Here is a 57671-nt window from a genome sequence, read left to right as displayed (position 1 = left end):
CATCGCAATAAAAGCTAGTGTAAGTCCTTGACTTGCTTGTCGAACCATCTCATTATAATAGCGAGTGCCTTGCCATTCCCATGGAGACCAATCATCAGTGGGATGTACCAGTCCATGGCCAAGACTTTCTTTTGTAACAGTCTCTATTGTTACATCAAAAAATTCTTTAGCATCTGTATTTATATTAGTTACTGATAGTTTATCATCTTCTTTATCAACTAAAAATTTTCCTTCAGTATTTGTAACAATATGATAATATTCTCCATCTTTAAGATAGGACTCTACATACTCAACCTCTTTAGTTTCTAAGGTAGTAATTTTTAACTTTGAATATTCACTGGACTTCTCTATCGTTTCATACTTGTGTTCTTCGGTGTATATAATATCACTAACACTACTGCTATCTGATGATACTGAAGTAGCGCTGACTGTTGAACTAATCGTGGAGAAGAGCATCATAAAAACTATGAAACTAACTAAAAAATTTTTTTTAAAACCTTTTCCTTTTAAAATATTAATCATCTCCTTACTGTATTTGTATCAAAATTAACACATGAATTACCTTAAAACAATAATAATTCTAAATATTGCTAAAAACAATTAAATAGGACTAGTCATTTTATAATAAAATCTAGTTTAAGAGATAGTAATAAAGAATTAAGTTCTCCTGAATTTGTGTCCATGTAAATGACAAAATACTTTGAAATTAATTATAAAAAATAAAAGTAGTGATGAAATATTTTTATAAAAGTAAGAGACTGGGACAAAACCGAGTAAATAATAAGCGTATTCCTTACCGTTTTTTGATAGTAAGGAATACGCTTATTATTTTGCTTACGTTTTGATAATACTACATAGAGAGTTTACACTGATTCATCTGAATTACAGAAACATGGCATTTTTTGGTTTGACTTTTGCTAGTGTAGCCTGAAGAGATTATGATATTTTGCGATTTAAATTGGATAGAGGAATTAGAGAATTCTAGATGGGCGAAACACCCACGTAAAAAATATTTTGTGGAATACATTCAAAAAGCGAAAAATCGATTTAAAGAAAATTATCCTTGATATGAAACTTACTATTAATTACGCTGATCAGAGTGAAAAGTACTTTAACCCCTACTACTGTAAACAGGCACATTATTTCAGCACCCCATTTCCGATTTTGTTCGGCGAGAAATCTGAATTAATGTGCTAATTTTTTCAATTTATTTCGGAATATGCAGAACTCTGGTCAGAATAATCCAGTTTCAAATTCAAAAAGAGAACCCTAAAAAGGGTCCTCAACTTTCATGAAATGTTCTAACTCAACTCTTACTTTATAAACTTCCTTCATATGGAGTACTACTTTTATCTCTCCTTCTAAGGTGACAAACCAATCAAAGTCTTTTTCAATGATTGCTTTAAAATATTGCCTTTTGATTAAAAGATCAAAGGTAAAATCATAAAAAAACTCCCCCCATGTAATATGCAAAAAATTTAGCACATTACTTCAGAGAAGTACAGAAACTATACTGAGGGAATTTGAAAATTATTCAGCTTTTTACGAGGATATATTGTGGAAGTTTACACTACTACGTAGCATCCCATAATGCCAGTAGAAAATAGTAGAAATGCATAATATTATATTTGCCATATCTTTATGGAATCTATTTGTTAGTAATACTGAGTTACCCTTTTTCTTTTGAATATAACTGTTGCTAAAGATAAAAACCTTCACTGCACCAAAGGTTTAAATGGTGCTAAGTTGGGATAAATTGATAAATAAAAAGTTATGGATATTTGTTAATTGAACATAACTTTAGAAGACTAATCTAATAATCCCCTATCCCTTACTAATAATTATAGGAAGTAACTGATAAGTCTAGGAATATCCGAATCTAATGTATATTATGTAAACTAGAAAATAAAAATATTTAATTGGTGGATAATGACTTCACTTCCATTATCATTGTCAGTAAGACATCCTTTTTTTACAAATCACTGTGTCACTCATAGATACAATTGCATTTTGATCTTTCCTTTATTATTAATCCTGTTTCTCTAACCAATTGTTCACTTTGATTTCCATTTCGTTTTGTAAATCGTCAATATGTTCACTACCCTGGTTAGCTAGTTTTACGTATTTTTCAGGAAACATCTTTCTCAGCGAAGATTGATATAAACTGCCGTCTTTAGGTTCTTTATAATCAATAACAGTATATTCTTCTTCTGTTCTACTTAATCGAATTGCTACAGGTAACGAATGTCCTGACTGGCTTTCTAGTCCAGTTGATTTATTAAAACCACCATAATATGACCACATATAAACACTTAGAACACCTTCTATATTACTAGTCCCAAATACTTTATGGACTTCAAATTGTTTATCTGTATCAAAATATAAGGACGAGTATTTTTCGATAATATAATCAGAAATAATCTTATCTATCTCCTCAGTGATGTGGTGATCACCGTCTTGGAGGTTAGCTTCATCCTCGTTGCATCCAGCTATCAAGATTGCTATTGCTCCAAAGAGTAATAATGAAATGCTAGGTTTTATAGTGTTCATCAAAGCTTCCCTCCTAAGAAAAGACAATTTATACACGGTATATTATGTCTTCTTGTTTTGAACAGAGCGCATAAAATGGTAAATTATTTCCCTATAAAGTAAATAGTAAAAAGGAAGCCATTCATTACGAATACTACTACTGGAAAGAAAGCCGTAAATAAAGAAAGTAATATTTTTGTTTTTATGCGTTCTCCATTTGCTTTGATTAAGCAGAAAATAGATAAAATCACGACTGAAAATACAAATAAAGAACCGGTTAATAATACGCTCCTATTTAACTCCCCGTTTAATCTCGCCCAATCTTCTACATTAAGTACGATAATTAAACCCATAAGTGCTAATACCACTGAACCGATAAACCATGTAGCGAATTTATTCATTTATAGTACCTCCCATCATTGTATCTTGCTATTATTTGTTTATGTTATAGCAAGCTAGTTTTATATTAACACAATATTCTTACAATATAAAAAGGTATAATAATTATATGGATGAACTGCTCAAAAGCGGTTACTCTTGCAGGCATTCCAAAAACTCCATATTAGTTAATAAAATTTTTAAAAATGGACATAGGACAATTCCTATAATGTATATTACTTATATAGGGAGGGTGATTTGGATGAAGTACATAGATTGGCATATGTTACTATTTTTAGGTGTCTCGATGGTTCATGATTACTGGATATATTGGGGATTGCCAAGAGTTTATTATATTAAAGGAGTAAAATAACTACTTAGTAAATCATAAAAAGCGAATAACGGACGCCATCATTCGCAACAATTATGTATTATGCGCTTTTCCGTTAGGATTTTCCTTGATCACTTCTACTTTATGGATTTGTTGAGGATTTAAAGATACTTGCTTCCTTCACGGATGCTCAACTTTTGTAGATTGTTTTTTTCAATAAATGTTTTTACGAATTCTGGGTTGGTTTTGGAGTATTCCCTTAATGCCCAACCAATTGCTTTCTTAATAAAAAATTCATTGCTAGTAGCGTTTTGATTAATGTAGCGCGACAAGATGGCTTCATCTGTTTTATCTTTATATTTTAATTGAAATAAAATCGCAGACCTTCTTAACCACAAATGATTACTGAATGCCCAAGGCTCAATTGTTTCTTTAATTACTTCGGGATTGTTCATAGCAATTTTACCTACAACTTTTTGTGCAAGCATATCTACGGTATCCCACCAAGATTTCGTTCGGATTAATTTTTCCATTAAAGGTACATGTTCTTTCCCTATTTTTCTTAAGGACTTTTCTAGGTAATCTAATCCAATGTTTTGGTACTCTCGTTCCTTTCTTTCCCATAATGCTAAGATAAATTCTTCCTGAAAATCTTGTTGTAATATGTGTGACTCTTGGAAGAATTCTTTGGTTATTTCTCTTCGAAGTGGGGTCTTGATTCCGAAAAATGCAAAATGATTTTTCATGTATTTCTCCATTTGGGCTGCATTATCACTGTTTCGATGTTTTTCAAGTTTAATTGTTAGTTGATCCATTAAATTGTCCATTACATTCATTACGTCCCTTCTCTTTCATATCTATAGTTTATCATACAAATTTTTATCAAACGAAAAAGTCCAGCTATTTACTGGACTTTTTCAGGACTGTATTCTATATTTAAGAACCCGTGAACATTTGAACCCATGCGCCTTGGTAATAACCAACACCAATAGAATCAAATTCTGGCTTTAATATATTTTCTCTGTGACCAGAAGAATTCATCCAAGAATTCATAACTTCTTGTGGTGTTTTTTGTCCTTTTGCAATGTTTTCTCCTGCAGTTCGGTAGGATATTCCAAATGTTTTTAACATATCAAACGGTGAACCATAGTTAGGACTAGTGTGAGAAAAGTAATTGGAATTGATCATATCCATCGCTTTTTTCTCTGCAACATCTTTTATATCAGCACGATGCTTCAATGGTGATAAACCCCTTTTAGCACGTTCATCATTAACCAACTGCGCCACTTGTTCTTCAAATCCACTCGGACTTGATGCAGTTGCTTTCAGTTGTATTACTTCTCCAACTTGCATATTTAATGGTTCTACATTTGGATTTAGACGCATTAATTCACGGTAGTCTAAACCATAACGTTGTGCAATGTACCAAAATGAATCCCCTTTGGATACTTTGTAAAATTCAAAAGGTGGTTCTTTAAATGTTTTTATTTCTGCATGTGATGCCACTGGGAATGCTAATGTGAATACTAATAACAATGCTGCAAACTTTCTAAACAAACTCTCACCTCCCGTCTCTTCTATCTGGTACTATTTTTTCTTAACATTATGTCTAGATGCATGTTATTTAATGGAAATTTTTAGGGGGCATTTATACCTGCTGCCCTTTCCACTTGCCGTTGGTGAGATGCGTCTGCTTTACCATCCTTATGACGTGTACTATCACCGAAATATACGTCAAAATGCCCTGTAATACCATTGTTCGTAATATATTCCCTCTCGTGTGGCATAAAACTCATGCTTGCAGCTAACTTTCTACCATCGACTTCAACAATGACCGCTCTTGGCGTCCAAGAATATCCTCCCCAAATCGATTTTGCTACATTGGTATCATTCGTTGATACTGTTTCACTATCTGCATGATTTGCGCCAATCGTACGTTTGATATAAAAGCTTTTTCCTGTATCTAAATCTGTAACTTTTGCTGTTTTTCCAATTGTGAAGATATACTGTGCCTCAGTCCACCAGTCCATATATTCCCCGTGCTTTTCACTGACAACTTGTTTCGCTCCTATGTGATGAACTGGAATGGTTAGTTTTTGACCAACGGACAACGTGCTGGATGCTGTTAAGTTATTTACCTTTAACAACTCAGCTTGAGGTATTCCATAACGAACACTCAAACCCCAAACCGTATCACCAGAAACAACAGTATGAGTAGAATAAGTTACAGAATTTAACCCAGCGTGAGCCGGTGCATTCAAACCATTAGAAATCGTTAACACTTGGCCAACCTGTAACAGGTCAGACTTTAAATGATTTGTTGTACGTATACTATCGACTGTAACGTTAAACCGGTTAGCAATAGCCGACAAACTGTCTCCGGATCGTACGGAATAGGAAAATGTTGATCGTTGTTCATTTTGTATCGTATTTGTTTTTTCGATATTAGGTGATGGGATTGTTATAACTTGACCAAGGCGTAGCGTGTCAGAGGATAAATTATTTGCTGCCTTAATCGCATCCACCGTAACACCATAGCTTTTTGCGATTCCCCAAAGTGTTTCTCCAGATTTTACAGTATGGGAATCATTTTTAACAGATTCATTTTGGTTTAAGGACTCCGATATTTGATTTGTTGTTCCAGGAATCAGTAGGGTTTGTCCAAGGCTAAGTGTATCGGTTGTTAGGTTGTTCATTCTTTTTATTGCGTCAACAGTCGTGTCAAATTGGCTAGCGATTCCCCATAAAGTATCTCCAGTTTTCACGTTATATGGTGTTGTAGACTCTGTATTTTCTACTTCATTATCAGCGGTCGGTAGAATTAATACTTGACCTACCCGAAGGAAGTCAGACGAAAGGTTATTCAAACTTTTTAATGTGTCAATTGTTGTCCCAAATCGTTTCGCAATGGATGATAAATTATCCCCAAATACAACGGTGTAGCTCGCTTTTGTAATTGGAGGCGATACAGGACTTTCAGATTGATTCGTAGTGGAAGTTTGCGGGATAGTTATCACCTGTCCAATTTTCAACGTATCCGTTGATAGATTATTTGCTGAACGTAAAGCATCGACAGATACGCCATACCGTTTTGCTATCATGGAAAGGCTGTCTCCAGCAATAACTGTGTAGGAAGTCCCCTTGTGTGTGGTTGTTTCCTCCACTTGGCTGTCATTGATAAGATTCGGGATAATTAACTGCTGTCCTATTCGAATCGTGTCAGTAGATAAATGATTGGATTCTTTAATTGCACTCGTTGTAACTCCATATTGTTTGGCCAGACCGGTTAACGAGTCACCTTTAATAACAGTATGAAATGATGTTGGGATGATCAGTTTTTGATTCGTTTTCAACGTATCGGATATAAGGTTATTTGCTATTTTAAGGTTATCTACAGACGTGTTAAAGCTCCGTGAAATACTCCACAAAGTATCTCCAGGCGTAACTTGATAATAAATAGATGAAGACGAAGTCATTTGTGTATATGAGCTTTCTTCCGCTGCATGTGCAGTTTCAGTAGCTAGTGACAAAGGTATTGTTGTAACTGCTAATCCGCCAATGATTACTTTAACCATTGTAACTTTAAGGTTTGGATAGCGATCTTTAATAATTTTTTTGGCAGTCGTTACTATACTCTTTCTTTCGGGATTGCTTCCATCTAGCTCAGCTGCAAATTCAGTGGAAAAATCGTCTAAATGGATGATTAATGCGAACTCATTTGTTGTACCTTCTAGTTGATTTAGTTCGTAGTGTTTAATTTGCTCCATTTATATCTTCCTCCATAAAGGTTTTAGCCTAATTAGTTTCTACCAATTACTTATAAGTTATTATGAAATAAAAAAAGGATTACGTATCATTAGATAACGTAATCCTTAGGTCCTTCTTTTAATCAAATAAATTCATGCTTAAATATCTTTCCCCGGTATCAGGGGCAATACATAAAACTTTTTTACCACTGCCAATTCGTTTTGCAACTTGTAATGCACCAAAAATCGCAGCAGCACCAGATAGACCAATAAATATACCTTCATTACGGGCAATGGACGTAAACATTTCTATAGCATCATTATCATTTACTTGTATAATTTCATCGTAAATCGAAGTATTTAGGATATCTGGTATGAATCCAGGACTTGTACCAACCAATTTATGCTTTCCTGGTTCTCCGCCAGATAGAACTGGTGATCCTTCAGGTTCTACTACTGTAATATGTAAATTATCAATATGTTCCTTGAGCGTCTCTCCAGTTCCAGTAACGGTACCCCCAGTTCCGGCTGTGCAAACGAAAGCATCTAATTCACCTTCCATTTGTTCTAGGATCTCTAGTGCTGTTGTTTTTCGATGAATATCTGGGTTCGCCGTATTTTCAAATTGTTGAGGTATAAAGCTTCCAGGGATTTCCTTTTGAATTTCTTGCGCTTTCTTTATTGCTCCTGGCATTTTCTCCTCGCTAGGTGTTAAGACAACCTTTGCTCCATAAGCTTGTAAAATGTTCCGTCTTTCTTGTGTGCTATTATCAGGCATTACAAGGATTGCTTGATATCCTTTAGCTGCCGCATTCATAGCTAGTCCAATACCAGTATTCCCGCTTGTAGGTTCAATGATCGTATCTCCTGGTTTAATTAGGCCCTCTTTTTCTGCTTTTAGAATCATGTTCAAAGCAGCTCTGTCCTTTACACTTTTACTTGGATTAAATTGCTCCAACTTCACGTACACATCAGCGCTTCCAGCTGGAACTAATCTATTTAATCGAACAATTGGAGTTTCACCGATTAACTCTGCAATATTTTCAACAACTTTCATGTTTGTGTCAGCCTTTCTTTATAAAAATAACCTTAACTTAAATAGTACCAATTTCGTACATGAAATGCCAATACTTCATAATTAATATTCAATTGCTCTTTAAATTTTTTCCAAAAAATCCTAAAAAAAGGAGAATTAATTTGAACAAACGGGGCAATATAATTTTTGTAAGTGAAATTAAACTTTTGGCAAAGGATTTAAGTTCTTCGCTTAAAGGGTAATTTCTCAAAAATATACTAGGAGGGTCAGTAGTTATGGCTAATAAAAACAATCGTAACAACAACCGCAACAACAATAATAACAACAATGATGTGAACAATGTTGAATTTGCGAATGAGAATGAGTTTTTAGACAACAATGATCTAAACAACAACAACAATCGCAATAACAACCGTAACAACAACCGTAACAACAATCGCAACAACAACCGATAGACATCGGTATTGTGGACAAAAACCTGTATCACTTGATGCAGGTTTTTGTTCGTTAAAATAAGCGGGTATTCTTCAACACCACAGATTGTTAGATGAACGTATCGGTCCATTCATTGTCAGTTACATGCAGGATAAAATTTAGAAATGGTATAAATTAAAAAAGGGATACCAAAATATACGTAAGCAAGTCAATATCTGTAATGGAGGCAAAAAGAAATGAAGGCTGTAACTTATCAAGGAAAAGAATCTATTGAGGTCAAGAAAGTTGAGGACCCCAAGATCCAAGACCCTCAGGATGTAATTATTCGTATTACTTCAACTGCTATTTGTGGTTCGGATACACACTTATTTTTAGGAAATTTTCCTTTGCCAGTAAATTACATTATAGGTCATGAGCCGATGGGAATTGTTGAGGAAACAGGACCAGCAGTAACAAAAGTGAAGAAAGGTGATCGAGTAGTTATTCCATTTACTGTTGCATGTGGAGCATGTCCATATTGTAATAACCACTTGGAAAGTCAATGTGACAATTCAAATCCACATTATGATTCTGGAGGATATTTTGGTTACTCGGAAAAGTTTGGTAACTACCCTGGTGGCCAAGCGGAATACCTGCGTGTTCCATTTGGAAATTATACACCGTTTAAAGTTCCCGAAGATTGTGAGTTAGAAGATGAATCCCTTTTATTTCTATCTGATGTACTACCTACAGCATATTGGAGTGTTGAAAATGCAGGAGTGAAAAAAGGCGATACTGTTATTGTCTTAGGATCAGGACCGATTGGATTAATGACTCAAAAATTTGCTTGGCAAAAAGGTGCTGAACGTGTTATTGCTGTAGATTATTTTGATTATCGTTTAAATCATGCAAAAAAGGTTAATAAAACAGAGATCTTTGACTTCACTAAATTTGATGATATGGGTGAAACATTAAAAGAGTTAACAAGTGGTGGAGCTGACGTTGTAATTGATTGTGTCGGAATGGATGGAAAGAAATCCCCTCTTGAATTTGTAGAACAAAAATTAAAACTTCAAGGCGGAACACTTGGACCGATTCAGATATCTACGAAAGCTGTCAAAAAAGGCGGAACAGTACAACTAACTGGAGTGTATGGTGGTTTATATAACATGTTCCCTCTTGGCCCTTTTTTCAGCAGGAATATTACGTTAAAAATGGGACAAGCTCCTGCACGTACTTACATGCAAGAGCTATATCACCAAATCGTAAAGGAAGAAATTGACCCTACCGATATCATCACACACAAACTTCCACTAGATGAAGCGCAGCATGGGTATGACATTTTTACCGAGAAGAAAGATGACTGTATAAAAGTTGTTCTAAAACCGTAACTTATAAAAGTTTGGCGAGATTTTTAAACTCCAGCTCGTCAAACTTACTCTCAATTTTCGATCGATCATATTGCCATAACGCATCCTCTAATTCACAAGATATTGGTATATCACATTTGATCTCAGCTAAATCTCTCGATAGCTTTAACATGTCCATGTTATTTTTTATCTTCGTTTGAATCCCCTTAGAAAGATTATCTACATTTTCCAACAGACTTTCAACGGTTTCATACTCCGTTAACAGCTTCAGAGCTGTTTTTTCTCCAATTCCTTTAACACCTGGATAGTTATCTGCACTATCTCCCATTAATCCTTTAAGATCAACCATTTGACGAGGGGTAATCCCTTTCTTTTTATAAAAGTTTTTTTCATTATATACTTCATAATTTCCTTGCCCTTTTTTCATGATAGCAACATCGATTCCTTGATCAACTAATTGTAAAATATCTTGATCTCCAGTTAGTATGATAACGTGATGTTCTTTAGAATAATTTTTAGCTAACGTTCCAATGCAGTCATCTGCCTCGTAATTTTCTAAACCAATATTTGGCATATCAAATGCATCAACTACTTCTTTCACTAAATCGAACTGTGGAATTAACTCCTCAGGTGGTGCAGATCGGTTAGCTTTATAGTCCTGGTACATTTCCGTTCGAAAAGTCTTGCTTCCCATATCCCAACAACAAATAACATGTGTTGGTTCAAATGTCTGGGTAGCATCTAGAAAGTATCTTAAAAATTGATAAACTCCATTTGTTGGAATACCTTTACTAGTCTTCATATAATTCCCGCGAAAAGCAGTAGCAAAAAATCCGCGGAATAATAATGCCATACCATCTACCAATAGTATCTTTTGCTTCATATCTATTTCCTCCTCGTGTAGTTAACTGAGTATCGTAGTTAATTCCTGTTGTTTTTCTTTGAGTACATTAAGATCAACGGTTTCTTTTAGTAGGGATAACTGATCATTAACATAATTATTAAGTTCTTTAATCTGTTGTTTTTTTAGTTGATTCATTTCTTGTTCCCACTCGTGTGCATAGGCAGTTTCCATCATGGAGCGAGATTCTTGAAGATAATCTTTAATTAATGGTTCCAATACAAAATAGATTTCCTCTTTCATTTTTTCTTTCTCATTTCTCTCAAAGAAGGATTTTGTCCCTTTGTATTTAGATAGTGCTTTAGAAAAGATTGCTAGATCGATATCTGTTAATCCCTGGTTATAATTAGGTGTTGGAATATCTGCCTCATGTAAAGAACGTAGAAGGAAATTCGCGTCAATTTGTACCACTTGATTCTGTATCGATTGATGCACTTCACTTCGTAATTCATTCATTAATGACTCAATCCGTAGGGAAACAGCACGAACTTCTTGTAATAACTCATAGCCTACATAATCCAATAGCTCTCTTGTATTTCGTTCTAACTGTTTGGTAGCTTTTTTTCCTGATTCGGTTACTGTTGTTGGATTAAACATTTCTTTAAACATGTCATGAAAACGAATAGCTATTCTTTCCCCAATGTAGTGAATTTGCTTTTCTATCTTCTCTTTAAGTCGACTTTCATAGGTTGATGTTTGAAAATGAGAGATAACATCAGTAATTTGGTTTTGTTTATTCGTCAAATTGACTTTATACTGTTCTTTTTCTTTTTCATCCAAATTCGTTGCCTGTATAAATTGGGCTAAAGTTTTCTGAATACGTTTGAGATCATGTATCGCTGCTTCTATCGTAAGCGTAGCTAGTCCGTTATGAATAAAGTCATATAAACTGTCCTCGAATGTAGCCATATACTCATTGAGTGGTTCTTTTGCTTGTTTATCCTCCAGTGCTCGTTTACTGGATACAGGATAGATCTTTGGAAAACGGATGCCAAGTTGTAGTAGTTGTTCTTCTACATAATCTTCAACCAATTTTAGCTCCGAATTACTTTGGGCTAGATCAGCAGCATTAATAATAAAGAACATTTTATCCAATTGAAATGCTTCTTTAACTCTTCCAAGTTGCATTAAAAAATCTTTATCTGCACGAGTGAGTGCATGATTGTAGTAGGAAACATATAAAATGGCATCTGCATATTTGATATAGTCAAATGCAACATTTGTATGACGTGCGTTGATCGAGTCCGCACCTGGAGTATCTACCAGTGTAATTCCTTGCTGTGTGATGGAGCAATCATAATAAAGGTCAACGGTCTGTATGTAGCATGCTATTTTTTCATCTGTAACATAGCTACCAAACTCCTCCATCGTTATCGATATAGTTTGACCTAGTAGTTCATGATGCTGCTCAAACCCATTACATAGTGCCCATAAATAACTCCGAAACATTTGATTGAGTTCGTTTGATTCATATATTTTATTACGATTTAACCAATTCATTAGATAATCTAAATCCGTATTTTCCGGTGCAATTTCTCTTGTAATAGAAACAATATCTTGAACAATAGACTCCTTATCCTTTAAATGAATCAGGACTGTTCCGTGAGAATAGGTATCTGTTATTGGGTTAATTCGATTGATTACAGCTGTTGTAGGGTTTGGAGAAACCGGTAGTACATTTTCCCCCATTAACGCATTGGCGAAGGAAGATTTCCCTGCGCTAAACGCACCAAATAAAGCTATTGTTAATTGTCTGTTTGAGAGCCGATCCTGTTTTTGTTGCAAGTCTTTAATTAAAGATTGGAAACCAGGTAATTCTTCAACAGTTTGGATCGTCTGATTGATTAATCGATCTATATCTTCCACTTTCAAATCCGTTACGGGAGTTGATTCCATGTCTTTACTAGTTGTAACTTTTTCAGAACGTACTTTCTTTTCATTGGTTAGTGGAGAGTCCATTTTTATGAAGCTAGGTTGTGCATTCTGGATTTTTTCATTAACCCATTCTACATCCGACGTGGTAACTTTAGGTGGATTTCGCAGTTCATCTAGGTTACTCTGTAGGCTGTTTTGGGTTTCAGACACATCTTTATGATTTTGTAATTGTCTTTGTAATTCTCTTTTCTCAGATTCAAAGTCTACAATTTGTTCTTCTATTTTTTGCTCTAATATTTGATCAATCTTTCCCCATAAATCACGAGCTTGTTGTTTGAATTTGTTTTTTATGTCAGAACTAATATCGTTTGTATAGTTTAAAATATAGTCACCATTTAACTTAGCTCCTGATTTAACATGCTCCAATAAATCATTTTCTGTATAGACGATGCTTAACTGTTGGCAAGCTTCATTTACGTTTGGATCATGAAGACCATAGTTTTGAATAACTTTAATGAACTTTTCCTGCAGCTTCCATTGGATGTTCGTCTCCATACTCTTTTGTAGCTCGGACAAAAAAGTGTTTATTCGTTTCTTTTTTTCCATATCTGTCTTTTTTTTGGCTCCGATTATTCCAATTTTGAAATCGTTTTGGCATGACTCTAGAAACTCGCCTGCAACATCCCTTAATTTCGATGGCATTAAGTAAGCATTTTTAAGAGTCGTATTCAACTGGTCCTTAAATTCTTCTTCAAATTCTTTGCGTTTTTTGTACGTTTTTTCTATTGCTTTATCAATTCGATCTATATCATTTTGAATTGTTGTTAGATCTGTAGGTTCTATTGAACTTCCATTTAATTTATCATCATAAACACGTTGCAAAAAGTGCTCGTGTTCTTGTAGAATTTGATCCAACGCGCTATTCGTACGAAGGAGGGATTCATGCTTAGAAAATTGGTCATAGATCATATTCTTAATTTCTTTAAATTGATTATGACGAGCATGTTGATCAATAACCGAAGAATATAAGATATCCTCTGGTATAATACCCCATTGATCAAACGTTTGTTTTATGTTTTTATCATAGTTTGCAAATGGAATTTCCGTTTCGTTATGCTTGTCGATTTGATTTATTACAAGATAAAAAGGAATGCCTGCATCCTGAATATTTTTCAAGAAATATAGATTAACTTCTGATTGAACATGGTTATAATCCATGACATAATAAAGTACATCTACAAGATGTAGAGAAGATTCCGTAATAATACGATCCGCATCATCTGCAGCATCAATACCAGGAGTATCAATAATGGAGCACCCAGCAGGTATAATAGGATCCATCGTGCTTAACTCGATCCGATTGATTGTATCTTTATTCTTGCAGTATTCTTTAATCATATCCATGTCATAAGGCTCATCATACTCTATTGGATCTTCGTGCTTGAAAAAAACTCGTGCGACACCATTTCCAGAGTTTATTTTCACAATGTTAGCACTAGTTGGTATTGGGCTTTTTGGTAAAATATCTTTTTCTAATAAAGCATTGATCATGGAAGATTTGCCAGCAGAAAAATGTCCTGCAAAACTAACAACAAACTCTTTACCCTTTGTTTTTTGATACAGATCAAGCATTTTTTCGGCATTTTTCGTATCATCATGCTTAATAAAAAGCTTATAATAGCGAATCATCTTTTCAAGAGATGCATCTAGTTTATTATCATGAAGTGTTGTCACGCTCTACAAACCCCTTTGTATATATTGAAACGATAATTTAAGTTAGAATTTATACCCAACTATCATTTGAGTGAGTATATGCTTCCCCATTATTATACGGAATCTATGTATCTTTTTCTACCATAGAAACGAAAAGAATAATTTTAAATAAAAATAAATAAACCCCCTATGCAAAAGGGAGTTTTCATTCATTATTTTTCAATGATTCGATTATAGATAAATCGGAGTACATCTCCACGGCTGATGACACCAATGACTTTTTGTTGATCATTAACTACTGGAAGCTTTTTAAATGGGTGTTTTGAAAAGATGGTTAAAGCATCCTCTAGTTCTTGATTTGGTTTTAATGTATAAATTTCCTTGGTACGCATCATTTTGGACACCGGAAAATCTAGAGAGTATGTTAATCTTTCTTCCAAGCCTTCCTGTTCTGATACTAGAACAAGCGAAAACATATCATAGACAGTTCGCCCTTTTGGCTGCAAATATCGGATGACATCTCCATCACTAATGACTCCTAATAACTTTCCTTCATCATTTGCAATAGGAACGCCGCCTATTTTATTGGACACTAATATTTCGAGTAATTCTTTAACGCTTGTAGATTCGGTAACACTTATTACATCTGTAATCATAAAATCTTTGATTTTCATCTGTACACCTTCTCGTTATGCTGTAGTATTATTTATTATTAGTATAGACAAGAAACATGAAATTGCTACTAGTAACTTAGCAAATTCGTTAAATAATCGATTAAGTTTATTCTAGCAAAAAAACCAACCGATTGGTTGGTTTTTGTTTTATTGAGTCGAATTTACTCCATACATAACATTGTAGGCACTAACACGTTCTATTTGTCTTAAGCCCTCTCACTTAAAACTACCCATAAAACCAATCAGGTTAGGTTAAGTATGGGAATGATGAAAAAACCTATTTACTAAAGGTTTACTTTATTTCACGATATTTTCCTTGATAGAAAACAAGTGGATCACCTGCGTCAACATTTAGTGATGACACTTCTGCAACTACAATTGTGTGATCACCAGAATCAATCGTGTTACTAACTTGACAAGAAAGTGTCACTAATGACTCGTCAAGAACTGGAGCATTATCTAACATATTAAATGTAATTTCTCTATCTTTCGGAACCTGCTTTGCGAAAACCATAGATAATTCTTTCTGACTATCCGATAAAATGCTAATCCCGAACTTTTTAGTTATCTTAAATTTATCATGCATACTTGCTTTTTTCGCAATGGAAATAGCAATTAATTTAGGTTCTAATGAAATTGACATGAAAGCATTAACGGTCATTGCTTTAATTTCTTCTCTATCTTCTAATGCAATCACCGTAATCCCTGTTGCGAACTTGCCCATTGCATCACGAAACACTCGATCCTCCATGCTGAAGTTCCCCCTCTTTCTCTGTTACAGGTAATTAAAAATAGATTATCACTTTTACAGGAACATTTGAATTAATATGCTTCGCGCTTTTAGTTTACATAATAAAATTATTGTAAATCATCTGTTCTCTATCTGTAGTATTTGATGCTACTTGCATGTAATTTGACGTAACTTTTTTAGAGATTGCTACTACTTTACCTATTAGCGGATAAAACCGCTATGAAGAATACTTCACTTTCCTCGGATTGCTTGAGCCAATATATAAAGGAATTAGTAAGCCTTATCATTAAAGAGGATTGTAGTTCCGCTAATTGGACCCAATATTGTTAGATGAATCCTTGTTTCTCCCATTGGCGGAGTAAATAATCCACCATCAGCTTCATGTTTTAATATATTTTTTAGTTACGTCGCATAATCCTTCTACTATTCACTCAATAATCTTATAATAATCCTCACTTATAAAAAGACAACAAAAAAGAGTAAAAGCCATTGCATTACAGACTTTTACTCTTTTTGTGGTTTGTACGTATTAAACAGGATATACCCCGTGCTTGCGTTCAGTAAACGTACTGTTTTTTGACTCGTAGACCTGGTAACGTTTCGTGAGTTCATCACGCAGTTTATCTGGTTCAACAACAGCGTCGATAATCATTTCACTAGCTAAGCGGTAGATATCTATGTCATTTTTATATTCTTCTTGCTTTTGTTGAATAAATGCTGGGCGCTCCTCTTCTGGTAGTTCAGCAATTTTATTCGCATAAACTGCATTGACTGCTGCTTCGGGTCCCATGACGGCAATTTGAGCTGTTGGTAACGCTAAACAACAGTCTGGTTCAAATGCCGGACCGGCCATTGCATATAATCCAGCACCGTATGCCTTGCGAACAACAACAGATATCTTAGGGACGGTTGCTTCGCTCATCGCCGCTAGCATTTTTGCACCATGACGTATGATCCCAGCCCTTTCTACTTTTGTTCCTATCATGAAACCTGGTACATCCATTAAGAATAACAATGGAATATTAAACGCATCACAAAGTTGGATGAATTTTGCAGCTTTATCTGCAGAATCAGGGAATAATACGCCTCCCTTCATTCGTGGTTGGTTAGCTATTATTCCAATTGATTTCCCGTTTAATCTTGCTAATCCTGTGATTAACTCGGGTGCAAACTTTTTCTTAATTTCACAAAAACTGTCTTCATCAATAATGCGATTGATAAAGTCGTGCATGTTGAATGGAGCATTTTGATTCTCTGGTATTAGGTCAGTGATGTTTTTTTCAAAGGACTTAACCTCCTTTGGATTGATCACCTTTGGTTTATTGCGAAAATTAGCTGGAAAATAAGAAAGGTAATTACGACCAAATTGAATTGCCTCTTCCTCTGTTTTGGCTAATACATCACCACAGCCAGAAACAGAGCAATGCATATTAGCGCCACCCATTTCTTCTAATGATACTTTCTCTCCAATTACCTTTTCTGCCATTCTTGGAGATCCTAAATACATGGAAGCATTTCCATCTACCATGATTACGATATCGCAAAAAGCCGGTATATAAGCTCCTCCTGCTGCAGATGGACCAAATAATAAACATACTTGTGGAACTCTACCTGACAATTTAATTTGGTTGTGGAATATCCTTCCAGCACCTCTGCGTCCAGGGAACATTTCAATTTGGTCCGTAATGCGAGCCCCCGCTGAATCTACTAAATAGAGCATAGGTATTTCCAGTTTTTCCGCTGTTTCTTGAATCCGTATTATCTTTTCAACGGTTCTTTTTCCCCAAGAACCAGCTTTTACCGTTGAATCATTTGCCATGACACATACATTTTGTCCATTTATTTTTCCAATCCCAGTCACTACTCCATCAGATGGTAGGGATGAATCGGTACAATTCGCGAAAAAGGCATCCTCCACATCAATGTCCTGATCAAAAAGTAATTCCAAGCGTTTACGAACAAATAGTTTCCCTTTTTCCTCATTTTTTTGATGATATTTTTCATGTCCACCTTTTTTTATTTCATTTACTCTACTTCTTAATTCATCTACATACGACATACACGATCCTCCTGTTATTTACCTTGATATACTGGCTTCCTTTTTTCCTTAAAGGCTTCTAATCCCTCTAAACGATCGCTCGTAGGAATGGTTTCTTTATAACAAAGATGTTCAATAGCTAACCCTGTTGTTATATCTGCTTGTATTCCTTTATCGATAGCAGCTTTTGCTTGTTTGAGTGCGATTGGACCGTTCTTTGAGATGTTTTTTGCTATTTCTAATGCAACGGCGTATGCATTTTGTTGAACTGCTAGCTCTTCGACTAAACCAATTTCATAAGCGTGTTGAGCTTGGATTGGTTGGGCTAAGTAGATTAGACGTTTGGCCTGCCCTAGACCAATTAATCTAGGGAGTCTTTGAGTCCCTCCAGCACCAGGAATGATCGCCAGTGATGTTTCAGTTAATCCCATTTTAGCTGTGTGATCGGCAACGCGAATATCACAAGCAAGAGCTAATTCTAATCCTCCACCAAAAGCAACCCCATTCATTGCTGCAATCACAGGGATTCGCATGTTTTCGATTGCTGCTATTGTCTTGCCAATATATTGCACCGCTTCGATTACTTCATCATCTGACATGCCTCGTCGTTCTTTTAGATCTGCTCCAGCACAAAACGCCTTTTCACCGGCACCAGTAATTATTGCGCAGTATATTGAATTATCTGTATTAATTTTATTTATGATGGTATTGAGTTGATCTAATAATGATTTAGACAGAGCATTTGCTGCTTCTGGTCGATTTAATGTTATGACGGCAATATGGTCGCCTTCAATTTGACGTATCTCAACAAAAGCCATAATAACCTCCTTCAAATAAAGTGAATCTAATAATCAGTCGGGGTTATCGCCAACCCCACTGATTGTTAGATGAACGTATCCGAACACTTACGGGTAGATGATCCCCACTTAACCTCCTTGGTTTTACTTCGTAGGTTTGAAGTGATGTTCTAAGACACATATGGATGTACTAGTGCCGACAATACGACAGGACGTCGAGTTTATGTCGGCCCGCAGTTATATGCAGGAATACAATCTAGTCAATAATTGCGATAATATCTCCTTCGTTAACAAAATCTCCTTCAGCAACTTTTAGTTCCTTAACGGTACCAGCTTCTTCCGTTGCAATTGGAATTTCCATTTTCATAGATTCTAGGATGACTACGTCTTGGTCTGCTTCAACAGAGTCTCCTTGTTTCACTACTACCTTCCATACATTACCTGCCATATTTGCTTTTACTTCTGTCATATATAATTCCTCCTTAGTTTGTGTGTAGTTCTGTTAGATAGTGCTCTTGAACAAAGCTAGTTGTTGTGTTTCCTTTCATAAATTCTTCGTTATCTACTATTTTTAATAACATTGGAATGTTTGTTTTAATTCCTTCGATTTTAAACTTTAATAAAGCTTGCTTTAGGTTATTGATTGCCTCCAGACGATTTTCACCCGAAACAATTAATTTACTGATCATTGGATCATAGAATGGAGTAACATCGTAATTGTTAGAAACTGCTGTTTCTAGTCGGACTTTATTTGTTTTGGGTTCTTCATATGTTGAAATATGACCAGGCGATGGAAAAAATGTTTTCGGGTCTTCTGCATAAATTCTCACTTCAATGGCATGCCCGTTTATGGATAAAGTGTCCTGATTTATTGTTAATTCTTTTTTATTTGCGATATTTAATTGCAATTCCACAATATCAAGTCCAGTAATTTCCTCCGTTACAGGATGTTCTACTTGAATTCTTGTATTCATTTCAAGAAAGTAAAAGTTCTCATTCTCATCAACTAAAAATTCAATTGTTCCTGCATTTGTATATTTTAACGCTTTTGCTGCATTGACTGCTGCTTCACCCATTTTCTTTCGTGTTTCCTCTGATATAAAAGGTGATGGTGCTTCTTCCAATACCTTTTGGTTCCGACGTTGAATCGAGCATTCTCTTTCAAATAAATGAAAAACGTTACCAAAATGGTCTGCTATAAGCTGTATTTCAATATGTCTTGCACCTTCTATTTTTTTTTCGAGAAACATCGAACCATCTCCGAAAAAGGTTTGTGCGCGCTTCGTGTTGCTTTCGAAGGCTTTGATTAATTCTTCATCGTTATTAACCACTTGCATTCCAATTCCTCCACCACCCGCAGAGGCTTTTAGCATAATTGGATATCCTATTTCATTTGCAATTTGAACTGCTGCTTCTGCGGATGCAACTGCCTCATTTGTACCAGGAACAATAGGGATATTTGCCTTTTCCATTGCATTTCTGGCAGCTATTTTACTTCCCATCATATCCATAACATGACTGGATGGGCCAATAAATGTAAGTCCTTCCGCTTCACATCTTTCTGCAAATCTACCATTCTCACTTAGAAAGCCATAGCCTGGGTGAACGGCATCTGCCCCACATTCTTTCGCTATCGATAGGATTTTATCAATGTTTAAATAACTTTCATTGACACGTGGTGGGCCAAGTAAAAAGCTTTCATCTGCCATAGCTACAAAAGGAGCCTTTTGATCTGCTTCTGAGTACACGGCTACTGTTTGGATTCCCATTTTGGTACAGGTGCGAATAATGCGTGCCGCTATTTCACCACGGTTCGCAATTATAACTTTTTTTATCATAAACTCTCCCCTATATATTTAAGATGTTTATTTACATGATTTAACTAGCAACCTAGTTGTCTAGCGATAACTAATCGCTGAATTTCGGAAGTACCCTCACCTATTTCTAATAGCTTTGCATCTCTTAAATATCTTTCTACTTCATATTCTCGCATATAGCCATACCCACCATGTATCTGTATGGCTTGATTAGCCGAACGGAAGGCCGTTTCTGTAGCGTATAATTTTGCGTAAGCTGATTCCTTTGTAAAAGGTTTATCATGGTCTTTTAACCATGCTGCTTTATATACCATGTTTCGTGCTAGCTCTACTTCCATTGAGATATCTGCTAATTTGAACTGAATTGCTTGGAAATCAGAGATAGACTTTCCAAATTGCTTTCTTTCTTTGGCGTATTCTAATGCCTTTTCTAAAGAAGCCTGTGCAATCCCAAGGCCCAAAGCTGCTATTGAAATACGACCACCATCTAAAGTATACAAAAACTGTTTAAAACCTTTTTGAGGATCTCCCAGTAGATTTTCTTTTGGAACCCGTACATTTTCTAATACAACCTCAGCCGTATCGGAGGCACGAACTCCCATTTTATCGTAGTTATTTGTTATCTTTACCCCTTCTGTTTCCGTAGGTACTATAATCGCAGAGATTATGTTTTTTCCCTTGGCATCCTTTCCTGTGACAGCGGTTACAATGATTGTCTTGGCAAAACTAGCATTTGTAATGAAACATTTCTCCCCGTTAATGATATACGAATCACCATCAAGGATTGCTGTTGTTTTTGTCCCACCAGCATCAGATCCTGCATTTGGTTCAGTTAACCCAAAGGCACCTAATGCTTTACCTTCTGCTAAAGGAGTTAAGAATTCTTTTTTCTGCTCCTCTGTTCCAAAATAATAAATTGGACTAGCACCAAGTGATACGGCCGCTGCATAGCTCAATCCTGTTCCACCACAGATACGACCAATCTCCTCTACAGCAATTGCATAGGATAATGTGTCTCCGCCCGATCCCCCATATGACTCGGGAAAAGGAATACCAAGTAATCCGAGTTCCCCCATCTGTTCAAAAATATCTAATGGAAATGTTGCTTCTTTATCCATTTTAACTGCCCTCGGTTTAATTACATCTTCAGCAAAATCACGAACCATTTTCCTTATCATTGATTGTTCTTTCGTTAATTCAAAATCCATAAGAACCTCCTAATATGTATGATTAGACCGACTGGTTGGTCTGTTTAAATCACAACAATACAATTCAAAATAATATATGCATTGTACGAAAATGTTACTACTGAATAATAAATTTCTGGTACGCGTTATTATTTACAGATTCGTTGGATAGGATGGCACGTAATACAATGTCAACAAAAATATCTCCAATTTCGTCAATCGATTTATCGCCTGTTTTTTTGTACCATTTATAAGTCCAATTTACCATCCCTAAAATAGCCATTGTAGAAATTTCAATTGAGATGTTATCTCGGAATTCACCAGTATGCTGTCCCTCTTCTATGACATTAAGAATGATCTGTTTAAATTGTTTGCGCTTACATTTAATTGATACTTGATAATTTCCTTTTAAATAATTGCTTTCCTGATAGAATACTGAGATGTGAGCTTTGTAAAGGTCGAAAACTTTGATGAAGCTTTTTATAATCGCTTGAAGTCTTAACGTTGGTGAGGTATAGGTTTCATTAGCGATGGTTGCTTTTTCCAACGCGTACGTTATAAATGTGTCATGGATGACAAATAATAACTCATCCTTTGATGTGAAGTGATGGTAAAATCCACCTTTTGATGTACCAACCGTTTCTACAATTTGTTTGACGGTCACACCATGATAACCATGTTCTTCAAATAAATGTAATGAAACATGGATAATTTTATCTCTTAAGCTCGTTCGGAACCCTCCTCTCTTCATCATTCAAAAACATCTTATCATATATTTCAGAATATAAAAAGTTTTAGTTTGATAAATTAAAGTAAATCTTAAATCTGTCGTTTTTTTGATTATTTATAAAACAAAAAACAGGCAGTTTATTCAACTGCCTGCCCTAGTTTATTCACTTAAGTCTTCAAAAGGATTTTGATAGGTGGCTTGTTTCCATACTTCAATAACTTCTCCTTGAGTATCTGTATCAATTACGAATGAACCGTTGCTATAGCGGTCACTTGTAGAAAGTTCAAGTGGAAGTACTTCGGTAGTTTCCCCTTCCGCTGTTTTTAAGGAAAGTACATCTGTCTCATAAGTTACAAAGAATCCGCGTACGCGATGCGCTTTATTTTTAAGTTCTCTTAACATAATTAATCCACGCTTCGCTCTGCTTGATTTTTCAAATTCTCTTAGCTTCATTCGCTTACAAGCGCCTCTTTGGGTTACAACTACAATGGATGGATCTGCCATATCATCAAATACTTGTCCGTTAACAACATACTCATCTTCTTTTAGTTGAATTGCTTTAACTCCTGCAGCACGTTGACCTACTACATTTATTTCTGATTCATGATACCATAAGCCATACCCTTTATTTGATGCAATAAACACATCAGAATAACCTTTCGTCTGATATACACTAACAACTTCATCGTCATTTTTTAGATTCAGAGCAATTAAGGCTTTCGAGTACCGTTGTGCCTCATATAGCTTTAACTCACTTCGTTTAACCATACCATTCTTTGTGAAGAAGATTAAATAGTTATTTTCTTCAAATTCTCTTACCGGGATACATTGTACAATATATTCGTCCTTTTCAATAGCAACAAGATTAGATATATGATGACCAATATCCTTCCAACGTATATCAGGTAATTCATGGACAGGTATATAAACATATTTCCCTTTATTGGTAAACATCAACAGTTTATCGGTAGTATTTAGCTCAACTAAGCTGACGAGATGATCATTATCCTTAATGGCAAAATCCTCTCCATTGGAGGCCGAATAGGAACGAATGCTTGTCCGTTTTATATATCCATCTCTAGTCGCTGAAACAAGAACATCTTCACTTGCAACCATAACTTCTATATCAATTGTTAGTTCTTCTATCTTCTCTTGAATCGTTGTTCGCCTTTCGGTTGCATAGGTTTTCTTCAACTGCTTCAAGTCTGCTTTAATCGATTGGAGCAATTTCTTTTCACTAGCTAGGATCGATTCTAAGTCACTAATTTTCTTTCGAAGATCTGCTGCTTCTTCCTCAAGAGAAGCAATATCTGTATTCGTTAACCGGTAAAGTTGTAGCATAACGATTGCTTCTGCTTGTGCATCCGTAAACGCGTACTTCTCAATAATTTGTCTTTTAGCGTCTTGTTTATCTTTCGAAGCACGGATAGTAGCTATTAGCTCGTCTAAAATGGAGATGGCCTTTATTAAACCTTCTACAATATGTGCGCGATCTTGTGCATGCTTAAGATCAAACTTTGTTTGTCTTGTGACAACCTCTTTTTGGTGGTTTATATAAGCATCTAAAATATTGGTAAGTGAAAGCAATTTCGGCGTTTTGTCCTGTATAGCAACCATATTAAAATGATACGTAACTTGTAAGTCCGTATTTTTATATAAGAAGTTTAGAACTCCTTCACTGTTCACATCTTTTTTTAGTTCGATAACAATTCGTAAACCAGTACGGTCTGTCTCGTCACGAACTTCAGCAATTCCTTCTACTTTTCGATCTATACGTAGTTCATCAATTTTCTTAACCATGTTGGCTTTATTCACATCATATGGAATTTCGTCAATCACGATTTGCTGGCGGTTGCCACGAACGTCTTCTACACGTGCTCTTCCGCGTAGGACTACTTTCCCCTTGCCTGTTTCATAAGCTTTCTTTATTCCGTCTATACCTTGAATAATCCCTCCTGTAGGGAAATCAGGCCCTTTGATAACATTCATTAATTCTTCTACGGTTATGGATGGGTTATCAATTTTCTGAATGACTGCATCAATAACCTCACTTAGGTTATGTGGTGGGATATCCGTAGCATACCCTGCTGATATTCCTGTTGATCCATTTACCAATAAATTTGGAAATTTCGCTGGTAAAACAACAGGTTCATGGTCTGTATCATCAAAGTTTGGAATGAATTCAACAGTGTCTTTGTGAATATCTCGTAGCAGTTCTGATGAGATGCTTGATAATCTTGCTTCCGTATAACGCATTGCTGCAGATGGATCTCCATCAATACTCCCGTTGTTCCCATGCATTTCAATTAGTACATTTCTCATTTTCCATTCTTGACTTAATCGAACCATTGCCTCATACACCGAGGAATCACCATGTGGATGGTAGTTTCCAATTACTGTACCTACTGTTTTAGCTGATTTTCGAAAATTTTTATCATGTGTATTGCGTTCTTCGTGCATCGCATAAAGGATTCTACGCTGTACTGGTTTTAACCCATCGCGCGCATCTGGTAGAGCACGGTCTTGTATAATATATTTACTATATCTTCCAAAGCGATCTCCAATAACCTCTTCTAAAGGAAGATCTAAATAAGTTTCTGGTTGTGACAAACCAAATCCCCCCTAGTAATTTCATTATTAATTCTGGATAGAGTAGTTACGTATGGATTTTTTCGTTATCTAATATATTCGGATCATCTTCCATGCCAAACGCAACATTACCTTCAATCCATTTTCTTCTTGGCTCTACTTTATCGCCCATTAACGTAGTTACTCGTCTTTCAGCTCTTGCAAGGTCTTCTATCGTAACACGAATAAGCGTTCTTGTTTCTGGGTTCATGGTTGTTTCCCATAATTGATCGGCGTTCATTTCGCCTAGTCCTTTGTATCGTTGAATTACGTATCCATTCTTAAATTTCTTCGTAGCTTGTTTCATTTCGTCTTCATCCCAGGCGTAAACGATTTGCTCTTTTTTGCCTTTCCCTTTGGAAATTTTATATAAAGGTGGAAGTGCAATGTAAATCTTTCCAGCTTCTACTAAATTACGCATATAGCGATAGAAGAAAGTAAGTAGCAATACTTGGATATGGGCTCCGTCTGTGTCTGCATCGGTCATGATAATTATTTTATCATACTGAACATCGTCTAAATCGAAGTCTCCTCCAACACCAGCACCAATCGTATGAATAATTGTTGAAATTTCTTCATTTTTAAATACGTCTTGTAATTTTGCTTTTTCTGTATTAATTACTTTTCCGCGTAAAGGTAAGACAGCTTGGAATTTGCGATCTCTTCCTTGCTTTGCAGAACCTCCAGCAGAATCACCCTCAACCAAATATAATTCATTACGATTCGGGTTTTTCGATTGAGCAGGGGTCAATTTTCCACTTAGAATGGTATCTTTGCGTTTCTTCTTTTTCCCAGTTCGAGCATCTTCTCTAGCTTTACGAGCTGCTTCCCTAGCTTCCTTTGCTTTGATTGCTTTTCGGATTAATAAGCCAGCAATGTCAGGGTTCTCTTCCAAAAAGAAGGAAAGCTTTTCCGATACGACAGCATCTACTGCTGATCGTGCTTCTGATGTTCCTAATTTCCCTTTGGTTTGCCCTTCAAACTGCAATTTTTCTTCTGGTATTCGTACCGATACAATGGCTGTTAGACCTTCACGAATATCAGTTCCTTCTAAGTTTTTATCTTTTTCTTTTAAAAGCGCTGTTCTTCTTGCATAATCGTTAAAGATTCTTGTGATTGCACTTCTGGCACCAGATTCATGTGTTCCTCCATCCTTCGTGCGAACATGGTTAACAAACGATAGCATACTTTCAGCATAGCCATCATTAAATTGGAATGCGAACTCCACTTCAATTTCTTGTTGTTCACCTTCAAAAAAGATTACATCATGTAGTGTATCTTTCTCTTCATTAAGATAGGTTGCAAAAGATTTTAACCCTTCTGGAAATTCATATTCATCCTTTTCATCTTTGCGTTGGTCAACTAATTCAATTTTAAGCCCTTTTAATAGAAATGCGGCTTCTCGTAATCTTTCCGACAATGTTTCAAAATCAAATACGGTAGTTGAGAAAATTTGCACATCTGGTTTGAAATGAATAACCGTTCCAGTCTTTCTGGTGGTACCTTTCTTTTCCAGGTTTCCTACTGGTTTTCCACCATTCTCAAAACGTTGATAATAAATTGAACCGTCACGATAAGTAGTTACTTCCATCCATTCGGACAAAGCATTAACAACGGATGCACCAACACCGTGTAGTCCTCCACTAGTCTTGTAACCACCTTGTCCAAATTTACCACCAGCATGTAGGACAGTAAAAATAACCTCCATTGTTGATTTACCTGTGCGATGCATTCCTGTTGGTATACCTCGCCCTTTATCTTCAACAGAGATACTATTATCTTTATGTATGGTCACCTTTATAGCATTGCCATATCCTGCAAGTGCTTCATCAACAGCATTATCTACAATTTCGAATACCAAATGGTGTAACCCACGATGGTCAGTACTTCCTATATACATTCCAGGTCTTTTACGAACGGCATCAAGGCCTTCCAATACCTGGATAGAATCATCTGAATATTGTAACTCATTATCCAATCTGAGCCCAACTCCCCTCTTTATTACTTTGCCTTCAAAATTTTTTAATAGAACGAGTGTTTGATATTATAAAATTAAAACCATTCATATTAGTTATGTCAAGCCGTGGCACGTATTATAGTATACTACATTTAAAATGCTATTGTATAGAACATTAGAAAACTTGCTGTTCGTCAATTCCTTATGGGGTATGAATTTATTCTGGAATAGAAGACTTATATTTACATTTCGCCGTAGAAAAAGGATGACAATATTGCCATCCCTTAACGGCTTATTTATTCAGTAATACCGCATGTGCAACTTTTATACACATATCCATGATCACTGTAATTTGTTTCTCCGTTAAAATATGATATGCTTCCTCGTTCACAATTCCTTGTTGTGCCCAAAACACCTTACAGTTCGTTTGTATCGCTTCTCTTGCAATATCAGGTAAGTATTCTGGCCTGCGAAACACATTAATAATATCAATTTCTTCTTCTATATCCAATAGTGTATCATATGATTTTTCTCCTAACACCATATCAACGGTAGGATTCACGGGTATAATTCGATATCCCACATCTTGCATAATCTTTGCGATTTGATAAGATGTTCTATCAGGATTATTGGACAATCCTACAACAGCTATTGTATTTGCTTTTTCTAGTATTTCTTTTATTTCGTCATTAGATGGGTTCTGCAATATTATAGACCTCCTAATATAGTAACATCCATTATAAACACTATTTATGATATAATTATATCGCTTGATCGTTATTCATTCAAATTGATATAATTAGTACCTTCTACTAATACTTCATGTTAAAATGAAATAAGAACATATATTGATCAACAGAAAGTAGGTAACAGAATGGAATATATTATTTTTGCTCTAATTGCATACGTATTAGGATCGATACCTTCTGCGCTAATTGTTGGGAAGGTTGGTTATAAAGTAGATATCCGTGAACATGGAAGTGGTAACCTTGGCGCTACAAACACATTTCGTGTACTTGGTATAAAAGCAGGGATAATCGTTACTTTAGCTGATATATTAAAAGGAACAGCAGCAACACTAGTTCCATTATTTTTTCAAGCAGATGTTTATCCATTGATTATAGGGCTATTTGCGGTCATTGGACATACTTATCCAATTTTTGCCAAATTTAAAGGTGGAAAAGCAGTAGCGACCTCTGGAGGGATAATCCTTGGAGTAAACCCCTTGTTGTTCTTCGTTATGATTGCGAGCTTTTTAATATCATTATACATAACGAAATATGTTTCGTTATCATCCATGATAACTGGAGTAATTACTGTAATCTTATCCATTGTTTTTCAGGATATTGGCTTAATAATCGTTTCTAGTGCATTAACGATCTTTGTATTTTATAGACATAAGGAAAACATTAAACGTATTAAGAATAAGACCGAGCCTAAGATTAAATGGATGTAAAAATCTACACGATTATTCGTTGTCTTAAGTGCGGTATACCCTCTTCTATATAATAAAAACAAGGCAAAATAAAATAAAAGGAAGTTTTTTTGTGAAGTATATTGTTATTAGTATGATAAAGTTTTATAGAAAAGCGATAAGCCCGTTTAAGCCACCTTCATGTCGTTTTTTACCTACTTGTTCTGAATATGGATTAGAAGCCATAAAGCGATTTGGTGCCTTAAAAGGTTCGTACTTAACAATGAAGCGGATTAGTAAATGCCATCCCTTCCACCCTGGAGGATTTGATCCAGTCCCAGAGAAAAATAAAAAATAAAACGCGAAGGACGTCATTTGACGTCCTTCATTATAGCTTAAATCGTGTAATGTGGTCCGTGCGGTTTTCGGAGTATAGAATGTTCTTTTGGCGCTCACCAAACAAATCAAAATGAGGATAATTAGGATCCATATGTATCCACTCTCTTTTGAGATTATATTTTTCTCCCCATGCAGCTAGTTTTTCAATATCGCAACAACCCACTTTTGTTACCGTATTGCAACCTGGGAAACGTTCATCTATCCAATAATGTGTTAAGAAAGCAATTTCGCCACGATCCACTTTGATTTTCCATCCATGTAATTCCTCTCGTTTTAAACCAAATGCCATTATTGATCCCCTTCAAGAGCTGCGCTATAGGCTTCATGCCAGTCTGGGAATTTTTTCCTTAATGATAAAGGTCGAAAGCTATCCTTTTTAACGATTACGTGTTTTGTAGTACCAGTTACTGCTGTTTTTCCATCTTGATTAACAATTTTATATCCGTAAACTGAACGTATTCCATCATATTCTTCCAACCAAGTTTCTATTTTCGGTCTATCGCCATACCGTATTGGGTGCTTAAAGGAAAGGTTTGCATCGACTACCGGAGACACGATTTCCTTCTCTTCCATTTCAGTGTAGCTAAATCCAAGCTCTTCAATAAATTTAGTTCGTCCAATTTCAAACCATATCAAATAATTTGCGTGGTATACGACGCCCATCTGATCCGTTTCTTGATATCTAACCTCAATCGGTGTTTCAACTTTTAACAAAAGAAATCCTCCTCTTCTATCTATGGAATAATTTTATCATAATTTGTAAAGAAGGATGGATTCTCATGCTTTTTATAAAACAAGATAAACCCCTACTTTATAGAGGTTTATCTTTATTTTATTATGCTTCAGGATGTTTGTTGTGATACTCGTCCTTAATCTCAGCTCGCATACCTTCTATTGCTTCTTCACGTCGTTTATTTTTCGCTTTGATTTGCTCTTTTTCTTCACCAGAAGCAAATTGCATCGTTTCATGTGCTGCTTCGATATTTTGAATCGTGTCTTGTACCATGTCTTGTAATTTTTCTACGTTATCACTACGGTCATCTGGCTTTGGTTTATGATTATAATTTTGGTTATGATCCGTCACATTAATTCTCCTTTTTATTAGTGAAATACTAGCCCATAAAGGCTGTTATTATTTTTTCAAAAAAGACCGTATCTATTCAGTAAAATGATCGCATGATACTTAAAGTACGAGTATGAATGGCAAATGATATGAAGGTTATTAGTGATCGTTTTAATTACTGCACATTTTGTATATAATGCGACGTAAATTGCAATGGTATTGATGCTATTACACCGCTTCGGAAACACATTTCGCTTTCCGCGGGCGGCTGGTGAGCCTCCTCGTGCTGATGCACTGTGGGGTCTCACCGATGCCATTTCTCCCGCTGGAGTCTTCATGTGTTTCCTACGCTAGTTATTGCATTCAGTTTTTAAATAGCACTTTTCTCTAATTAAATATTTGATATAAAGAACTTCATAAGCGGAGGCAGAATGCGTAGACTCCTGCGGGAACAGCACGTGTCCGAAGACCCCGCAACGGTGGTTTGTCCGTGAGGAGGCAGAGGCCGTGCCCGCGGAAAGCGAAGCGTTCTGGCGTAGCGGCTATCTAACAATATTTCCATTAGGTGAAACCTAAATTTATGTCGTATAATACATCTAACACGAAATAACTGCAAAATATATTTCTTAAACAAAAAAAGCTCCTTCACACTTGAGTTTAGCTCAAGCTGAAAGAGTATTTGAATTAGGCTTCTTTATTTTCTTTTTGTAATGATTGGTAATACTTATTCTCGATATTTTTTTCAATTTTCTCCATTATCGCCTTGTCTTCCAAAATTTGTTGTCGATTCGCTTGTACAAGATCATCAAAGGAAACACGCTTTTTTAATGAAATGGTTATTCCCTCCTTTTTTAATAACCATTATTACCGTTTCCTTTGAATTTTATAACAATTTTGTGAAAGACAATGATTAATTCATTTTACTGACCATCTCTTCGATAAATTCATAGGTCATTGGACCAACTTTACGAGGGTGATGGATAATCCCTTCCGTATCAATAAAATAGGTAGTTGGAATTGTAATCGCAACATATTCCTCAGTGACATGATTAGAACGATCCATTAATATAGGGTACGAATAGTTGTGTTTCTGAATAAAATCTTCAACCTTTTTTTCATTCGTTTCTGAGTCTGTAACATTAACAGCAAGAATTTCTACTTCATCTTTGTGCTCGTTGTAATATGTTTGCATTTCTGGCATCTCTTTCTTACAAGGACCACACCACGATGCCCAAAAATTTAATATTACTTTTTTCCCAAGATAATCACTTAATTTAACGATCTCGCCATCCATTGTACGTAATTCAAAATCAGGCGCAGTTTGTCCAACTTCTAATCCCGAAGCACCAGGTGAACTTATTACCCCACCATCAATCGTTGCATCAGCCGAAAAATTTTCTTCTTCCGTTGTTTTAGTACTTGATTGAAATAAATTATAAACAAGAATAATGCCTAAACATGCGATTAATAATGTTCCAAATATCTGTTTTACCATACGCGTTCTCCTTAAATCCCCATTTAATACTTTTATCATAATTGTACGTTTGATTAATGATGGAGTAAAGGCTTTAGATTAAAGTTCATAGACTTGTCAAGAATGAAAAAGACCCCACATTAATGTGAGGTCTTTTTCATTATGCTTCTAGTTTGTTACGCAATACCATCTGTAAAATACCACCATGGCGATAGTAGTCTATTTCAACTTCACTATCAAAACGAGCAACAACTTTAAACTCTGTTGTTTTTCCATTCTCATCTTTAGCAGTTACATTTAACAGATCATGCGGTTTTACATTCTCATCAATTTCGATGTTAAATGTTTCTTTACCAGTTAAGCCTAACTTATCTGCATTTTGTCCTTCTTCAAACTGTAATGGAAGTACTCCCATCATAACCAAGTTTGAACGGTGAATACGCTCAAAGCTTTCTGCAATAACAGTTTTAATACCTAGTAGGTTGGTACCTTTAGCAGCCCAGTCGCGAGATGATCCCATACCATAATCTTTGCCAGCTACAACTAGTAAACCAGTATTATCTTGTTGGTATTTCATTGCTGCATCATAGATAGGCATTACATCACCAGTTGGCCAGTAAGTAGTATAACCACCTTCTGTACCTGGTGCTAATAAGTTACGAATACGAATATTTGCAAACGTACCGCGCATCATAACCTCATGGTTACCACGACGAGAACCATATGAGTTGAAGTTTCTAGGTGAAACATTTTTGTCTTGCAAGTATTTGCCTGCAGGCATATCCTTAGCAATTGCTCCAGCTGGTGATATATGGTCAGTTGTCACTGAATCACCAAACTTACCAATTGCACGTAAGTTATTTAGTGGGTTAACAGTTCCTGCTTCTTTTGATAAACCTTCAAAAAATGGTGGGTTTTGAATATAGGTTGATTCATCATCCCACTTAAATAGCGGCTCATCCGTTGTATCAATCTCGTTCCACTTTTCATTAGACTCGAATACATTTTCATATTCTTTACGGAAAATCTCGGGATTAACAACACTTTCTACTTCTGATTTAATTTCGTCCATAGTTGGCCAAATATCGCTCATGTAAACTGCTTCGCCATCAGCATCTGTTCCTAGTGCGTCTTTTGTTAGGTCGATATCAACCGTACCAGCTAGCGCGTACGCTACTACCAATGGTGGAGAAGCTAAGTAATTCGCTTTCACTAGTGGATGAATACGCCCTTCAAAGTTACGGTTACCCGATAATACAGACGATACAGTTAAGTCATTATCTGCAATTGCTTTTTCAATTTCCGGTAATAACGGACCTGAGTTACCAATACATGTTGTACATCCGTAACCAACCAAGCTAAATCCTAATTGATCAAGGTATGGCATTAATCCAGCATCTTCTAAATAGCGAGTAACTACTTTGGAACCAGGTGCTAGTGAAGTTTTTACATATTCAGGTACCTGTAATCCTTTTTCTACTGCTTTTTTCGCCAGTAGACCTGCTCCTAACATTACATAAGGGTTGGATGTATTTGTACATGATGTAATCGCAGCAATTGCTAGAGCGCCAGTTTTCATTACAGTGGTTTTTCCATTAGATAATTCTACAGATACTTCCTTATCAAATTCGGATTTATCTAATCCAAATCCTTGGTTACCTGATGGTGCTGTAACAGCTTTATTAAATTCTTCTTTCATATCAGATAACTTAATTAAATCCTGTGGACGTTTTGGACCAGAAAGATTCGGCTCTAAATCAGAAAGGTTAATTTCAACAATTTGAGTATATTCAGGATCCTTTTGATCTGCTGAATACCATAAGCTATTTTCTTTACAATATTTTTCAACAAGAGAAATTTGTTCTTCACTACGTCCAGTTAGACGAAGGTAATTTAGTGCTTCCTCATCAACAGGGAAGAAACCACAAGTCGCACCATATTCTGGAGCCATATTAGAAATGGTTGCACGATCAGCAAGTGGCATGTCTTTTAACCCTGGACCAAAGTACTCAACAAATTTTCCTACTACATTTTTCTCACGTAAAACCTGTGTTACTTTTAACGCTAGGTCAGTAGCTGTTGTTCCTTGAGGGAAACTACCAGTAAATTTAACACCAATTACTTCTGGTGCAGGGAAATAAGATGGTTGGCCTAGCATACCTGCTTCTGCTTCAATACCACCAACACCCCAGCCTAATACACCTAAACCGTTGATCATGGTTGTATGTGAGTCCGTACCAACTAACGTATCTGGGAATGCATCATACTCACCATTTTCATTTTCTAAAGCGTGTACAACATTTGCAATGTACTCCAAGTTAACTTGGTGAACAATACCAGTTGCAGGTGGGACAGCACGATAGTTCTCAAATGCTTTTTGTGCCCAGTTTAAAAATTCGTAACGCTCTGCATTACGTTCGAATTCCAGATCCATATTAGCTTTTAATGCATTTGGTGAGCCATATTGGTCTACCTGTACAGAGTGGTCAATAACCAAATCTACTGGTACTTCTGGATTAATTTTATCTGGTTCTCCACCCATATCAACCATTGCTTTACGAAGAGATGCTAAATCAACTACTGCTGGCACCCCTGTAAAGTCTTGTAAAATTACACGGGATGGTTTAAAAGGAACATCTACACCTTTTCCTTCTTCTGTCCCCCATTTAGATAATCCTTCTACATGTTCATCGCTAATTACACGGCCATCATATTGACGTACAAGCGATTCTAATAGTACACGGATTGAAAATGGCAACCGTGAAACGTTTCCTAAACCGGCTTCTTCTAAAGTTTTTAAATGGTAATAGTTATACGTTTTTCCGTTAAGTTCAAACTGCTTTTTAGCATCAAAAGTTTTACTTTCTCCCATTTGTGTAACCCCTTTCCTGTAGTTTCTTCAAAGTTTGACATCATAGAACATAATTACTATAATATGAATCTTTGAAAATCATTTAAGTAAAATTCCACAATAACTATATTATATGAAAAATCGGCATAAAACAATTGTTTCATGCCGATTTTTGTATATTAATAACTTATGTGGGGTGATAATTTTTTCTTATCGGATAATCAGAAATAGTACATTCAGAGAAAGAATAAATAGATGAATTAAGTAATTGCAGGAAATGTCATTCGGAATGTACTACCTTTATCTTCATTCTGCAATATTTCTAAAGTTGCATCATGACGATCTAATATTTGTTTCGTTATCATCAGACCTAAACCTGTTCCGTTTTGTTTCGTCGTAAAAAAAGGCTCCCCCAGTTTATGTATAACTTCCTCAGGGATCCCAGGCCCTTCATCCTTCACGTCAATTTGTACATTCGATTCAACTAAATAAACAGATAAAGTAATGGCTCCGGGGTCTTCCATTGCTTCGATTGCATTTTTTATTAAATTGAGAAGTACTTGTTTTATTTGAGAACGATCACAATGGATATAATGCTCCTTATCAATATGGTAATCTAAAGTGATATTTTTTAACTTGGCCTGTGATTTTAGTAGTTTAACAACATCCTCTATCATTTGACCAACAGCTTCTTCTTCTTTTTGGTCTGTTAACGGTTTAGAAATAAATAACAATTCAGATGTAATCTTTTCCATTTTTTCGATTTCATCAATCATAATTTTATAGTATACATCTTTTCGGTTTACTCCAGCTTGCAACAATTGCAAGAATCCCTTAATCGATGTTAATGGATTTCTAATTTCATGCGCCACTCCTGCTGCAAGTTGTCCAGCAATTGACATTTTTTCAGAGCGAACCATAATTTCTTCGATTTCCTTTTTATCAGTAATATCCTTTAATGTTGTTAGGTAATACAACTGATTTCTAGTTTCATCTAAAACCTTGGCAATTTTACATTCACACCACTTATACCTTTCATCCTTTGCTCGTAAATGTAAATTGAATACTTTTTCGTAATTCGTTTCGTTACTAAAGTAATCTTCTAATAGTGGAGCATCTCCAGGTGCAACTAGTTCTTTCCAAAAGGTCCCATATAAATCAGATAAATTATACCCTAGTAAGCTTGTAATAGACTTTGAAAAATAAACTCCTATTCCGTTTTCGTCCCAAATCAAGATAACATCATTTAAGTGATCTTCAATTTGTTCTTGCATGACAACTGGTAGTGAAGATAAATTTGTATAAATTGTTGTTCCATCTTGGTTATCTACAGAATTCATACAATATGTAGAGTGGTCATTGGCTTTATCTAGTTTATTTGACGTATTCTCCAATACTTACCCCCCCTTTTTATTCTACAAGAACCAACATAAAAACGCTTTTATAAATATTATGTATATAAAGTTCGATTTATGAAACTTGTTTATAAAAATAAATCCAATTATAATTATATTAGCATAACTGTTTGTGGATTGTGAATGGATTAAGCAAATAATGCGAAAAGTAGCTTATTATAAGTAATGGTACTATAAATACATAGAAAAATAAATGCTATTTATAAGATTAGTATGAGAATAAGGTGAAATTATGTCAGTTATTGGTGATTATTTTATTATTTTTTGGGGATTTTTGTTGATAGGTTTGATGGCTATCGGCGGTTTTTTCATGTTTCGTAAGTTCTTAAAGCAATTACCTAAGGAAGATGGAAAATCTGATATGGACTGGGAAAGGTATTATATTGACCGAACCAAGCACATGTGGGGAGAAGAAGAGAAATTATTCTTAGAGGAGTTAGTTTCCCCTGTACCAGAACTATTCAGGGATGTAGCACGGCAAAAAATTGCCAGCAAAATAGGTGAAGTTGCCCTTCAAAAAGATCAAGAAAAAATTTCCCAAGAAACAATAATACAAGGCTATATTATTGCTACGCCGAAACGGGATCATAAATTTTTACGGAAAAAATTAAAACAAAAAGAAATCGATGTCACGCCATATGAACCTTATTTTGAATTATCACAAGCAAATTATGCAGCAAATTGGCGGGAAAATTATAAAAAATAAAGGAAGTGTACATATAATATGCACTTCCTTTTTATTAGGTAGAAGTTTGTTTTAATTGTTTCTCTAATTGTTTGAATTTAAATAGCATGGCTATTCTCCAAGTAATTATCATTCCAAATGCTAGTAAAAAGAACATTCCACTGGTTTCCCCTAGTGACACTGTTCCTCCAATGAGTAGTTTGAGAACGATCCGAACAATCAAAAGGCCAAATAAGATAAATACAAATGCTCTCGAAGGTTTTAAATAGATGGCCTGATTTTGAATTTCAAATTTAGAGGTTTTAATTAGAAAAAAAGAAAAAAATATTCCCACGGAAATTGCTTCTAATACTTGAATCCATTTCACTTGGAATTCAGGAAATAAAAACATCAATGCACCGGAACTCATAAAGATGGGTGGCAAAATAATTTTCTTTACTGAAGCTGGTTTCTTAGAAGCTCTTAAACGAATAAATATCATTGTAACAGCCATAAATATTGCTACTATCGTACTTGCTACACCCCAAAACATATAACCCCACTCTTTCTCGTTCCAATGCAAAAGTTACATTACATTTTTGTACTTATTTCATTCGCATTATGTAATATCGTTTTGATTGTTTCTCGTACTTTTCCTTCTTCAAAGGGTTTGATAATAAAATCTTTTGCACCGTTTTCAATAGCTTCTACAACTACTTTTTGTTGTCCCATAGCAGAACATACCAATATTTGTGCATTCGGATTGAATTGTATAATTTCTTTGATTGCATCTATTCCATTCATCACTGGCATCGTAATATCCATTGTGACTAAATCAGGTTGAACTTGCTTGTACATGTCAACTGCATCAACACCATTTTCAGCTTCACCAACAATTTCGTGGTTATCCTTTTCTAAAATATTCGCAAGTGTTACACGCATAAATTTTGCATCATCAACAATTAAAATTTTTGCCATAAAAACCTTCCCCCTCTTATTGTTTTTGTTACTCTCCCAGTAGTACCTGTTAACTACGATCTAAAGGATGAGATAACGAGGAGGTTTAAGTAGCTAACAGCAGCATTTCAATTGTGAAATTATATATATGATTCCCTCAGCCTAAAGCTAAAGGGTGTGTAGCTATTGATCATTTGCAATATTTAATATAATTGTAATTGTTACTCCGACAACTGTAAAATAGACACCAACATCAAAAATCATCGCTGTAGCCAATTCTATTTCACCGAAAAAAGGAAAGTGAAAGTAGCCAAATGTTTGAGATAGAAATGGCTCATTAAATAGAAAACTACCTACTCCAGTTAATACAGCAATTAATAATCCTATTAACGCCAATGTACGATAATTAATCGGTATTATTTTATCAATAAGATTTATCCCATATGCCATATACATAAGTACAATTGCAGCGGCAGTAACTAATCCCCCTATGAATCCTCCTCCAGGCGAATTATGACCAGCAAGTAAAAGGTATACAGCAAATCCTAATAAAATAAACGCGATTAGAGAAGTCGTTGTTCGTAATATTAGGTCGTTTGTTTTGTACATGTAGCGCTCTCCTTTTCTAAGTATGTATAGTTATTATCATAATATAAATTTCCTATAAAATCCATTAAAGTGGGGTAAAAAAGAAATTTAAAAACCATAAAATCCTATCCAACCTGCAAGGAAAGAGGTGAGTTTTGTCATCCAATCAAAGAATAAAGCGATTCCCATGAAGATCATAATGTAACCACCAACTTTAACTAATCGTAAACTATGTCTCTTAATCCAAGAAAGTTTTCCGATGAAAAATGAAAGGACGAGGAATGGAATGGAAAACCCTAATACATATCCAATCATCAAGATCATGCCAGATTGCGGATTTGTCGCAGCCAGAGATAGTACAATTGCTAGAATGGGACCAGTACATGGAGTCCACCCCATTGAAAAAGCCATTCCGACTAAAAATGAACCAACGAATCCTGCTGGTTTATTCTTAAATGTTATCTTTTTATCTTTCATCAAAAATTGAAAATTAAAGATACCAACAATTACTAAACCAAAAAAGATGATGACGATAGCACCAACTTGTCGAATAATATCTTGGTAAGTTAACAATAATTCAGAAATAAATGAAGTGGTAAAACCAATCATGATAAAGATACTTGAAAAGCCTAATAAAAAGAAGATCGTATGTAATACACTTTTTTTATTCAACATTTTATTATCTTCTTTTATTTCATTCACACTCATTCCTGTTATGTATGATAGGAATGCCGGAAAAAGCGGTAACACACACGGAGATATAAAAGATAGAAAGCCTGCACCAAATGCTAAAAAAACGTTAATCTCAGACAAAGTAAAAAACCTCCTTGTTCATATCATACTAATTCTAACAGAAATATACCTTAAACAAAGCGTTTGAATTTGACAAATAACTGAAATTTATACGAAAAAGGATAATAAATGATAGCTAAAACGACATATGTTTCTTCATTCTTTAGGCATGGGAAAACCCCATACTAAATTGGTATGGGGTTTAGGTGCAATGGTTATTATATGAACATAATAAATACATTATTTACCTGTTTGATTATTCATTGCACGCATCATTTGATTGATTTTCTTCTGCGATGGTTTTTGTCCCATTTGCATCATTAATGTACGAAGCATTTGCTCATTAATAGGTGGATTCTTTTTCAAGTAGTTCATCATATATTTTCTTGCAATAAAAAATCCAAGAGCAACACCAGCTACTAACGCTCCTATAGCAATTAATACGACCCAAATTACGTCCATTTATACGTCTTCCTCCTTCGTGTTGTCTCTAATACAGTATAGTAAAATCGTGTTAAGAATACAATACTTGATGATCACGATGCTCGAAACTTGTAGTTACAGGTGAAATCCAGCCATAATTTTCATAATAATTATCTACTATAAAAAGAAATGGATAGAACAACCGTAACATAGGGAATAACAATCTTTCTGCATCCTGAAGCGATTCACAACGAAATTTTATATGTTTTTCATAGAGATGTAAAGTAATAACCTGTGCATCCCTCTTAATTATTATTTGATTCCCTTCTATTTGACACGTGCTATTGCTTGGAAGATGTTGTTTTACATGAGAAATAATAGAAGTATTAGGAAAATTATTTGTAATATAGTCAAATTGTAATAATAAATCTTTTCTATTCTTATTTACTAGATATGAATTTATAAAACGATATAATATATCACTTTTATAAAAATAATGGGAAGCAAACTCCTCTTTAATCCAATAAATTGAATACTCTTTCAATCTGACCCCTCCTCTATTTCCTATTATTATAACGATTGTTCAAAGAAAAGCTTGTCAGAATACGTTAAAAACTATCACTAGTTTTGTCGGTTGTAGGATATTACGCTTGTATTTTATGTGTCTAAATTTTAATGAGTTTAATAAAACACTAAAAAAGATGATCTCATTTAAGAGACCACCTTTTATAAATTATCGCAATAGCTTTTCTACATTATTTACTACATTATCTACTGTGAATCCATATTCCTCAATCACTTTGTTCCCGTTAGCAGAAGCACCAAATCGATCAATTCCCATAATAATTCCTTGATCTCCTGTATAGCGTTCCCATCCGAAAGTAGCACCCATTTCGATCGCTACACGTTTTCTTATGTTCGTTGGCAATACTTCATTTTTATATGCATCGTCTTGTTCGTTGAAACGATCCCATGACGGCATGCTAACAACATTAACCTCAATACCTTTTGCCTTTAATGCTTCTTGAGCTTTGACTGCCAATTGAACTTCTGATCCGGTAGCAATTAACAGAGCATCAGGAGTTTCTTTATTTGTTTTACTTACAACGTAAGCACCCTTCTTAACACCTTCATAAGCATTTTCTTTTGTACCCTCTAGTGTCGGTAAGTTTTGTCTTGTTAACACTAAAGCAGTTGGTTTATTGGTAGATTCGAGAGCTAAACGCCAAGCTGCTTGTGTTTCATTTCCATCAGCTGGACGAATAATAGATAAGTTAGGCATTGCGCGTAATGCTGCCAGTTGCTCGATTGGCTCATGTGTTGGGCCATCTTCCCCAACAGCAATAGAATCATGAGTAAATACATAGGTCACTGGTGTATTCATAATAGAAGAAAGACGAATAGACGGACGTAAATAATCACTAAACACAAAGAATGTTCCGCCAAATACTTTAAGTCCACCATGTAATGCCATTCCATTCAATGCAGCACCCATAGCATGTTCGCGTACACCAAACCAAATATTTCTGCCAGCAAAATTATGACGACTATAATCGTCCTCGTTCTTTATTGTTGTTTTGTTTGAACCAGCTAAATCGGCACTTCCGCCAAAGAAATACGGAACGGATTTGGCAATTCCATTTAATACTTCTCCAGATGAAGCTCTAGTAGCTAAATTATCTTCACCCGTTTCATACACTGGAAGATCCTTGTCCCATCCTTCAGGAAGTTCACCTTTCATTGCCAATTCTAATTCATTTGCTTCTTTTTTATATTTTTCTTTATACGTTTCTAGCAATTGATTCCATTTATCTTCTTCAGCCTTCCCATGCTGTACAATTTTTTCATTAAAGTCAGCATACACCTCATCTGGGACATGAAACTCTTCATGTGGCCATTGATAAAATTCTTTTGTTAACGATACTTCGTCTTGCCCAAGTGGCGCACCATGTGAGGCAGAAGAAGCTGATTTATTCGGTGAACCATAACCAATTACCGTTTTTACTTCGATAAGTGTTGGTTGATCTGTGTTTTCTTTAGCTTGCTTAATAGCGTTTCTTAATTCATTAACATCATTACCGTCTTCAACACGTATTACTTGCCAACCATATGCTTTAAATCGGTCTTCAATATTCTCGGAGAAAGAACGGTTTAATTCACCATCTAACGAAATGTCGTTAGAATCGTATAGTGAAATCAATTTACCAAGTTTTAAGTGCCCGGCAAGTGATGCAGCTTCATGAGAGATACCTTCCATTAGGTCCCCGTCACTTACAAGAGCGTATGTATGATGATCAATTATAGTTAGATCCTCTTTATTATATTTTGCAGCAAGATGTGCCTCAGCCATCGCCATCCCAACGGACATAGCAATACCTTGTCCTAATGGTCCTGTAGTAGCTTCTACACCGTCTGTATGATGTACCTCTGGGTGTCCTGGTGTTTTAGAATCCCATTGACGAAAATTCCTTAAATCATCCATTGTTACGTTATACCCAGATAGGTGTAACATAGAATAAAGTAACATGGAGCCATGGCCAGCTGATAACACAAAACGATCCCGATTGAACCATTTGGAGTTTTTAGGATTATGGTTCATAAAATCAGTCCATAGTGTATAAGCCATTGGAGCAGCCCCCATAGGCAAACCGGGATGACCAGAATTAGCTTTTTCAATTGCATCAATAGACAATGTTCTAATTGTATTAATCGATAATTGTTCAACGTTATTCGACATTATTTGTCCCCTTTCTATTTTTAAAGGATTGTTTCTTTACTTATCTTATAATGAAATAATTTACATAACAAGCAATAACACTAACAGGGTGTAATCTTTATAAAGAGAAAATAAACATCAAATCATTACTGGATAAGGGACATCATTCCATTCGTTGACTAAACTTAATGTTTCTTACTTCTTTCTTGCAAATCTTTGACTTTTTGTGGTGTAACATCATTTCCTTCTCGATCTACAACAGTCATCGATTTGAATTGGTTTTTAAATGACTTACGAACGTTTTTTAAATATTCTTGCCTTAGTTCTTTTTGTTCTATTTTTTCTTGTTCTGTTAACCCTTCATTTTTTGACTTTCTTGAAAGCGTATTGATTCTATCTAATTTTTCCTTTGTCAGCATGGAAAATCCCTCCTTTTGCCAATGTTTCTATATAGAGTTCCCTACTAGGTTAACTTCATTACGTGATTCAACATTAAAAAAAGCAAGAACAATATAATAAAGTTCTAGCTTTTTTTATATTAACTTGCCTATTTATTTGAATCAAGCATTTGGTATTCTTGGAAACGTCGATGTACAGTTGCTTTTGAGATATCATATCCTAATCCTTTGAGAGTCTTCGAAATTTCTTCAAAAGTCAAGTTTTTGCTTCTTAACCGAATTATTTCATCAATAGGAAATGTTTTTCTTTCTCTTCCTGAAGACTTATTATTATTGGATAAATTTTTAATTGGTTTATATCCATCCCGAATAGCCTTTTGCATTCCTCTTTTAATTTTCGCATTATGAATTTTTCGTTGATATTCTTCAACGATGCCAACAATTTGAAGAACCATAGAATCTGACTCGGAAATTTCCAATTCTCCGTCATGAATATGCGTGTAGATTGTGGTTCCTAATTTATGTAACTGGTGAAATAGAGCAATCTTCGTATTTCCTCTGCCAAGTCTAGTTTCATCTTGGATAAGAAGACAATCTGCTTGCCCACTTGAAAAGGAATCTAGCATTTCAAAAATCCCCTCACGTTCAATTTCATATCCACTAGCTTTTTCTTCGATTGATTTCACGATTGTTAAGTTATTTCGATACGCTAAGCTTGTGAGTTCTTGTCTTTGTCTTTCTATAGATGTCTCTTGTGTCTGTTTATCCGTACTTACACGGCAATATATAATAGCATTCAATGTAAATTATCCCCTATATTATGCAGTAATTAGTGAAATGTATAAAAAACCTAATGTAGCGATAAAAGCAATGATGTAGAAAATATCCGTTGACGAAACTTTATCAAACATTTGTCATCAGTCCTTTCTCACAAAAATAGAACTTTTGTTCTGTTTTTAGTATAACAGAACATATGATCTTGTCAACGTTTTTTTTCGAACGAACGTTTGCATTTTGTATATCAGAATGGTAAACTATCATTACTAATACATATGTGCGAGGTGAACGATAGATGACAAAAATATCGAAAAGACAGCAAGCGATTTTAGATTACATAAAGGATGAAGTTACCAATAAAGGATATCCACCTTCTGTACGTGAAATAGCTGAGGCGGTTGGCCTGGCATCCAGTTCAACCGTTCACGGTCACCTATCCAGATTAGAAAGCAAAGGATTTATTAGAAGAGACCCTACGAAACCTAGAGCAATAGAAATACTGGATCTATCAGAGGAAAATAATATTCCGCGTGAGGAAGCTCGATATGCTCCTTTAATTGGTAAGGTTACCGCTGGACTTCCAATTACAGCAGTAGAAAATATCGAAGAGTTTATCCCCCTACCAAGTACGAGTGCAGGTCCGGATGATAATTTATTTGTTCTTACAATTGACGGTGAAAGTATGATAGAAGCTGGCATCCTTGATGAGGATATGGTAATTGTAAGGCAACAAAGCACGGCGCAGAATGGAGATATCGTCGTCGCAATGACGGACGAAGACGAAGCGACAGTAAAGCGCTTCTTTAAAGAGAAGGATCATATCCGATTACAACCAGAGAATGCTACAATGGAACCGCTAATCTATCAAAATGTATCTATACTAGGAAAAGTGATTGGACTATATCGGAATATACATTAAATATTCATTAAAAAAACCCTTGATAATCAAGGGTTTTTCTCTGGTTAAGTTAGTATTGAGTTAAATACTGCTCTCTCTCCCATGGATGGACAGTTGTACGGAACATATCCCACTCTATTTCTTTCGCTTCCACATAGTGTTCGAACAAATGATCTCCTAAAGCATTAATGATCGTTTCATCTTTCTGTAGTTCAATAAGAGCATCCATTAATGTTGCTGGTAAATCTTTGACACCATTTTCTTCGCGTTCCGCTTTATTCATGACATAGATATTTCGATCTACAGCTGATGGAGGAGTTAATTTGTTTGCAACCCCATCTAGTCCTGATGCAAGTAACACCGATAATGCCATATATGGATTAGCTGAAGGGTCGACACTTCGAACCTCTACACGTGTGCTTAATCCTCTAGAATTTGGTATACGCATTAATGGACTTCTGTTTGATCCGGACCAAGCAACATAACATGGTGCTTCATATCCTGGAACAAGTCTCTTGTACGAATTAACAGTTGGGTTGGTAACTGCAGTAAAATTGGTTGCGTGTTTGATGATTCCTGCAATAAACTGATAGGCAGTATCGCTTAATTCCATCTCACCATCGGCATCATAGAACGCATTTTTCCCTTCGTTGAATAAGGACATATTAACGTGCATCCCAGAACCGTTCACCCCAAATAATGGCTTAGGCATAAATGTTGCGTGCAAATTATGTTTTCTCGCTATTGTTTTTACCACTAATTTAAACGTTTGGATATCATCAGCATGTTTTACTGCATCGGAATATTTGAAATCAATCTCATGTTGACCAGGAGCAACTTCATGGTGGGAAGCCTCGATTTCAAATCCCATTTCTTCTAACTCAAGTACGATATCTCTTCGGCAATTTTCACCTAAGTCTGTAGGTGCTAAGTCGAAATATCCTCCATGGTCATTTAACTCTAATGATGGCTCGCCTTTTTCATCTAATTTAAATAGGAAAAACTCTGGCTCTGTACCAATATTAAATGCATCAAATCCTAATTCTTCCATTTTCTTTAGATTTCGTTTTAAATTGTATCTTGGACATCCCTCGAACGGGGTTCCATCCGGATTATAAATGTCACATATAAACCGAGCGACTTTTCCTTTTTCAGAAGTCCAAGGAAATACGACAAATGTATCTAGATCTGGATACAAGTACATATCTGATTCTTCAATTCTCACAAAACCTTCAATTGAAGATCCGTCAAACATCATCATATTGTCTAATGCTTTTTCTAATTGACTTAACGGAATTTCAACATTTTTAATTGTGCCAAGCATGTCAGTGAATTGTAACCTGATAAACTTTACGTTCTCTTCTTCAATTCGTTTAAGAATTTCTTCCCTTGTATAACCCATGTTTCTCCTCCTGTATTTGTTTTATATATTTTAGAGAATGAGATTTAGAAATTCCCATATCCCTTCTTACCTAATGTTTAACGAAAAACCTGGATAGTTCTCCTTGACGAAGGCTTGCTTTTCCAAATCGACCAGCTTCGGCAATTTCATTTCTTAATATTTTTCTTAGTTCTTTATCTGTTAGATCTTGTTTTTCAGAGTTACTTTTCCTTGCTTCTTTTTCTCCTGGTTCTCCAGTAAGAAGTAATTTAATCCCTGCAAGATTTAACCCTTTATCAAGATAGTTTTTTATTTCCAACAAACGATCGACATCATTGAAGGAAAACAATCGCTGATTTCCAGAAGTTCTCTCAGGATGAATGAGATCATGTTCTTCATAATATCTAATTTGCCTTGCGGTTAGTTCTGTTAGTTTCATAACGATCCCTATTCCAAATAAGGGCATCGATCGACGGTCTTTATCATCCATTTTGGTGACTCTCCTTTTTCTGTTAATTCAATTATATTCAATGTTATGTTACATGTCAAATAAATGTTAGAAAACCTTACATAAAAATGAAGAGCAAAAGAGAAGACGTGCTCTTTTGCTGATTCTAAGACTTATTCTGTTCCAATTATTTCTTTACAAGCTTCCTGGAGTGCGATTTTTACATGGGCATAGGTAAGCCCACCTTGAACAAACGCTGTAAATGGTTTTCTTATTGGTCCATCTGCTGATAATTCGATACTCGATCCTTGTATAAACGTTCCAGCTGCCATTATTACTTGATCATCATAACCGGGCATTTCACTTGGATATGGTGTAACATAGGAATTAACAGGTGAATTTCGTTGGATTGCCTGACAAAACTTAATCATTTGATCAGCTGTTTTAAACGTAACGGATTGAATTAAATCAGTTCTAAATGTCTCGTAATTTGGTGATGTCGAAAAACCATTTAATTCTAAAAAACGAGCTGTAAATACGGCACCCTTCAACGCTTCGCCAACTACGTGGGGGGCCAAAAAGAAACCTTGAAACATTTCTTGAAGCGTATGAAAAGTAGCACCTATTTCTTTCCCTAAACCAGGTGCGGTTAAACGGTTTGCGCATTGATTTATTAGTTCATCTTTACCAACAATATATCCTCCACCTCGAGCAATTCCTCCTCCTGGATTTTTAATAAGGGAACCGGCAATAACATCCGCACCTACATGTAGGGGTTCATTTTCCTCTACAAATTCACCATAACAATTGTCTACGAAAACAATTAAGTTCGAATCAATTTCTTTTACAAAACGGACCATCCGTTGAATTTCACTAATAGGAAATGACGGACGGTCATCATACCCTTTGGAACGTTGGATGGCGATTACTTTTGTTTTCGTCGTAATGGAAGATTTAATTTTTTTATAATCAATCGATCCATCATTTTGAAGCGAAACTTCGTTGTATGTAATTCGAAAATCTTTTAAGGAACCGGAACCATTATTAGTTTCATCGTCTTTTCCGATCACGCCTTCTAACGTATCATATGGTTTGCCTGTAATATATAATAACTCATCCCCGGGTCTCAGCATGCCGAATAACGCTGTGCTAATAGCATGTGTCCCTGATACAAGTTGCGGACGTACTAATGCAGATTCACCACCAAATACATCGGCGTAAACAGCTTCAAGCGTTTCTCTTCCGCTGTCATCATATCCATACCCACTTGTGGAGTTAAAATGACTATCACTCACTTTATTATTTTTAAATGCTTCGAGTACCCGTTTTTGATTCACTTCAACTGTTCGATTAATTTGTTGATGTCGTTGAAGACAGTCTGCTTCTGCTTGTTGAACAAATGTTTCTATCATGTGATTAACTTACTCCTTTATTCTGCTCTTCAATGGATGTTGATTTGGAATGTATCCATGAATAATATAGTTATTTTTCTCTTGATCAAATAGTTTCTTTTCAATAATTGTTTCATGCTCCAGACGATGTAGCAACTTCCCTTGGTCTGGTTCTATGGTTGTAATATACGTATCCCATTCCTCTTTCAAAATGGATTCTAGATACGAAACTAGTTGTTTAATTTCCTCCTGATTCAAAGCACTCATTAACATGTATGGTCGGTTGGTAGGTATAAAATCGTCTTTCAGTAAATCCTTCTTATTATAGATGGTTAAGGTAGGGATGGTATGTGCATCTAATTCTTCTAATAGGTTCAGGACTGTATCTTGGTGTTGTTCTCGATCTGGATGAGAGCCATCAACAACGTGCAAAATAAAGTCAGCTTCTTTTACTTCTTCTAAAGTCGAACGAAAAGCTGCAATTAACGTTGTTGGCAGATCTTGAATGAATCCTACGGTATCTGTTATAAGTGGTTGAAAACCAGACGGCAATTGGATTTTTCTTGTTAATGGATCTAATGTCGCAAATAGCTTGTCCTCCTCTAAGGAAACGCTATTTGTTAAGCGATTAAACAGGGTTGATTTACCTGCATTGGTATAGCCGACGATTGCAATTTGGAAAACATCATTTGTCTTTCTTCGTTTTCTATATTGTTCTCTCTGTCCAACAACCGTTTTTAGCCTTCTTTTTATGTCATGAATCCGACGTCTAATATGTCGTTGATCCGATTCTAATTTTGTTTCTCCGGGTCCTCTTGTACCAATACCAGCACCTAAGCGAGATAGTTCGGTACCTTGTCCTCGCAAACGTGGCAGCATATATTCGAGTTGGGCTAATTCGACTTGCATTTTACCTTCTTTTGTTTTTGCTCGCCCAGCAAAAATATCTAGTATTAGTTGACTACGATCAATTACCCTAATACCAAAATGGTTACTTAAATTTCTCAACTGACCTGCTGATAATTCATCATTTGAAACTACTAAGTCAATATGGAGGTCGTCAATTTCCTGTTTAATTTCCTCCATTTTACCTTCCCCTATATAAAAAGCAGGATGGATACGAACTCGATTTTGAGTCATTACTTTTTGAACCGATCCACCCGCTGTTTTACATAAAGATATCAGTTCCTCGAGCGAAGATTGAAAACGATCATCATGTTGCTCTGGCTTTTTAACTGCTATAATTAGTATTGTTTCTATAGACATGAATTCCTACCTCTTTCTAACTGCGACATTTACAAAGAATCTAATTATATTCATATCATATCATAGCAAAGATGAAGTCACTTCACAAAATTCAACTAATCCTCTTCTACAGACAAGTCATTAGCTGTTAACATGATTAAATCATCAGGTGATGCCTGGCTTTTGTATAACAGACGAACAGCATGCATTCGAATGGCGTGTTCAATAATATTCCGCACGCATCGAGCATTAGAGAAATTTCTTGTACTCTCTTGTTGTTGCTTATAGAGATAGGAACGCAATTTCCATTCTGCTTCTTTCGTCAATTGGTATTCTCGCTCCGCTGCCATTTGTCTAGCGATTTCCATTAATTGATCCACTTCATAATCATCAAAATCTAGAATGAATGGAAATCTAGATTTGAGACCGGGATTCAGATTTAAGAACCTTTCCATTTCGTTTGGATATCCCGCTAGAATTAACACGAAATCATTTCCGTTATCTTCCATTTGCTTTACAAGCGTATCAATAGCTTCCTTACCGAAATCCTTTTCTCCTCCACGAGCTAACGAGTATGCTTCGTCAATAAATAAAATACCGCCACGAGCTTTTTGAATAATAGCGCGTGTCTTTTGGGCTGTTTGGCCGATATATTCTCCTACTAGATCCGCACGTTCAGCTTCGATGAAATGTCCTTTTGACAAAAGATTCATATCAAAATAGATTTTCGCTAGTTTTCTAGCAACTGTTGTTTTTCCAGTACCAGGATTGCCTTTGAATAGCATGTGGAGGACCTGCTTAGTGCTGGATAGTCCGAGTTCCTTTCTCTTTTCATTGATAACGATTGTTGCATAGATCTCTTTCACCCGCTGTTTTAATCGTTTCATTCCAACGAATGAGGAAAATTCATCTTCAATATGTTTAAATGGATCATGATCCATTGTTTGAACATTCGTATTGTGCGATTGTATATTTACGGGTTTTTTATCTCGTAATATAATGTTTATTTGACCATTTTTGTTTTGAATCTTTTGTGTACCCACGTCATCACCCCTTCATCACCATATTATACGTATTCACACAATAAGGTGTGACAAACGCCCACATGGTACGAGAAAAATGATACGCAACAGAAAACGAACGCCTAAACAGCGTTCGTTGAATTGACTTATTCTTTTTCCAAATTAATATTCTTAGCAGGAGCAAATGTAGAAATAGCGTGTTTGAAGATTAATTGTTGCTTACCCTCTGTTTCCAAGAGAACCGTAAAATTATCAAACGCTTTTACAACCCCTCTTAATTGGAAACCATTTGTTAAAAACACGGTTACTGAAACGTGATCCTTTCTCAGTTGGTTTAAATAATGATCTTGTATGTTTACAGATTGCGCCATCATGAATCCTCCTCTTTTCTATCTATATATAATAGTTCTACTTATCTTTTAAGAATCCTGCTAACTCCTCTAAAATAATTCGAAATTTTTCATTAATAGTATCAGGCGTTACCGAATACCAATTCACATCCATCTTGTTTTTAAACCATGTATATTGTCTTTTGGCATATCTTCGTGAATTTCTTTTTAATAGCTCTATGGCATGATTTAGATCGGTTTCTCCTTTTAGATAGGGTAACAATTCTTTATATCCAATTGCTTTCATGGATTGACAGTTTTCGTAACCTTGTTCATAAAAATATTTTGCCTCTTCGACTACACCAGTTTCAACCATTTGGTCGACGCGCTGGTTTATACGTTCATATAATAGACTTCTTTCCATTTCTAAGCCTATTAACGCAACATTATATGGTGACTCATTTGATTGTTGTTCCTGGTATTCGCTCATTGTTTGACCAGTTGTTTCGACTATCTCAAGGGCTCGAATTACCCTTCTATAATTGTTAGGATGAATTTTTGATGCTTGCTTTGGATCAACTTCTTTTAGTCTATTATATAATGCTGTATTCCCCTCACGTTGTAATTCTTCCTCTAGGCGCTTCGTCACCACATCATTTCTTTTTTTATGAGAAAAATTATAATTGAACAAGGCGGCTTGTATGTATAGTCCACTTCCTCCGACAAGGATTGGCAACTTTTGTCGAGCAGCGATCTCATCAACATATGCTTCAACATATTGCTGGAAATCTGCAACAGAAAATGATTCTTCTGGTTCTTTGATATCAATGAGGTGATGAGGGATTCCTTGCATTTCTTGTTCCGTTATTTTGGCCGTTCCAATATCCATGCCTTTATAAACTTGCATCGAATCTCCGCTGATGATCTCACCATTAAACTTCTTGGCAATCTCAATGCTTAGCTTTGTTTTCCCTACGGCTGTAGGTCCAACAATTGCGATTACTTTATTCTTCATTCATATTCCCCTAAATAAAATTATTTATATGCCCGGTAAGCAGTAAGCATCCAAACGTATTTTTCATAGCTCACCTGTAATGTAATAAGAAGATCTGCTGTTGGTTCATCGTTAGTCTCATTTGCCAAAGGTATCCCTATTTCTTTTATTTCAGAAATAATTTGCTTATAATCATCGATTAATTGATCGACAATTTCCTCCTCTTTATCGTCGGCACTTGCCTCCACTAATGTTGTGTTTTCTATGTATTGTGTCATTACAGCGAATGGCTTACCATCAATTGCTAAAATACGTTCTGCTACTTCATCTAGATCTTCTGCAGTCTTTTCATACATTTCTTCAAATGTTTTATGTAGTTGGAAAAAATGTTTTCCTTGAATAAACCAATGATACCGATGTAATTTTACATACATAACAAAATGATTTGATAGTAGTTGATTCAAAAAGTTGATTAGTTTCTGATTATCCATTTACACTCCACCTTTTAACCATGTTCAAATTGGATGTGCTCAGATTTTAAAGAGGTTTGAGACAACCTGTTTAAAGTCTCCACTCCAAGCGAACATGGCAGTTAGATTTTTACTCTTAGTTTTCGCGAAGTGTAATGGATTTATACATTATCTACATAACCCTCTTAAACATTTTTTCAAGTTCATAAGAAGAGAAATGGATAATGATCGGCCGACCATGTGGACAAGTAAATGGATCAGTCGTTTTACGCAAATCTTCTAATAATCGAAACATATCATCATGGTTTAAATAATGGTTTGCCTTGATGGATCGTTTACAAGACATTAAAATTGCTGCTTCTTCTCGAATCTCCTCAACATCAATGCGTTCCTCATTCATAATTTGCTCGATCATTTCCCGAATAATTTCCTCTTCAAACCCCTTAGGAAACCAATTTGGATGAGAGCGAATTACATAAGATTGATTTCCAAAGTCTTCCAAAAATAATCCTACTTTTTCTAGTTCATGTTTATGGTGCTCGATAAAGATAGATTCCTGTTTTGAAAACTCAAATGTTAATGGGAGCAATAACTCCTGGGATTCATTAATCGTGTTACCTAACTTTTCCTTAAAAAACTCATATTTAATTCGTTCTTGAGCAGCGTGTTGATCAATCATGAAGAAGCCTTCGTCATTTTGAGCTAATATATATGTCCCGTGCAATTGACCGATTGGGTACATGATCGGAATACGTTGTCTAGAAGTGGGTTCTTCTTTAATTGTCGAGTTAGTCTCTGACTGATCATAATTATCTGTAATAGGAGCCTTATTTACATGAGTTAATTGATTCAATGGTTCCGGTTCATGGAGAACTTCTCGTTCCTGTAATTGTGTTTCTTGATCTGCATTTAATGGTGAGCTATGATTTGTTTCATGTATCATTGCCGGTTGACTTTTTTCAACTACGGTGTTTAATTGATTATTTTTTTCTTGATCAAAATCAAGACTTGGTTGAACCGTTTTGTTTTTTTCTCGATTACCTTGTTCCATTTCAGGTATTAGTGTTGTTTGACGGAATTTTGATTGAATTGTTTTTTCTATTAATCCACATAACTCTTTTTCTTTACTAAAGCGAACCTCCAATTTGGTAGGATGCACATTAACATCTACTAGAATTGGATCCATTTTAATCGAAAGCACGACTATTGGTGACCTTCCAATCGGCAACAAGGTATGGTATGCACGCATGATTGCCTGTGTTAATGGAAAACTCTTAATAAACCTTCCATTTATCATAATAGAGATATAGGATCTAGAAGCTCTCGTTACCTCTGGTTTCGCAATATAGCCTTCTACGGCAAAGTCCAATGTTTCTTCTTTAATTGGTAGCATTTTTTTTGCTACTCCAATTCCATAAACCTGCGAAATCACTTGTAACATGTCGCCTGTTCCTGCAGTTTTAAATAAAGATTTCCCATTGTGTGTAGCTTCGAATCGAATGTTCGGATGCGATAAAGATAAACGATTTAATAAATCTGTTATATGTCCGAGTTCGGTATGAATCGTTTTCATATATTTTAGTCGAGCGGGCGTGTTAAAAAACAAATCGGAGACGGTTATTTCGCTACCTTTCCGTGCATCGCTTTTCCCTCTGTCGACTATTTTACCACCCTCTAATGATAAAAAAGTACCTGCAGAATCACCAGGGGATGTTTTTATGGTTAATCGACTAACAGATGCAATACTAGCTAACGCTTCTCCACGGAAACCAAGTGTATTTACATGGAACAAATCTGACTCATTTCGAATTTTACTTGTAGCATGTCGTAGGAAAGCGCGCTCGCAGTCCTCTTCTGTCATGCCATCTCCATTATCTGAAATTTTTATTTCTTGTAATCCAGCTTCTGAAATGTCTACTTTTATCCATGTGCTGTTTGCATCAATGCTGTTTTCGATTAGCTCTTTTACAACAGACGCTGGTCTTTCCACTACTTCACCAGCTGCTATCTTATTGGCTAATGCATCAGACATTTGAAAGATTTTCATGCAAACAATCCCTTCTATTATTGAACTTTCTTCTGTAAACGAAACAATTCGTTCATTGCTTCCATTGGTGTCATTTCTAGTAAATTCAAGGCTTTTAATTCGTTCACTAGATCGGCATCAGACGCATTTGTGTCTTTTATGTCCTTCGTTTGATTTTCATCTTCAAATAAGGAAAGCTGGTTTGAGCCGTGATCCTCTTCTGTATTTTTACTTATCTTATCTGAACTTTCTAGTTGAGCAAGAATCGCACTTGCTCGGTCAATTAAAGCGTTCGGTAATTCAGCCAATTTCGCAACATGAATACCATAGCTCTCATCCGCAGCACCATCTTGAATTTGGTGTAAAAAGACAACGTTTCCTTCGTACTCTTCTGCACGAACGTGTATATTCTTTAATTTAGCTAGACTATTCTCTAGTGTCGTCAATTCATGATAATGTGTGGAAAAAAGCGTTTTTGCATGGACATGTTGATGAATATACTCCACAATTGCTTGTGCTAAAGCCATTCCATCATAAGTGCTTGTCCCGCGTCCAATTTCATCCAATAATATTAAACTACGATCTGTAGCATTCGATAAGGCATGCTTCGCTTCAAGCATTTCTACCATGAACGTACTTTGACCAGACACAAGGTCATCGGCAGCACCAATGCGGGTGAAAATTTGATCAAAAATAATTAATTCTGCTTCATCACAAGGTACAAAGCAACCAATTTGTCCCATAATTACAGTTAAAGCAAGTTGTCGCATATACGTACTTTTACCAGACATATTTGGGCCAGTAATTAATAAGATGCTTCTATCTTGGTCAAGTGAAATGTCATTAGGTACAAATGAACCTTCCTTCATTACTTGTTCAACTACAGGATGCCTACCATTTCTTATGGATAATTTTTGATCGACAAACTTCGGACGTTTGTAATTATTTGCTTCACTAACAGTTGCAAAGGCTTGTAATACATCAATTTTACTAACTACATCTGCTAGATACTGAAGTTGTGGGATGTAGTCTTTTATCTTTTCACGAACTTCCATAAATAACTGATACTCAAGCTCTACGCTTTTTTCCTCTGCTTCTAAAATAAGTTGTTCTTTCTCTTTTAATTCCGGTGTAATAAAACGCTCTGCATTCGTCAGGGTTTGCTTGCGTTCATATTTACCATCCGGTAACAGATGTAAATTTGCTTTTGTAACCTCAATATAATAACCAAAAACACGATTATAACCTATTTTTAGCGATTTAATATTTGTGTCTTGTTTTTCCTTCTGTTCTAATGCTGCGATCCATTTCTTCCCGTTTCTCGATGCATCCCGATAGGTGTCAAGCTGTTCATGGTAGCCATCTTTTATAATTGAACCTTCTTTAATTGATATTGGTGGATCTTCCACTAAACTCCTCTCAAGTAAAGAGACGATATCCTCCGGGACAATTAGAGATTCTGCTAATTGTTCAATCTGTTTATGATTAAAAAGGTTTAGGGTCTCTTTTAGCTCAGGAATCTTCTTAAGCGATTTTTTAAGCTGGATTAAATCTCTTGCGTTCACATTTCCAAATGATATTCTTCCAGACAGACGTTCTAAATCATATACAGACTTAAGTATTTCACGTACCGTATCACGTTCCATAAAACTATGGTAAAATCCATCGACAGTTTCCAGACGTTCTTCGATTTGATTTCGTACTAGCAAAGGACGTTCCAACCATTTCTTTAGCATTCGTGATCCCATAGCGGTTACGGTTTTATCCAATACCCAAAGTAAACTTCCTTGTTTGCCCTTGCGCATAATTGTTTCGGTTAGTTCCAAGTTTCGTTTGGAATACATATCAAGCGATAAATGATTTTCTAAATCGATAATTTCTGCCTGCTTTAAATGGTCAAGCGATCTCTTTTGTGTATGTTGTATATAGTTTAATAACCTACTAAATGCTTTCATGAGTCGTTCATCATTTAAATTTTCACACAGATCCCGGTATTCTGCATTGAAATTTACTTGATCTTGATAAGAAAGCGTAACCTGTAACCGATCTATCAGCTGTTGCTGAGATTCTTGTGGAAGATTAGAAGAAATGACAACCTCCTTGATGGGCTGATTGTATAATTCATGAACTACTGAATCCCAACCATCTGTTATGAGTGCAATCCGGTTCTCCCCAGTAGATAAATCATTGTAGACAACTGCATAAGAACCATCTTCAAAATGGGAAAGACTAGCAATATAGTTATTGTTCCGTTCCTGTAGCATATTGCTTTCCATAACTGTTCCCGGTGTAATTAGCTGAACAACCTCTCTTTTCACAACGCCCTTTGCTGATTTCGGATCCTCTACTTGTTCACAAATGGCTACTTTATACCCTTTTTCAACTAAATTCTTAATATAATTTGCTGCAGAATGATATGGAACACCGCACATCGGAATGGGATCCTGTTTCCCGCCATCTCGTTTTGTTAATGTAATTTCCAGCTCTCGCGAGGCATTAATTGCATCTTCAAAGAACATTTCATAAAAATCACCTAGTCGAAAAAATAAAAAAGCATCTTGGTAGTCTGCTTTAATTCGTAAATATTGTTCCATCATTGGTGTATATTTTGCCATTATATAATCCTCCAAAAACCTACATATTCTGTTGTAATTATAGCATAAAATGTAGATTTTAGGCGATGGGTTAATCCTGAAAGTATACAAAAAAACTTACGAGGAGTATCCCCCGTAAGTCTTTTAGTCCTTGCTTCTACTGCTACTTTCAAGAAAGTCTGGATCGATTTCATTTAATTCATCATCTGTCACAGCAAAATCCCAATCTTCATCAGTATCATCATATTTTGTTCCTTTTGGATCAACTTTTGCATAGACTTTCGTTTCACCTAGGACTTCCACTAGAAATTCACGTTCAATCTCTACTAGAATTTTGTGGCCTTGGTTAGAGATTTTGCATTCTAAACAATTTGGTTGTTGAAGTACTTTGCAAATAACATCAAATTCATCATTGATGCAATTATCATCTTTAATTCCAAGTGGTACTAGATCACTGTAGGTCACTCTTTCTGTGACAACTTCTGTCTTGGTATTATCATTATAAGAATACCATACATTAATGTCGTAGCTACCATTAACTTCTACGGTATCATCTGATTTTTTCTTTGCATTATACAAGTGGTTAATTACCCAGCATCCTAGAATACTTGTAGGTCTATGAGATGGCGAAATGGAATGAGTCGCTTGCGTGAATTTCTTTCCTTTGCCAATAACAGCTTTTGTAATAATCTCTCTATAGTCTTTATCTAGAAAACTCATAATTACGTTACCTCCTCTTTTTTCATAGTCATTTTATGCAAGACAAATACCTAAAGTGCATATTATTCGATGAATCAAAAAGAAGAATGTAACGAAATCAACTATAACCTTAATGTAAAGGCAATATATAAAAAAACAAGCAAGAAAAATTCTTGCTTGTTTTTATTAATGTCCACAGGAGGCACTATTTTTCTTTTTAGAACCCGTTTCCCCTGCAAGTACATCTCCACCTGTAGATTCAATAACTTTATTTGTTACTTCTCTAGAGATAGTTCCAGAGATAAGTTGAAGTACATCATTGACAACAATTTGAGACTCTTTAAATTCCTGAACTACTGGTATTTCATCGATCTCAGCCTGTAAACGATCAATTTCATCTTCTATTCGCTTCAAAGCTTCCCTTTTTTCATAAGCCTGAAAATTAACAGCTTGTTTCTGCAACGCTTTTATTTTAGTAATAAGCTTTTGAACTTTTTGATTCTCATTGAGTTTTGCTTCTACTTGTTTAAAACGATCAATTTCTTCCGTGTTTGCAAGCATATCTGCTAGCTTTTTCGCTTCATCCAATACTTGTTTACGTGTGTATTCTTGCATTTAGTTCACCTCAACTGTTTTTTCTACCATTTCACCATTTAATGACCATGTTTTTGCTTCCGTTACACGTACTTCAACAATATTTCCAATGGCAGATTTAGGCCCTTTGAAATTGACAAGCTTGTTCTTTTCTGTGTATCCAGCAAGAACATCTGGGTCTTTTTTACTCTCACCTTCAACTAGTACCTTAACAACCTTGTCCTCATAAGATTTCATGGAGTTAGCAGACTGTTTATTAACGAGCTCATTCAATCTGTATAAGCGTTGTTTTTTCACGTCTTCAGGAACGTCATCCTTTTTCCGTGCAGCAGGTGTACCGTCACGTGGGGAGTAAATAAACGTATATGCTGCCTCAAAACCAACTTCTTCTACAAGAGTCATTGTTTCTTCAAATTGCTCTTCTGTCTCATTTGGGAAACCAACAATAATATCCGTGGTTAATGTGACATTAGGGATAGCTGCTTTGATTTTTCGTACGAGTTCTAAATATTCTTCACGAGTATATTTACGATTCATCCGTTTTAATACTTCACTACTTCCAGATTGTACCGGTAAATGGATATGATCCAATAGATTGCCGCCTTTTGCTAAGACTTCAATGAGATGATCATCAAAATCTCTCGGATGGGATGTCGTAAAGCGCACTCTCGGTATATCGATTTTATGCATGTCATCCATAAGATCACCAAAACGATAATCCATATCTTCAAAATCTTTTCCATATGCATTAACATTTTGCCCAAGTAGTGTTATTTC

56 protein-coding genes (2 of these 56 running past the window's edge) are annotated in these 57671 nt (G+C 35.6%); 6 read left to right on the top strand and 50 right to left on the bottom strand.

Annotated features, from left to right (window positions below):
* From BMX40_RS03160 to cysK, 8 genes are all read right to left on the bottom strand, one after another.
* Positions 1 to 522, bottom strand: partial view of a hypothetical protein gene (locus BMX40_RS03160; protein WP_090866757.1) — the 5' portion only. Its footprint begins 234 nt before the window's first position; 522 of the gene's 756 nt are visible here — the first part of the coding sequence; the start codon lies at positions 520 to 522; its stop codon lies off the left edge, out of view.
* Positions 523 to 1269: 747 nt separating this feature from the next.
* Complete coding sequence (locus BMX40_RS20080; RefSeq protein WP_211753611.1) at positions 1270 to 1485, bottom strand: hypothetical protein; 216 nt, start codon at positions 1483 to 1485, stop codon at positions 1270 to 1272.
* A gap of 543 nt (positions 1486 to 2028) precedes the next feature.
* A complete protein-coding gene (locus tag BMX40_RS03150; protein ID WP_090866753.1) occupies positions 2029 to 2550 on the bottom strand; it encodes a hypothetical protein in 522 nt (173 codons plus the stop codon).
* An 83-nt stretch (positions 2551 to 2633) separates the two neighbouring features.
* On the bottom strand, positions 2634 to 2930 hold the full coding sequence (locus tag BMX40_RS03145; protein WP_090866751.1) for a hypothetical protein: 297 nt from the start codon (positions 2928 to 2930) through the stop codon (positions 2634 to 2636).
* A 469-nt stretch (positions 2931 to 3399) separates the two neighbouring features.
* Positions 3400 to 4074 (bottom strand): DNA alkylation repair protein, encoded by a 675-nt coding sequence (locus BMX40_RS03140; RefSeq protein ID WP_244513330.1) that lies wholly within the window; start codon positions 4072 to 4074, stop codon positions 3400 to 3402.
* Between the two features lie 100 nt (positions 4075 to 4174).
* Complete coding sequence (locus BMX40_RS03135; protein ID WP_090866749.1) at positions 4175 to 4795, bottom strand: CAP domain-containing protein; 621 nt, start codon at positions 4793 to 4795, stop codon at positions 4175 to 4177.
* Positions 4796 to 4875: 80 nt separating this feature from the next.
* On the bottom strand, positions 4876 to 7005 hold the full coding sequence (locus BMX40_RS03130; RefSeq protein ID WP_090866746.1) for a muramidase family protein: 2130 nt from the start codon (positions 7003 to 7005) through the stop codon (positions 4876 to 4878).
* A 118-nt stretch (positions 7006 to 7123) separates the two neighbouring features.
* On the bottom strand, positions 7124 to 8041 hold the full coding sequence (gene cysK / locus BMX40_RS03125; protein WP_090866745.1) for a cysteine synthase A: 918 nt from the start codon (positions 8039 to 8041) through the stop codon (positions 7124 to 7126).
* A 254-nt stretch (positions 8042 to 8295) separates the two neighbouring features.
* Here cysK and BMX40_RS19920 point away from each other — a divergent pair, with 254 nt between their 5' ends.
* Together BMX40_RS19920 and BMX40_RS03115 are read left to right on the top strand one after the other, a co-directional pair.
* Positions 8296 to 8475 carry a hypothetical protein gene (locus tag BMX40_RS19920; protein WP_139177901.1) on the top strand — a complete coding sequence of 60 codons (180 nt, stop codon included), beginning with the start codon at positions 8296 to 8298 and terminating at the stop codon, positions 8473 to 8475.
* Positions 8476 to 8691: 216 nt separating this feature from the next.
* Positions 8692 to 9825: a zinc-dependent alcohol dehydrogenase gene (locus BMX40_RS03115; protein ID WP_090866741.1), complete on the top strand. Its 1134-nt coding sequence runs from the start codon at positions 8692 to 8694 to the stop codon at positions 9823 to 9825.
* Position 9826: 1 nt separating this feature from the next.
* Here the strand turns inward: BMX40_RS03115 and BMX40_RS03110 are convergent, their stop codons facing one another.
* From BMX40_RS03110 to BMX40_RS03050, 13 genes are all read right to left on the bottom strand, one after another.
* Positions 9827 to 10687 (bottom strand): 5'-3' exonuclease, encoded by an 861-nt coding sequence (locus tag BMX40_RS03110; protein WP_090866739.1) that lies wholly within the window; start codon positions 10685 to 10687, stop codon positions 9827 to 9829.
* Positions 10688 to 10708: 21 nt separating this feature from the next.
* Complete coding sequence (locus BMX40_RS03105) at positions 10709 to 14314, bottom strand: dynamin family protein (RefSeq protein ID WP_090866737.1); 3606 nt, start codon at positions 14312 to 14314, stop codon at positions 10709 to 10711.
* A gap of 191 nt (positions 14315 to 14505) precedes the next feature.
* Entirely contained in the window at positions 14506 to 14967 is a 462-nt protein-coding gene (locus BMX40_RS03100) for a CBS domain-containing protein (RefSeq protein WP_090866735.1), read from the bottom strand.
* A gap of 292 nt (positions 14968 to 15259) precedes the next feature.
* Positions 15260 to 15718: a flavin reductase family protein gene (locus BMX40_RS03095; RefSeq protein ID WP_090866733.1), complete on the bottom strand. Its 459-nt coding sequence runs from the start codon at positions 15716 to 15718 to the stop codon at positions 15260 to 15262.
* A 529-nt stretch (positions 15719 to 16247) separates the two neighbouring features.
* On the bottom strand, positions 16248 to 17777 hold the full coding sequence (locus BMX40_RS03090) for an acyl-CoA carboxylase subunit beta (protein ID WP_090866731.1): 1530 nt from the start codon (positions 17775 to 17777) through the stop codon (positions 16248 to 16250).
* A gap of 14 nt (positions 17778 to 17791) precedes the next feature.
* Positions 17792 to 18574 (bottom strand): enoyl-CoA hydratase, encoded by a 783-nt coding sequence (locus BMX40_RS03085; protein WP_090866729.1) that lies wholly within the window; start codon positions 18572 to 18574, stop codon positions 17792 to 17794.
* A 235-nt stretch (positions 18575 to 18809) separates the two neighbouring features.
* Entirely contained in the window at positions 18810 to 19022 is a 213-nt protein-coding gene (locus BMX40_RS03080) for an acetyl-CoA carboxylase biotin carboxyl carrier protein subunit (RefSeq protein WP_090866727.1), read from the bottom strand.
* Positions 19023 to 19035: 13 nt separating this feature from the next.
* Entirely contained in the window at positions 19036 to 20391 is a 1356-nt protein-coding gene (locus tag BMX40_RS03075) for an acetyl-CoA carboxylase biotin carboxylase subunit (RefSeq protein WP_090866725.1), read from the bottom strand.
* Between the two features lie 44 nt (positions 20392 to 20435).
* Entirely contained in the window at positions 20436 to 21578 is a 1143-nt protein-coding gene (locus BMX40_RS03070) for an acyl-CoA dehydrogenase family protein (RefSeq protein WP_090866723.1), read from the bottom strand.
* A 97-nt stretch (positions 21579 to 21675) separates the two neighbouring features.
* Positions 21676 to 22311, bottom strand: a complete 636-nt coding sequence (locus tag BMX40_RS03065) for a TetR/AcrR family transcriptional regulator (RefSeq protein ID WP_090866721.1) — start codon at positions 22309 to 22311, stop codon at positions 21676 to 21678.
* A gap of 135 nt (positions 22312 to 22446) precedes the next feature.
* Entirely contained in the window at positions 22447 to 24897 is a 2451-nt protein-coding gene (parC, locus tag BMX40_RS03060) for a DNA topoisomerase IV subunit A (protein WP_090866717.1), read from the bottom strand.
* Positions 24898 to 24943: 46 nt separating this feature from the next.
* On the bottom strand, positions 24944 to 26893 hold the full coding sequence (parE, locus tag BMX40_RS03055; protein ID WP_090866716.1) for a DNA topoisomerase IV subunit B: 1950 nt from the start codon (positions 26891 to 26893) through the stop codon (positions 24944 to 24946).
* 271 nt (positions 26894 to 27164) lie between these two features.
* Entirely contained in the window at positions 27165 to 27578 is a 414-nt protein-coding gene (locus BMX40_RS03050) for a CoA-binding protein (protein ID WP_090866714.1), read from the bottom strand.
* Between the two features lie 168 nt (positions 27579 to 27746).
* On the opposite strand from BMX40_RS03050, the gene plsY reads away from it, so the two are divergent.
* Both plsY and yidD read left to right on the top strand, forming a co-directional pair.
* On the top strand, positions 27747 to 28328 hold the full coding sequence (gene plsY / locus BMX40_RS03045) for a glycerol-3-phosphate 1-O-acyltransferase PlsY (RefSeq protein WP_090866712.1): 582 nt from the start codon (positions 27747 to 27749) through the stop codon (positions 28326 to 28328).
* Between the two features lie 91 nt (positions 28329 to 28419).
* A complete protein-coding gene (yidD, locus tag BMX40_RS03040) occupies positions 28420 to 28644 on the top strand; it encodes a membrane protein insertion efficiency factor YidD (RefSeq protein WP_090866710.1) in 225 nt (74 codons plus the stop codon).
* Between the two features lie 30 nt (positions 28645 to 28674).
* Here the strand turns inward: yidD and BMX40_RS03035 are convergent, their stop codons facing one another.
* The 7 genes from BMX40_RS03035 to BMX40_RS03005 form a co-directional block, all read right to left on the bottom strand.
* Complete coding sequence (locus BMX40_RS03035; RefSeq protein WP_090866707.1) at positions 28675 to 28974, bottom strand: hypothetical protein; 300 nt, start codon at positions 28972 to 28974, stop codon at positions 28675 to 28677.
* A complete protein-coding gene (locus BMX40_RS03030) occupies positions 28974 to 29399 on the bottom strand; it encodes an acyl-CoA thioesterase (protein ID WP_090866705.1) in 426 nt (141 codons plus the stop codon). The genes BMX40_RS03035 and BMX40_RS03030 overlap by 1 nt, the downstream gene beginning before the upstream one ends.
* Positions 29400 to 29520: 121 nt before the next feature.
* Entirely contained in the window at positions 29521 to 29769 is a 249-nt protein-coding gene (tlp, locus tag BMX40_RS03025) for a small acid-soluble spore protein Tlp (RefSeq protein WP_090866703.1), read from the bottom strand.
* Positions 29770 to 30432: 663 nt separating this feature from the next.
* Complete coding sequence (locus BMX40_RS20750) at positions 30433 to 30582, bottom strand: FbpB family small basic protein (protein ID WP_139177908.1); 150 nt, start codon at positions 30580 to 30582, stop codon at positions 30433 to 30435.
* Between the two features lie 76 nt (positions 30583 to 30658).
* Positions 30659 to 31243 carry a TlpA family protein disulfide reductase gene (locus BMX40_RS03015; protein WP_090866699.1) on the bottom strand — a complete coding sequence of 195 codons (585 nt, stop codon included), beginning with the start codon at positions 31241 to 31243 and terminating at the stop codon, positions 30659 to 30661.
* A 139-nt stretch (positions 31244 to 31382) separates the two neighbouring features.
* Positions 31383 to 34094 (bottom strand): aconitate hydratase AcnA, encoded by a 2712-nt coding sequence (gene acnA, locus BMX40_RS03010; protein WP_090866697.1) that lies wholly within the window; start codon positions 34092 to 34094, stop codon positions 31383 to 31385.
* Between the two features lie 239 nt (positions 34095 to 34333).
* Positions 34334 to 35467 carry an ATP-binding protein gene (locus tag BMX40_RS03005; protein WP_244513329.1) on the bottom strand — a complete coding sequence of 378 codons (1134 nt, stop codon included), beginning with the start codon at positions 35465 to 35467 and terminating at the stop codon, positions 34334 to 34336.
* Positions 35468 to 35720: 253 nt separating this feature from the next.
* On the opposite strand from BMX40_RS03005, the gene BMX40_RS03000 reads away from it, so the two are divergent.
* Positions 35721 to 36194 carry a DUF2621 family protein gene (locus BMX40_RS03000; protein ID WP_090866695.1) on the top strand — a complete coding sequence of 158 codons (474 nt, stop codon included), beginning with the start codon at positions 35721 to 35723 and terminating at the stop codon, positions 36192 to 36194.
* 34 nt (positions 36195 to 36228) lie between these two features.
* On the opposite strand, the gene BMX40_RS02995 is transcribed toward BMX40_RS03000, so the two are convergent.
* From BMX40_RS02995 to BMX40_RS02955, 9 genes are all read right to left on the bottom strand, one after another.
* Positions 36229 to 36705 (bottom strand): CcdC family protein, encoded by a 477-nt coding sequence (locus BMX40_RS02995; protein ID WP_090866693.1) that lies wholly within the window; start codon positions 36703 to 36705, stop codon positions 36229 to 36231.
* Between the two features lie 38 nt (positions 36706 to 36743).
* Positions 36744 to 37130, bottom strand: coding sequence for a response regulator (locus tag BMX40_RS02990; protein WP_090866691.1), 387 nt, complete (start codon positions 37128 to 37130; stop codon positions 36744 to 36746).
* Between the two features lie 162 nt (positions 37131 to 37292).
* Entirely contained in the window at positions 37293 to 37718 is a 426-nt protein-coding gene (locus BMX40_RS02985) for a Na(+)/H(+) antiporter subunit B (RefSeq protein WP_090866689.1), read from the bottom strand.
* Positions 37719 to 37805: 87 nt separating this feature from the next.
* Positions 37806 to 38510, bottom strand: coding sequence for a cytochrome c biogenesis CcdA family protein (locus BMX40_RS02980; RefSeq protein WP_090866687.1), 705 nt, complete (start codon positions 38508 to 38510; stop codon positions 37806 to 37808).
* A gap of 219 nt (positions 38511 to 38729) precedes the next feature.
* Positions 38730 to 38951, bottom strand: coding sequence for a YneF family protein (locus BMX40_RS02975; protein ID WP_090866685.1), 222 nt, complete (start codon positions 38949 to 38951; stop codon positions 38730 to 38732).
* 52 nt (positions 38952 to 39003) lie between these two features.
* Positions 39004 to 39456 (bottom strand): sporulation inhibitor of replication protein SirA, encoded by a 453-nt coding sequence (sirA, locus tag BMX40_RS02970; protein WP_170840647.1) that lies wholly within the window; start codon positions 39454 to 39456, stop codon positions 39004 to 39006.
* A gap of 189 nt (positions 39457 to 39645) precedes the next feature.
* A complete protein-coding gene (tkt, locus tag BMX40_RS02965) occupies positions 39646 to 41649 on the bottom strand; it encodes a transketolase (RefSeq protein ID WP_090866681.1) in 2004 nt (667 codons plus the stop codon).
* 164 nt (positions 41650 to 41813) lie between these two features.
* On the bottom strand, positions 41814 to 42047 hold the full coding sequence (locus tag BMX40_RS02960; protein ID WP_090866679.1) for a DUF896 domain-containing protein: 234 nt from the start codon (positions 42045 to 42047) through the stop codon (positions 41814 to 41816).
* A 128-nt stretch (positions 42048 to 42175) separates the two neighbouring features.
* A complete protein-coding gene (locus BMX40_RS02955) occupies positions 42176 to 42826 on the bottom strand; it encodes a YneB family resolvase-like protein (protein WP_090866677.1) in 651 nt (216 codons plus the stop codon).
* A 272-nt stretch (positions 42827 to 43098) separates the two neighbouring features.
* On the opposite strand from BMX40_RS02955, the gene lexA reads away from it, so the two are divergent.
* Positions 43099 to 43722: a transcriptional repressor LexA gene (gene lexA, locus BMX40_RS02950; RefSeq protein ID WP_090866675.1), complete on the top strand. Its 624-nt coding sequence runs from the start codon at positions 43099 to 43101 to the stop codon at positions 43720 to 43722.
* Between the two features lie 49 nt (positions 43723 to 43771).
* Here lexA and glnA read toward each other — a convergent pair whose 3' ends face one another.
* From glnA to miaB, 13 genes are all read right to left on the bottom strand, one after another.
* Positions 43772 to 45103, bottom strand: coding sequence for a type I glutamate--ammonia ligase (glnA, locus tag BMX40_RS02945; RefSeq protein WP_090866674.1), 1332 nt, complete (start codon positions 45101 to 45103; stop codon positions 43772 to 43774).
* 70 nt (positions 45104 to 45173) lie between these two features.
* The gene (locus tag BMX40_RS02940; RefSeq protein ID WP_090866672.1) at positions 45174 to 45572 is read right to left on the bottom strand and encodes a MerR family transcriptional regulator; all 399 of its coding nucleotides are present in this window, start codon (positions 45570 to 45572) and stop codon (positions 45174 to 45176) included.
* Between the two features lie 131 nt (positions 45573 to 45703).
* Complete coding sequence (locus tag BMX40_RS02935; RefSeq protein ID WP_090866670.1) at positions 45704 to 46942, bottom strand: methionine gamma-lyase family protein; 1239 nt, start codon at positions 46940 to 46942, stop codon at positions 45704 to 45706.
* Between the two features lie 9 nt (positions 46943 to 46951).
* Complete coding sequence (gene hflX, locus BMX40_RS02930) at positions 46952 to 48187, bottom strand: GTPase HflX (protein WP_090866668.1); 1236 nt, start codon at positions 48185 to 48187, stop codon at positions 46952 to 46954.
* Between the two features lie 95 nt (positions 48188 to 48282).
* Positions 48283 to 49209, bottom strand: coding sequence for a stage V sporulation protein K (gene spoVK, locus BMX40_RS02925; RefSeq protein ID WP_090866666.1), 927 nt, complete (start codon positions 49207 to 49209; stop codon positions 48283 to 48285).
* A 125-nt stretch (positions 49210 to 49334) separates the two neighbouring features.
* Entirely contained in the window at positions 49335 to 49559 is a 225-nt protein-coding gene (gene hfq, locus BMX40_RS02920; RefSeq protein WP_090866664.1) for an RNA chaperone Hfq, read from the bottom strand.
* Positions 49560 to 49596: 37 nt separating this feature from the next.
* Positions 49597 to 50532, bottom strand: coding sequence for a tRNA (adenosine(37)-N6)-dimethylallyltransferase MiaA (miaA, locus tag BMX40_RS02915; protein WP_090866663.1), 936 nt, complete (start codon positions 50530 to 50532; stop codon positions 49597 to 49599).
* 20 nt (positions 50533 to 50552) lie between these two features.
* Positions 50553 to 51002 (bottom strand): Dps family protein, encoded by a 450-nt coding sequence (locus tag BMX40_RS02910; RefSeq protein ID WP_090866662.1) that lies wholly within the window; start codon positions 51000 to 51002, stop codon positions 50553 to 50555.
* A gap of 151 nt (positions 51003 to 51153) precedes the next feature.
* The gene (gene mutL / locus BMX40_RS02905) at positions 51154 to 53028 is read right to left on the bottom strand and encodes a DNA mismatch repair endonuclease MutL (RefSeq protein ID WP_090866660.1); all 1875 of its coding nucleotides are present in this window, start codon (positions 53026 to 53028) and stop codon (positions 51154 to 51156) included.
* A 17-nt stretch (positions 53029 to 53045) separates the two neighbouring features.
* Positions 53046 to 55622 (bottom strand): DNA mismatch repair protein MutS, encoded by a 2577-nt coding sequence (gene mutS, locus BMX40_RS02900; protein ID WP_090866658.1) that lies wholly within the window; start codon positions 55620 to 55622, stop codon positions 53046 to 53048.
* Positions 55623 to 55745: 123 nt separating this feature from the next.
* Positions 55746 to 56321, bottom strand: coding sequence for an outer spore coat protein CotE (gene cotE, locus BMX40_RS02895; RefSeq protein ID WP_090866656.1), 576 nt, complete (start codon positions 56319 to 56321; stop codon positions 55746 to 55748).
* Positions 56322 to 56486: 165 nt separating this feature from the next.
* Positions 56487 to 56915, bottom strand: coding sequence for a YlbF/YmcA family competence regulator (locus BMX40_RS02890; protein ID WP_090866654.1), 429 nt, complete (start codon positions 56913 to 56915; stop codon positions 56487 to 56489).
* A protein-coding gene (gene miaB, locus BMX40_RS02885) for a tRNA (N6-isopentenyl adenosine(37)-C2)-methylthiotransferase MiaB (RefSeq protein ID WP_090866652.1) crosses the window boundary here: on the bottom strand, positions 56916 to 57671 show its 3' portion. The gene runs 825 nt beyond the window's last position; only the last 756 of its 1581 coding nucleotides appear in the window; its start codon lies beyond the right edge, outside the window; its stop codon occupies positions 56916 to 56918.

It is taken from the genome of Oceanobacillus limi, from assembly GCF_900111445.1.
Taxonomy (GTDB): Bacteria; Bacillota; Bacilli; order Bacillales; family Amphibacillaceae; genus Ornithinibacillus; species Ornithinibacillus limi.
This window is presented reverse-complemented; position numbering and strand designations above follow the sequence as displayed.

What these genes read in the sequence shown, in the direction of transcription:
- BMX40_RS03110 (WP_090866739.1), bottom strand. Translation starts at nt 10,687, where the DNA reads ATGAAGCAAAAGATACTATTGGTAGATGGTATGGCATTATTATTCCGC.
- BMX40_RS03015 (WP_090866699.1), bottom strand. Translation starts at nt 31,243, where the DNA reads ATGGTAAAACAGATATTTGGAACATTATTAATCGCATGTTTAGGCATT.
- BMX40_RS03095 (WP_090866733.1), bottom strand. Translation starts at nt 15,718, where the DNA reads ATGGAGGATCGAGTGTTTCGTGATGCAATGGGCAAGTTCGCAACAGGG.
- BMX40_RS02890 (WP_090866654.1), bottom strand. Translation starts at nt 56,915, where the DNA reads ATGCAAGAATACACACGTAAACAAGTATTGGATGAAGCGAAAAAGCTA.
- BMX40_RS03150 (WP_090866753.1), bottom strand. Translation starts at nt 2,550, where the DNA reads ATGAACACTATAAAACCTAGCATTTCATTATTACTCTTTGGAGCAATA.
- BMX40_RS02990 (WP_090866691.1), bottom strand. Translation starts at nt 37,130, where the DNA reads ATGGCAAAAATTTTAATTGTTGATGATGCAAAATTTATGCGTGTAACA.
- BMX40_RS03000 (WP_090866695.1), top strand. Translation starts at nt 35,721, where the DNA reads ATGTCAGTTATTGGTGATTATTTTATTATTTTTTGGGGATTTTTGTTG.
- tkt (WP_090866681.1), bottom strand. Translation starts at nt 41,649, where the DNA reads ATGTCGAATAACGTTGAACAATTATCGATTAATACAATTAGAACATTG.
- BMX40_RS03145 (WP_090866751.1), bottom strand. Translation starts at nt 2,930, where the DNA reads ATGAATAAATTCGCTACATGGTTTATCGGTTCAGTGGTATTAGCACTT.
- BMX40_RS02935 (WP_090866670.1), bottom strand. Translation starts at nt 46,942, where the DNA reads ATGATAGAAACATTTGTTCAACAAGCAGAAGCAGACTGTCTTCAACGA.
- BMX40_RS03070 (WP_090866723.1), bottom strand. Translation starts at nt 21,578, where the DNA reads ATGGATTTTGAATTAACGAAAGAACAATCAATGATAAGGAAAATGGTT.
- BMX40_RS03100 (WP_090866735.1), bottom strand. Translation starts at nt 14,967, where the DNA reads ATGAAAATCAAAGATTTTATGATTACAGATGTAATAAGTGTTACCGAA.
- hfq (WP_090866664.1), bottom strand. Translation starts at nt 49,559, where the DNA reads ATGGCGCAATCTGTAAACATACAAGATCATTATTTAAACCAACTGAGA.
- cotE (WP_090866656.1), bottom strand. Translation starts at nt 56,321, where the DNA reads ATGAGTTTTCTAGATAAAGACTATAGAGAGATTATTACAAAAGCTGTT.
- BMX40_RS02960 (WP_090866679.1), bottom strand. Translation starts at nt 42,047, where the DNA reads ATGCTGACAAAGGAAAAATTAGATAGAATCAATACGCTTTCAAGAAAG.
- lexA (WP_090866675.1), top strand. Translation starts at nt 43,099, where the DNA reads ATGACAAAAATATCGAAAAGACAGCAAGCGATTTTAGATTACATAAAG.
- mutS (WP_090866658.1), bottom strand. Translation starts at nt 55,622, where the DNA reads ATGGCAAAATATACACCAATGATGGAACAATATTTACGAATTAAAGCA.
- BMX40_RS02985 (WP_090866689.1), bottom strand. Translation starts at nt 37,718, where the DNA reads ATGTACAAAACAAACGACCTAATATTACGAACAACGACTTCTCTAATC.
- BMX40_RS03115 (WP_090866741.1), top strand. Translation starts at nt 8,692, where the DNA reads ATGAAGGCTGTAACTTATCAAGGAAAAGAATCTATTGAGGTCAAGAAA.
- BMX40_RS03085 (WP_090866729.1), bottom strand. Translation starts at nt 18,574, where the DNA reads ATGGCTTTTGTTGAGATACGTCAAATTGAAGGCGACCATATTGCCGTC.
- BMX40_RS02940 (WP_090866672.1), bottom strand. Translation starts at nt 45,572, where the DNA reads ATGGATGATAAAGACCGTCGATCGATGCCCTTATTTGGAATAGGGATC.
- hflX (WP_090866668.1), bottom strand. Translation starts at nt 48,187, where the DNA reads ATGTCTATAGAAACAATACTAATTATAGCAGTTAAAAAGCCAGAGCAA.
- BMX40_RS03130 (WP_090866746.1), bottom strand. Translation starts at nt 7,005, where the DNA reads ATGGAGCAAATTAAACACTACGAACTAAATCAACTAGAAGGTACAACA.
- BMX40_RS02995 (WP_090866693.1), bottom strand. Translation starts at nt 36,705, where the DNA reads ATGTTTTGGGGTGTAGCAAGTACGATAGTAGCAATATTTATGGCTGTT.
- glnA (WP_090866674.1), bottom strand. Translation starts at nt 45,103, where the DNA reads ATGGGTTATACAAGGGAAGAAATTCTTAAACGAATTGAAGAAGAGAAC.
- cysK (WP_090866745.1), bottom strand. Translation starts at nt 8,041, where the DNA reads ATGAAAGTTGTTGAAAATATTGCAGAGTTAATCGGTGAAACTCCAATT.
- BMX40_RS03065 (WP_090866721.1), bottom strand. Translation starts at nt 22,311, where the DNA reads ATGATGAAGAGAGGAGGGTTCCGAACGAGCTTAAGAGATAAAATTATC.
- plsY (WP_090866712.1), top strand. Translation starts at nt 27,747, where the DNA reads ATGGAATATATTATTTTTGCTCTAATTGCATACGTATTAGGATCGATA.
- BMX40_RS19920 (WP_139177901.1), top strand. Translation starts at nt 8,296, where the DNA reads ATGGCTAATAAAAACAATCGTAACAACAACCGCAACAACAATAATAAC.
- BMX40_RS03080 (WP_090866727.1), bottom strand. Translation starts at nt 19,022, where the DNA reads ATGACAGAAGTAAAAGCAAATATGGCAGGTAATGTATGGAAGGTAGTA.
- miaA (WP_090866663.1), bottom strand. Translation starts at nt 50,532, where the DNA reads ATGAAGAATAAAGTAATCGCAATTGTTGGACCTACAGCCGTAGGGAAA.
- BMX40_RS03140 (WP_244513330.1), bottom strand. Translation starts at nt 4,074, where the DNA reads ATGAATGTAATGGACAATTTAATGGATCAACTAACAATTAAACTTGAA.
- BMX40_RS02910 (WP_090866662.1), bottom strand. Translation starts at nt 51,002, where the DNA reads ATGGATAATCAGAAACTAATCAACTTTTTGAATCAACTACTATCAAAT.
- BMX40_RS03075 (WP_090866725.1), bottom strand. Translation starts at nt 20,391, where the DNA reads ATGATAAAAAAAGTTATAATTGCGAACCGTGGTGAAATAGCGGCACGC.
- BMX40_RS02975 (WP_090866685.1), bottom strand. Translation starts at nt 38,951, where the DNA reads ATGGACGTAATTTGGGTCGTATTAATTGCTATAGGAGCGTTAGTAGCT.
- acnA (WP_090866697.1), bottom strand. Translation starts at nt 34,094, where the DNA reads ATGGGAGAAAGTAAAACTTTTGATGCTAAAAAGCAGTTTGAACTTAAC.
- BMX40_RS03035 (WP_090866707.1), bottom strand. Translation starts at nt 28,974, where the DNA reads ATGGCATTTGGTTTAAAACGAGAGGAATTACATGGATGGAAAATCAAA.
- BMX40_RS03090 (WP_090866731.1), bottom strand. Translation starts at nt 17,777, where the DNA reads ATGTCGTATGTAGATGAATTAAGAAGTAGAGTAAATGAAATAAAAAAA.
- mutL (WP_090866660.1), bottom strand. Translation starts at nt 53,028, where the DNA reads ATGAAAATCTTTCAAATGTCTGATGCATTAGCCAATAAGATAGCAGCT.